General features: G+C 66.2%; 50 protein-coding genes, 7 tRNA genes and 1 pseudogene (1 of these 58 only partly in view). 40 read left to right on the top strand and 18 right to left on the bottom strand.

Features of this window, described 5'->3' with window-relative positions:
- Positions 1–493 precede the first annotated feature (493 nt).
- The 9 genes from CFB35_RS34250 to cyoD all read left to right on the top strand — a co-directional run bounded on the left by CFB35_RS34250 (position 494) and on the right by cyoD (position 9,864).
- On the top strand, positions 494–964 hold the full coding sequence (locus CFB35_RS34250) for a hypothetical protein (protein ID WP_143328712.1): 471 nt from the start codon (positions 494–496) through the stop codon (positions 962–964).
- Positions 965–1,221: 257 nt separating this feature from the next.
- Entirely contained in the window at positions 1,222–1,497 is a 276-nt protein-coding gene (locus tag CFB35_RS35670; RefSeq protein ID WP_373453004.1) for a DNA/RNA non-specific endonuclease, read from the top strand.
- A complete protein-coding gene (locus tag CFB35_RS10740; protein ID WP_081066511.1) occupies positions 1,478–1,798 on the top strand; it encodes a hypothetical protein in 321 nt (106 codons plus the stop codon). The genes CFB35_RS35670 and CFB35_RS10740 overlap by 20 nt, the downstream gene beginning before the upstream one ends.
- 65 nt (positions 1,799–1,863) lie before the next feature.
- Entirely contained in the window at positions 1,864–3,615 is a 1,752-nt protein-coding gene (locus tag CFB35_RS10735; RefSeq protein ID WP_373453008.1) for a ShlB/FhaC/HecB family hemolysin secretion/activation protein, read from the top strand.
- Between the two features lie 595 nt (positions 3,616–4,210).
- Positions 4,211–5,740, top strand: coding sequence for a NuoM family protein (locus CFB35_RS10730; RefSeq protein ID WP_059573654.1), 1,530 nt, complete (start codon positions 4,211–4,213; stop codon positions 5,738–5,740).
- 285 nt (positions 5,741–6,025) lie between these two features.
- Entirely contained in the window at positions 6,026–6,913 is an 888-nt protein-coding gene (cyoA, locus tag CFB35_RS10725) for a ubiquinol oxidase subunit II (RefSeq protein ID WP_059608796.1), read from the top strand.
- Between the two features lie 3 nt (positions 6,914–6,916).
- Positions 6,917–8,923 carry a cytochrome o ubiquinol oxidase subunit I gene (gene cyoB / locus CFB35_RS10720; protein WP_060966294.1) on the top strand — a complete coding sequence of 669 codons (2,007 nt, stop codon included), beginning with the start codon at positions 6,917–6,919 and terminating at the stop codon, positions 8,921–8,923.
- Entirely contained in the window at positions 8,923–9,531 is a 609-nt protein-coding gene (gene cyoC, locus CFB35_RS10715; protein WP_059573657.1) for a cytochrome o ubiquinol oxidase subunit III, read from the top strand. Before cyoB ends, cyoC begins: the two co-directional genes overlap by 1 nt.
- Positions 9,532–9,864, top strand: a complete 333-nt coding sequence (gene cyoD / locus CFB35_RS10710; protein WP_059573658.1) for a cytochrome o ubiquinol oxidase subunit IV — start codon at positions 9,532–9,534, stop codon at positions 9,862–9,864.
- A 105-nt stretch (positions 9,865–9,969) separates the two neighbouring features.
- Here the strand turns inward: cyoD and CFB35_RS10705 are convergent, their stop codons facing one another.
- Complete coding sequence (locus CFB35_RS10705) at positions 9,970–10,269, bottom strand: DUF4148 domain-containing protein (RefSeq protein WP_089464934.1); 300 nt, start codon at positions 10,267–10,269, stop codon at positions 9,970–9,972.
- Between the two features lie 218 nt (positions 10,270–10,487).
- Here CFB35_RS10705 and CFB35_RS10700 point away from each other — a divergent pair, with 218 nt between their 5' ends.
- From CFB35_RS10700 to CFB35_RS10660, 9 genes and pseudogenes are all read left to right on the top strand, one after another.
- Positions 10,488–11,162 (top strand): response regulator transcription factor, encoded by a 675-nt coding sequence (locus CFB35_RS10700; RefSeq protein ID WP_059573726.1) that lies wholly within the window; start codon positions 10,488–10,490, stop codon positions 11,160–11,162.
- A gap of 11 nt (positions 11,163–11,173) precedes the next feature.
- Positions 11,174–12,565 carry a HAMP domain-containing sensor histidine kinase gene (locus CFB35_RS10695; RefSeq protein ID WP_089464933.1) on the top strand — a complete coding sequence of 464 codons (1,392 nt, stop codon included), beginning with the start codon at positions 11,174–11,176 and terminating at the stop codon, positions 12,563–12,565.
- 19 nt (positions 12,566–12,584) lie between these two features.
- Positions 12,585–13,247 (top strand): annotated as a pseudogene (locus CFB35_RS10690) (response regulator transcription factor); the annotation flags it as partial.
- Between the two features lie 277 nt (positions 13,248–13,524).
- On the top strand, positions 13,525–13,881 hold the full coding sequence (locus tag CFB35_RS10685) for a hypothetical protein (RefSeq protein ID WP_060310064.1): 357 nt from the start codon (positions 13,525–13,527) through the stop codon (positions 13,879–13,881).
- A gap of 141 nt (positions 13,882–14,022) precedes the next feature.
- Complete coding sequence (locus tag CFB35_RS10680) at positions 14,023–15,897, top strand: extracellular solute-binding protein (protein WP_089464932.1); 1,875 nt, start codon at positions 14,023–14,025, stop codon at positions 15,895–15,897.
- A 51-nt stretch (positions 15,898–15,948) separates the two neighbouring features.
- Positions 15,949–16,992, top strand: coding sequence for a microcin C ABC transporter permease YejB (locus tag CFB35_RS10675; protein WP_059573664.1), 1,044 nt, complete (start codon positions 15,949–15,951; stop codon positions 16,990–16,992).
- Positions 16,993–17,040: 48 nt separating this feature from the next.
- Positions 17,041–18,138, top strand: coding sequence for an ABC transporter permease (locus CFB35_RS10670; RefSeq protein ID WP_089464931.1), 1,098 nt, complete (start codon positions 17,041–17,043; stop codon positions 18,136–18,138).
- Positions 18,135–19,757, top strand: coding sequence for an ABC transporter ATP-binding protein (locus tag CFB35_RS10665; RefSeq protein WP_059573666.1), 1,623 nt, complete (start codon positions 18,135–18,137; stop codon positions 19,755–19,757). Before CFB35_RS10670 ends, CFB35_RS10665 begins: the two co-directional genes overlap by 4 nt.
- Before the next feature lie 128 nt (positions 19,758–19,885).
- Positions 19,886–20,557 (top strand): C40 family peptidase, encoded by a 672-nt coding sequence (locus CFB35_RS10660; RefSeq protein ID WP_089464930.1) that lies wholly within the window; start codon positions 19,886–19,888, stop codon positions 20,555–20,557.
- Between the two features lie 154 nt (positions 20,558–20,711).
- Here CFB35_RS10660 and CFB35_RS10655 read toward each other — a convergent pair whose 3' ends face one another.
- The gene (locus CFB35_RS10655) at positions 20,712–21,629 is read right to left on the bottom strand and encodes a patatin-like phospholipase family protein (RefSeq protein WP_059573727.1); all 918 of its coding nucleotides are present in this window, start codon (positions 21,627–21,629) and stop codon (positions 20,712–20,714) included.
- A gap of 279 nt (positions 21,630–21,908) precedes the next feature.
- On the opposite strand from CFB35_RS10655, the gene gltX reads away from it, so the two are divergent.
- From gltX to CFB35_RS10610, 9 genes are all read left to right on the top strand, one after another.
- Complete coding sequence (gltX, locus tag CFB35_RS10650) at positions 21,909–23,318, top strand: glutamate--tRNA ligase (protein ID WP_059573668.1); 1,410 nt, start codon at positions 21,909–21,911, stop codon at positions 23,316–23,318.
- Positions 23,319–23,445: 127 nt separating this feature from the next.
- Positions 23,446–23,521 (top strand) — tRNA-Ala (locus CFB35_RS10645).
- A gap of 137 nt (positions 23,522–23,658) precedes the next feature.
- Positions 23,659–23,734: transfer RNA gene (locus CFB35_RS10640), tRNA-Glu, on the top strand.
- Positions 23,735–23,812: 78 nt separating this feature from the next.
- Positions 23,813–23,889 (top strand) — tRNA-Asp (locus CFB35_RS10635).
- 63 nt (positions 23,890–23,952) lie between these two features.
- Positions 23,953–24,028, top strand: a tRNA-Glu gene (locus CFB35_RS10630).
- A gap of 79 nt (positions 24,029–24,107) precedes the next feature.
- Positions 24,108–24,184 (top strand) — tRNA-Asp (locus tag CFB35_RS10625).
- 65 nt (positions 24,185–24,249) lie between these two features.
- Positions 24,250–24,325: transfer RNA gene (locus tag CFB35_RS10620), tRNA-Glu, on the top strand.
- A 72-nt stretch (positions 24,326–24,397) separates the two neighbouring features.
- A tRNA-Asp gene (locus CFB35_RS10615) sits at positions 24,398–24,474 on the top strand.
- Between the two features lie 361 nt (positions 24,475–24,835).
- Positions 24,836–25,300 carry a GNAT family N-acetyltransferase gene (locus tag CFB35_RS10610; protein WP_059573669.1) on the top strand — a complete coding sequence of 155 codons (465 nt, stop codon included), beginning with the start codon at positions 24,836–24,838 and terminating at the stop codon, positions 25,298–25,300.
- A gap of 26 nt (positions 25,301–25,326) precedes the next feature.
- Here CFB35_RS10610 and CFB35_RS10605 read toward each other — a convergent pair whose 3' ends face one another.
- On the bottom strand, positions 25,327–26,208 hold the full coding sequence (locus CFB35_RS10605) for a helix-turn-helix domain-containing protein (protein WP_089464929.1): 882 nt from the start codon (positions 26,206–26,208) through the stop codon (positions 25,327–25,329).
- A gap of 266 nt (positions 26,209–26,474) precedes the next feature.
- On the opposite strand from CFB35_RS10605, the gene CFB35_RS10600 reads away from it, so the two are divergent.
- Complete coding sequence (locus CFB35_RS10600) at positions 26,475–26,891, top strand: gamma-glutamylcyclotransferase (RefSeq protein WP_059573728.1); 417 nt, start codon at positions 26,475–26,477, stop codon at positions 26,889–26,891.
- A gap of 129 nt (positions 26,892–27,020) precedes the next feature.
- On the opposite strand, the gene aceB is transcribed toward CFB35_RS10600, so the two are convergent.
- Both aceB and CFB35_RS10590 read right to left on the bottom strand, forming a co-directional pair.
- Positions 27,021–28,613, bottom strand: coding sequence for a malate synthase A (gene aceB, locus CFB35_RS10595; RefSeq protein ID WP_059573729.1), 1,593 nt, complete (start codon positions 28,611–28,613; stop codon positions 27,021–27,023).
- A gap of 65 nt (positions 28,614–28,678) precedes the next feature.
- Positions 28,679–29,446, bottom strand: a complete 768-nt coding sequence (locus tag CFB35_RS10590) for a haloacid dehalogenase type II (protein ID WP_089464928.1) — start codon at positions 29,444–29,446, stop codon at positions 28,679–28,681.
- 157 nt (positions 29,447–29,603) lie between these two features.
- On the opposite strand from CFB35_RS10590, the gene CFB35_RS10585 reads away from it, so the two are divergent.
- Entirely contained in the window at positions 29,604–30,509 is a 906-nt protein-coding gene (locus tag CFB35_RS10585) for a LysR family transcriptional regulator (RefSeq protein ID WP_089464927.1), read from the top strand.
- Positions 30,510–30,659: 150 nt separating this feature from the next.
- Positions 30,660–31,094, top strand: coding sequence for a universal stress protein (locus tag CFB35_RS10580; RefSeq protein WP_011549516.1), 435 nt, complete (start codon positions 30,660–30,662; stop codon positions 31,092–31,094).
- A gap of 210 nt (positions 31,095–31,304) precedes the next feature.
- Here CFB35_RS10580 and aceA read toward each other — a convergent pair whose 3' ends face one another.
- From aceA to CFB35_RS10565, 3 genes are all read right to left on the bottom strand, one after another.
- Entirely contained in the window at positions 31,305–32,612 is a 1,308-nt protein-coding gene (gene aceA / locus CFB35_RS10575) for an isocitrate lyase (RefSeq protein ID WP_059645325.1), read from the bottom strand.
- Between the two features lie 388 nt (positions 32,613–33,000).
- On the bottom strand, positions 33,001–34,545 hold the full coding sequence (locus CFB35_RS10570; RefSeq protein ID WP_059573674.1) for a DEAD/DEAH box helicase: 1,545 nt from the start codon (positions 34,543–34,545) through the stop codon (positions 33,001–33,003).
- Between the two features lie 357 nt (positions 34,546–34,902).
- A complete protein-coding gene (locus CFB35_RS10565) occupies positions 34,903–35,172 on the bottom strand; it encodes an acyl-CoA-binding protein (protein WP_011885170.1) in 270 nt (89 codons plus the stop codon).
- Between the two features lie 146 nt (positions 35,173–35,318).
- On the opposite strand from CFB35_RS10565, the gene tsaB reads away from it, so the two are divergent.
- From tsaB to CFB35_RS10545, 4 genes are read left to right on the top strand one after another with little or no spacing between them, the layout of a single operon-like run.
- The gene (gene tsaB / locus CFB35_RS10560) at positions 35,319–36,086 is read left to right on the top strand and encodes a tRNA (adenosine(37)-N6)-threonylcarbamoyltransferase complex dimerization subunit type 1 TsaB (protein WP_089464926.1); all 768 of its coding nucleotides are present in this window, start codon (positions 35,319–35,321) and stop codon (positions 36,084–36,086) included.
- Positions 36,083–36,583, top strand: coding sequence for a ribosomal protein S18-alanine N-acetyltransferase (gene rimI / locus CFB35_RS10555; protein ID WP_089464925.1), 501 nt, complete (start codon positions 36,083–36,085; stop codon positions 36,581–36,583). The genes tsaB and rimI overlap by 4 nt, the downstream gene beginning before the upstream one ends.
- Complete coding sequence (locus CFB35_RS10550) at positions 36,570–37,607, top strand: uracil-DNA glycosylase (protein WP_089464924.1); 1,038 nt, start codon at positions 36,570–36,572, stop codon at positions 37,605–37,607. The genes rimI and CFB35_RS10550 overlap by 14 nt, the downstream gene beginning before the upstream one ends.
- Positions 37,604–38,569, top strand: a complete 966-nt coding sequence (locus CFB35_RS10545; protein ID WP_089464923.1) for a DUF1853 family protein — start codon at positions 37,604–37,606, stop codon at positions 38,567–38,569. The genes CFB35_RS10550 and CFB35_RS10545 overlap by 4 nt, the downstream gene beginning before the upstream one ends.
- Positions 38,570–38,587: 18 nt before the next feature.
- Here CFB35_RS10545 and thiD read toward each other — a convergent pair whose 3' ends face one another.
- Positions 38,588–39,397: a bifunctional hydroxymethylpyrimidine kinase/phosphomethylpyrimidine kinase gene (gene thiD, locus CFB35_RS10540; protein WP_089464922.1), complete on the bottom strand. Its 810-nt coding sequence runs from the start codon at positions 39,395–39,397 to the stop codon at positions 38,588–38,590.
- 58 nt (positions 39,398–39,455) lie between these two features.
- Positions 39,456–40,763, bottom strand: a complete 1,308-nt coding sequence (lplT, locus tag CFB35_RS10535) for a lysophospholipid transporter LplT (protein ID WP_059573680.1) — start codon at positions 40,761–40,763, stop codon at positions 39,456–39,458.
- A 218-nt stretch (positions 40,764–40,981) separates the two neighbouring features.
- On the opposite strand from lplT, the gene alr reads away from it, so the two are divergent.
- From alr to CFB35_RS10520, 3 genes are all read left to right on the top strand, one after another.
- Positions 40,982–42,052: an alanine racemase gene (gene alr / locus CFB35_RS10530; RefSeq protein WP_089464921.1), complete on the top strand. Its 1,071-nt coding sequence runs from the start codon at positions 40,982–40,984 to the stop codon at positions 42,050–42,052.
- 11 nt (positions 42,053–42,063) lie between these two features.
- A complete protein-coding gene (gene radA, locus CFB35_RS10525) occupies positions 42,064–43,440 on the top strand; it encodes a DNA repair protein RadA (RefSeq protein WP_060316840.1) in 1,377 nt (458 codons plus the stop codon).
- Between the two features lie 148 nt (positions 43,441–43,588).
- Positions 43,589–43,855, top strand: a complete 267-nt coding sequence (locus CFB35_RS10520; RefSeq protein WP_006488228.1) for a DUF2866 domain-containing protein — start codon at positions 43,589–43,591, stop codon at positions 43,853–43,855.
- Positions 43,856–44,055: 200 nt separating this feature from the next.
- Here CFB35_RS10520 and CFB35_RS10515 read toward each other — a convergent pair whose 3' ends face one another.
- A complete protein-coding gene (locus tag CFB35_RS10515; RefSeq protein WP_089464920.1) occupies positions 44,056–45,987 on the bottom strand; it encodes an ATP-binding cassette domain-containing protein in 1,932 nt (643 codons plus the stop codon).
- A gap of 136 nt (positions 45,988–46,123) precedes the next feature.
- Here CFB35_RS10515 and CFB35_RS10510 point away from each other — a divergent pair, with 136 nt between their 5' ends.
- Positions 46,124–46,603 (top strand): glutathione peroxidase, encoded by a 480-nt coding sequence (locus tag CFB35_RS10510; RefSeq protein WP_089464919.1) that lies wholly within the window; start codon positions 46,124–46,126, stop codon positions 46,601–46,603.
- A gap of 28 nt (positions 46,604–46,631) precedes the next feature.
- Here CFB35_RS10510 and cls read toward each other — a convergent pair whose 3' ends face one another.
- From cls to CFB35_RS10475, 7 genes are all read right to left on the bottom strand, one after another.
- Positions 46,632–48,071: a cardiolipin synthase gene (gene cls, locus CFB35_RS10505; RefSeq protein WP_060010433.1), complete on the bottom strand. Its 1,440-nt coding sequence runs from the start codon at positions 48,069–48,071 to the stop codon at positions 46,632–46,634.
- Positions 48,072–48,214: 143 nt separating this feature from the next.
- Positions 48,215–49,123, bottom strand: coding sequence for a 50S ribosomal protein L3 N(5)-glutamine methyltransferase (gene prmB, locus CFB35_RS10500; RefSeq protein ID WP_089464918.1), 909 nt, complete (start codon positions 49,121–49,123; stop codon positions 48,215–48,217).
- A gap of 11 nt (positions 49,124–49,134) precedes the next feature.
- The gene (gene dapE / locus CFB35_RS10495; RefSeq protein ID WP_089464917.1) at positions 49,135–50,274 is read right to left on the bottom strand and encodes a succinyl-diaminopimelate desuccinylase; all 1,140 of its coding nucleotides are present in this window, start codon (positions 50,272–50,274) and stop codon (positions 49,135–49,137) included.
- 120 nt (positions 50,275–50,394) lie between these two features.
- A complete protein-coding gene (locus CFB35_RS10490; RefSeq protein ID WP_034207673.1) occupies positions 50,395–50,763 on the bottom strand; it encodes an ArsC family reductase in 369 nt (122 codons plus the stop codon).
- Entirely contained in the window at positions 50,763–51,590 is an 828-nt protein-coding gene (gene dapD, locus CFB35_RS10485; protein ID WP_060316818.1) for a 2,3,4,5-tetrahydropyridine-2,6-dicarboxylate N-succinyltransferase, read from the bottom strand. The genes CFB35_RS10490 and dapD overlap by 1 nt, the downstream gene beginning before the upstream one ends.
- 45 nt (positions 51,591–51,635) lie before the next feature.
- Positions 51,636–52,868, bottom strand: coding sequence for a succinyldiaminopimelate transaminase (dapC, locus tag CFB35_RS10480; RefSeq protein WP_059573689.1), 1,233 nt, complete (start codon positions 52,866–52,868; stop codon positions 51,636–51,638).
- 176 nt (positions 52,869–53,044) lie between these two features.
- On the bottom strand, positions 53,045–54,097 hold the full coding sequence (locus CFB35_RS10475; protein ID WP_059573690.1) for an RNA-guided endonuclease TnpB family protein: 1,053 nt from the start codon (positions 54,095–54,097) through the stop codon (positions 53,045–53,047).
- Between the two features lie 92 nt (positions 54,098–54,189).
- Between CFB35_RS10475 and CFB35_RS10470 the strand changes: the two genes are divergently transcribed.
- The gene (locus CFB35_RS10470) at positions 54,190–55,131 is read left to right on the top strand and encodes a DMT family transporter (RefSeq protein WP_089464916.1); all 942 of its coding nucleotides are present in this window, start codon (positions 54,190–54,192) and stop codon (positions 55,129–55,131) included.
- Between the two features lie 139 nt (positions 55,132–55,270).
- Positions 55,271–56,018 carry the start of a chromosome segregation protein SMC gene (smc, locus tag CFB35_RS10465; protein WP_059645383.1) on the top strand. 2,765 nt of this gene lie beyond the right edge of the window, so the window shows 748 of its 3,513 coding nt (coding positions 1–748); the start codon lies at positions 55,271–55,273; its stop codon lies off the right edge, out of view.

The following is a 56,018-nucleotide window of genomic DNA, read 5'->3' as shown; positions in this document are numbered from 1 at the left end:
TTCGGAGGCGTCAGGCGGCGTGCCGCAGGATCCTGAACTCAAGCGAATTTGGATTATGGTGGTACATCATTTGCGTTTTCTAGCGGAATTTGGGAGTGATGTATCGGTTCAATCGTCTGGGGGGAGGGTGTATAGGTCATATCCTGACGAATTCGATAGGTGGTTAAGCGCGGGTGCGCCTGGAATTTCAGAAAGTGATATTAAAAGATATATGAAGGAAAATCCTTTTGATGAGAGTGAGTAGAGCGTTAGACGAGGTAAATGATGGCGGGGTGCCTTGCCCGTAGAAGATGATTTGAAGATCATGTTTGTATTTTCGGGGTCTCTGCTTCAATAGAGGTGGTGGAGAGAGAGCCAATCGATGTCTTGAATGACATTCCGATCGAACTGAGTCACGAACCCGTCCCGGTCCATGATGGTGGCAAGGAATTCGTGCCTCGGTGGCCGCAAGACCATGCAACGGTAGATCGGTATCGAAGACCCGGATATTTACATGACGAACATCTCATTAGCGCAGCGCTTCCAAGAAGCTAGAGCCCCCAAAATCGTGGTTGACGGCCGGGAAATATACGGTTTGTATGAGATCGACGTATCTTCGGGGGAAACAGTACTGTTCCCTGATTTTGTATCATTTAAAAAGTCGACAGTCCAAGGCGTTAACATAAAGGCGGTGAATTGCAATGTTGAGGTTAATAATCAGATTTTGACGGATTTTCTTATATGGTCGGATCATGGTCCGAAACATATTCCGCTGAATGTCGCGATTAAGAAGGGTGGGAGGGCCGCCCTTAAAGTTTGGAATGTTTGGAAATATGATGGCGTTTCGCATGCATGGATTGGAAATGCCGGCATGTTGGTGAAAAAAGACGATCGTCATATCTCATTCCATTGCAGCGACGGCATGGGTAATCCAGATTTCGAAGATCTTGTGTTTACGATTGAGGTCGGCAAAGTGGCTAAATAGCCACGCGGTATCGGGCCAGCATAAGAACTAACCATCAAATGACAATAACCAAACAACTGGCGGCCCTGCCGTTCGCCGCGTTGATTTCGGTCGGGCCGCCGAAGCGGTCGCGAGCACCAATCGCGATACGTCGAACACCGGCGTGCACTCGCGCCGATCTTCGACAAGGCCAAGATCCAGGCCGGCTTTGACATCACAAGCCAGTTCATCAATCCAAGGCGGGGCGCGAAGGAGATAGTGGAGATGATGGCGGTCATTTGATCGCGTCCATATTGAACGGGCCTGGAGAGAAGCTAAACATAGTTCCAATGGATTCAAACTTGAATCGCGGAGCATGGAAGCAATTGGAGAATAGTTGGGCCGACGCGCTGAATGCGGGAAAGCAAGTGAAGGTTTCGATCGAACCGCAATACCAAGGGGATAGTCGAAGACCTGAAGGGTTTAACATCACGTACGTAGTGGCAATGGTCGACCGGCGCAGCAGTATTTTAGGAATTCGCCTGGAGAAAGGTAATGGACAGCCGAGATGTTGATATATGCAAGGAGGTTGGCCAGCTGCTTTATGACGCCGCTCCGGCGGGATCGCATTCGATCGTTATGCGAGCGCAACTTGCGGATGACGACGATCAGGCGAAATTCGAGTTTGATGCCGTCGCGGAAAATGGAGATTCTTCATGGTTTTTGGGTAGTGCTAGTCTTAACAGTAGGCTATTGGAATTGTTGGTTGAGCATCGTCGATTTTTTGTCTCACAAAATCAACCAAAATGGAAATTGTTCATCCTTGTTGTTGATGTGAATAAAGGAAGATTTTCATTGGAATTGAAATACGACTAGAGCAGAATGCCCGTATAGGTTGTATGGAGATTAGGCAGAATCAGGGATAGATACAAATGAAGATAATGAAGGGCCTGCCGGCGCTGTCGATCACAACGTTGATGTCGGTTGCTGTGTCGGCTCAGCAGGCCCCGCTGCCTGCTGATCAGGCCGCCGCCGCGCGGGCGAACGCGGAGCAGGATCGGCAAGCACAGCAGCAACGCGATGCGCAGCAACGCGACGCGGCGGTGCGCGCGCCTTCAATTCGTTCTGAATTGCCGCGCACTGAAGCATATCCAGCACTTCCTACCGAAACGCCATGTTTCCCGATCGACCGCTTTACGCTCGACGTGCCTGGCTCATTGTCCGATGCAGCGAAGGCCCAAGGGGCATCCGCCTTACCGATGGATCGCTTTGCGTTCGCACGCGAATGGCTGAACCACTACGCAGGGCAATGCGTCGGCAAACAAGGTATTGACGTACTGATCAAGGGACCGTCGCAGGCGATTTTGGCGAAGGGCTACGTCACTACGCGGGTGCTCGTTCCAGAGCAAGACTTATCGACCGGTACGCTCAAACTCTCGCTGATCCCCGGCATGATCCGCCACGTCCGCTTCGCCGACGAAAAGCTCCGTGGCACCTGGAAAACCGCGTTCCCGACCCGCGACGGCAACCTGCTGAACCTGCGCGACCTCGAACAAGGCCTTGAGCAAATGAAACGCGTATCGAGTCAGGATGTCTCGATGCAACTTGTTCCGGGTGATCTTCCCGGCGAAAGCGACGTCGTGCTCGACGTGAAGCGCGGCAAGCCGGGGACAGTCGTCGCGTCGATCGACAATTCCGGCACGCGTGCCACCAGCAAACTGCAAGGCAACCTGTCGCTCGGCATCGACAACCCGCTCGGCCTGAGCGACGTGTTCAACGTCGGCGTCAGCCAGGATCTCGAATTCGGCGACAAGCGCCTCGGCTCGCACGGCTGGAACGGTTTCTATTCGATTCCGTGGGGCTACTGGACGGCAACGCTCTCGGCTTACACGAACACGTACTACCAGCAGATCGCCGGCGTGAACCAGACGTTCATCGCAAGCGGCAACTCCAAGACGGTCGATTTCAAGCTGGCCCGCGTGCTGTCGCGTAATCAAAATGATGTGTTCGGCGCCTACGTTCGCCTGTCGCGTCGTTTCGGACAAAGCTTTATCGAAGACACCGAGATCTCGCAGCAGCGCCGCAACAACACGATGATCGAACTGGGCCTGACCGATCGCCACTACTTCGGCGGCGCACAGTTCGACGGCTCGCTTGCATATCGTCAAGGCGTCGGTGGGTTGGGTGCTCAGGACGATACGATGGCAGCGGGTGGTGGACCGACCTATCGCTTCAAGATGGCGGTAGTCGACGCGAACCTGTCGGTGCCCTTTGCGATCGGTAAGCAGCCATTCCGCTATGTCGGCACATTCCACGGCCAGTACACCGGAAACACGCTTTACTACATCGACGATTTGACGATTGGCAGTCGCTACACAGTGCGCGGTTTCGATGGCGAAACGATGCTCGCCGCGGCACGCGGCTTCTACTGGCGCAACGAACTGCAGGCGCCGATCGGGCAGACGGGGCAGGCAATTTATGCGGGGCTCGACTACGGTCGCGTATGGGGCCCGCAGCCTGTCGCTCTCGTCGGGACGCAATTGGCCGGCGCCGTGATCGGCATAAAAGGTAGCGTGGGCACGCGATTCGGAGCCTATGCGTACGATCTCTTCGCGGGTACGCCTGTCTACAAGCCATCGGGTTTTCCGACTGTGCGAGTGACGCTCGGTTTTCAGGTGACTGCTCAGTTCTGAAGACAATGAGCCAAGGTACTTCTTCGACACGCACACGTCGCAGGCCCGATGTGGCATATGTTCGTCTGATGGAGATTGCCGCCGAGCGGGGGCTTATGGGACCGCTTGAGTTATTAGGGCGCGGCCGCACGAGAAGGGGCGGGCGAGGGCACCTCATCGCCCGATATGCGCTGCACCAAATCGAATGAAATAAGAATGAAAGCATTTCTGTAAGGCAGGGAGTGCCGGGCGATCGCAAGATCGCGGAATGCCGACCTTGTCATTCCGGCCCTTCGAAACGAACGGTCGACATCAAAAATGCGGCGCTGCGTCTATTCTTGCCGTGCAGAGTGCCCGGCAATACAAAAAATTACTCATAAAAATCAGCGAACTACGCCGACGCCAAGAAACAACATTCTGCTGCGCTGCAGAAAATATTCAATCGCCTTATGCTGGTTAACCCGATCGCGTTTGAGCGGCATCAAGTTTTTCGCTGATGTCGCTTTACATTTAGCCAACATTGGCGATTCACGAAATCTACCTGTCGATTTTATTTCGTTCCTTTCGTCGCGCCTGTCCCCGATGCAGGGTGCGACTTCCTCAAGGCGTTGTTGACATGCATGATTTTCCCTTCCTGAGCCTGGCCATCTGGGTTCCGATACTGTTCGGCGCGGGCCTGCTGCGCGCCGGTTCCGATCAGCATTCACGGCGAATACGGCTGATCGCGCTGGTCGGCGCGATCGCCGGACTGGCGCCCGTCGTGCCGCTGGTTGCCGGCTTCGACGCGCATTCGGCTGCGATGCAGTTCGTCGAAAGACGCGACTGGCTCGCGGCATTCAATGCCGGATGGCGGGTCGGCATCGATGGCGCGTCGCTGTGGCTCGTCGTGCTGACCGCGTTCACGACGCTCGTGGTGGTGGTCGCGTCGTGGGAATCGGTCACGGTGCGCGTCGCGCAGTACTACGCGTCGTTCCTGATCCTGTCGGGGCTGATGGTCGGCGTGTTCGTCGCGCAGGACGGGCTGCTGTTCTTCATCTTCTTCGAGGCGACGCTGATCCCGCTGTACCTGCTGATCGGCACGTGGGGGCGCGAGCGCCGCGTGTATGCGGCCGTGAAGTTCTTCTTCATCTCGTTCGCCGGCTCGCTGTTGTTGCTGATGGCGATGCTGTACCTGTACGCGCAGTCGCATACGTTCGACATGGCCGTGTGGCGCACGCTGCAGCTCGGCTTCGCGCCGCAGTTGCTGGTGTTCGTCGGCTTTTTCGCCGCGTTTGCGGTCAAGGTGCCGATGTGGCCGGTCCACACGTGGCTGAGCGACGTGTACACCGACGGCCCGACGGGCGCCGCGCTGATGCTCGCGATGCTCAAGCTCGGCGGGTACGGGTTCCTGCGCTTCGCGCTGCCGATCACGCCCGACGCGAGTCATTTCTTCGCGCCGGCCGTGATCGCGCTGTCCCTGTTCGCGATCGTCTATGCGAGCCTGATCGCGCTCGCGCAGACCGATCTCGGCAAGCTGCTCGCGTATTCGACGGTCGCGCACATGGGAATCGTCACGCTCGGGCTGTTCCTGTTCAACCGGATCGGCGTCGAAGGCGCGATCGTGCAGCTCGTGTCGTACGGCTTCGTCGCGGGCGCGATGCTGTTGTGCGTGAACGTGCTCGTGGACCGTACCCGGCAGCGCGAGATCGCCGCGTACGGCGGCGTGGCGGGCGTGATGCCGCGTTTCGCGACCTTCACGCTGCTGTTCGCGATGGCCAACGTCGGCCTGCCGGGCACGTCGGGGTTCGTCGGCGAGTTCATGGTGATCATGGGCGCGATCCGCTTCAACTTCTGGATTGGCGCGATCGCGGCGCTCACGCTGATCCTCAGCGCGTCGTACACGCTGTGGATGCTCAAGCGCGTCGTGTTCGGCAAGGTCGCGAGCCAGCAGATCGCGAAGCTCGCCGACCTGAACCGTCGCGAGATCGTGATGTTCGCGTCGCTCGCGCTGATCGTGCTGGCGGTCGGCATCGATCCGAAGCCGTTCACCGATGCGATCGATCCGACCGTCGGCAAGCTGATCCAGGAAGCGAGCCATTCGAAGGTGCCGGCAGGGGACGCTCCCGCGCCGGCGCTGCCGTCGTACATGGCGTCGACGCACGACTGATCGCGGCACGTCGAGCCGCGCCACGCCGCGCAAGCCCGCCGCATCGCGCGGCGCGCATGGTTGCGCGCGCATCGATCCGCAGCCCGGCACGGCAAGTGCCGGGCCCGCTTCCGGCTGCGTGAAATTGCCCCGCGACAATGTGACTCACGGCAGATTTTGCAATGATGATTTGCCGCATGCACCGGTTTTTCATCGCACTCGCGCGACGTATGATTCGGCCAATTTCGTGAATCGAATGCGCATCGGGCATACGCAAACGGATTCAATGACCCGCGGGGCTGTGTGATGAGAAGAAGAGCTTCAAGAGGCTGGGCGGCGCTGATGTCAATCGGCGCGGCGTTGAGCCTGTCAGGTTGTAATTTAGATGTACTAAATCCGAAAGGAAGTGTGGGCGCGGCAGAAAAGGCGCTGATCGCGACGTCCACCTGGGCGATGCTGATCGTCGTCGTGCCGGTGATTCTGCTCACGTTGTGGTTCGCGTGGCGTTACCGCGCGTCGAACCGCAACGCCGCGTACGCGCCGAACTGGTCGCACTCGACCGCGATCGAGGTCGTGATCTGGACGGTGCCGACGCTGATCATCCTGTTCCTGGGCGTGCTCACGTGGAAGACCACGCACGAGCTCGATCCGTACAAGCCGCTCGAATCGGCCGTGAAGCCGATCGACGTCGAGGTGGTCGCGCTCGACTGGAAGTGGCTGTTCATCTATCCGGAACTCGGCATCGCGTCGGTGAACCAGCTCGCGATTCCGGTCGGCACGCCGGTGAACTTCCGCATCACGTCGGATTCGGTGATGAATTCGTTCTTCATCCCGCAGCTCGGCGGCCAGGTCTACGCGATGGCCGGCATGCAGACGCGCCTGCACCTGATCGCCGACGAGCCGGGCAACTACGCGGGCACGTCCGCCAACTTCAGCGGCCGCGGTTTCTCCGACATGAAGTTCCGCACGCTCGCCGAGCCGCGCGAGCAGTTCGATGCGTGGGTGCAGAAGGTGAAGGCGTCGCCGGAACGGCTCGACGCGACGGTGTACGGCACCGTCGCGCAGCCGAGCGAGAAGGCGCCGGTGCGCTATTTCTCGTCGGTCGATCCGCGGCTCTTCCACAACATCATCGCGAAATACAACGATGGCCACGTCCTCGACCTGAAGGACGCCGCCTGCGGCACGAAGGGGTAACGCATGTTCGGCAAACTCACACTTTCGGCGATCCCGTTCGATCAGCCCATCATCATGGGGGCCGGCGCCTTCATGGGGCTGGTCGTGCTGGGCATTCTCGCCGCGCTGACGATCACCGGCCGCTGGAAATGGCTGTGGACGGAATGGCTGACCACGGTCGACCACAAGAGACTCGGCGTGATGTACATCATCGTCGCGCTGATCATGCTGCTGCGCGGCTTCGCCGACGCGATCATGATGCGCATGCAGCTCGCGCTCGCGTACAACGCGCCCGGCTACCTGCCGCCGCACCACTATGACCAGATCTTCACGGCACACGGCGTGATCATGATCTTCTTCATGGCGATGGTGTTCATGGTCGGCCTGATGAACCTGGTCGTGCCGCTGCAGATCGGTGCGCGCGACGTCGCGTTCCCGTTCATCAACTCGCTGTCGTTCTGGATGACGGCGGTCAGCGCGATCCTGATCAACGTGTCGCTCGTGATCGGCGAGTTTGCGCAGACGGGCTGGCTCGCGTACCCGCCGCTGTCGGAGCTGCAGTTCAGCCCGGGGGTAGGGGTCGACTACTACCTGTGGGCGCTGCAGATCTCCGGCGTCGGCACGCTGCTGACCGGCGTGAACTTCTTCGTGACGATCATCAAGATGCGCGCGCCGGGCATGACGCTGATGAAGATGCCGGTGTTCACGTGGACGGCCCTCTGCACGAACGTGCTGATCATGGCATCGTTCCCGATCCTGACCGCGACGCTCGCGCTGCTCGGCCTCGACCGTTACCTCGGCATGCACTTCTTCACGAACGAAGCCGGCGGCAACGCGATGCTGTACCTGAACCTGATCTGGGCGTGGGGCCATCCGGAGGTGTACATCCTGATCCTGCCGGCGTTCGGGATCTTCTCGGAGGTCATCGCGACGTTCGCGAAGAAGCCGCTGTTCGGCTACAAGACGATGGTGTACGCGACCTGCGCGATCATGGTGCTGTCGTTCCTCGTGTGGCTGCATCACTTCTTCACGATGGGCTCGGGCGCGAACGTGAACGCGTTCTTCGGGATCATGACGATGATCATCGCGATCCCGACCGGCGTGAAGGTATTCAACTGGCTGTTCACGATGTATCGCGGCCGGATCGAGTTCACGACGCCCGTGCTGTGGACGATCGGCTTCATGGTCACGTTCACGCTCGGCGGCATGACCGGCGTGATGATGGCGATTCCGGGCGCGGACTTCGTGCTGCACAACAGCCTGTTCCTGATCGCGCACTTCCACAACGTGATCATCGGCGGCGTGCTGTTCGGCTATCTCGCGGGCTTCAACTACTGGTTCCCGAAGGCGTTCGGCTTCAAGCTGAACGAGAAGCTCGGCAAGGCCGCGTTCTGGTTCTGGCAGGTCGGCTTCTACGTCGCGTTCGTGCCGCTCTACGTGCTCGGTTTCATGGGCATGACGCGCCGCCTGAACCACTACGACAACCCGGCATGGCATCCGTGGCTGCTGGTCGCCGCGTTCGGCGCCGTGCTGATCGCGATCGGCATCGCGTGCCAGCTGCTGCAACTGGTGGTCAGCATCCGCAATCGCAACCTGCCCGCGTACCGCGACACGACGGGCGACCCGTGGGGCGGCCGCACGCTGGAGTGGGCGACGTCGTCGCCGCCGGCCGACTACAACTTCGCGGTGATCCCGCAGGTGCGCACGCTCGACGCGTACGCGGACATGAAGGCGCGCGGCGAAGGCCGGCCGAACCCGGCGGCGATTCGCGACATCCACATGCCGTCGAATACGTGTGCGGGCCTCGTGATCGCGATCTTCAGCCTGGTGCTCGGCTTCGCGCTGGTGTGGCACATCTGGTGGATGGCGATCGGCGGGCTCGTGGGCATCATCGCGACGCTCGTGATCTACAGCTCGCGCGATAACGACGGCTATTACATCCCTGCGTCGACGGTACGCAAGACCGAAGACAAGCAGCCGACGCGGCGCACGGCCGCGCGCGTCGACGACGTGGAACTGGAGGCCAACTGATGTTGCAGAAAACCTTGAGCGCGACCCTGCTCGAGCACGACGACCATCCGCCGTCGCATTCGGTGTTCGGGTTCTGGCTGTACCTGATGACCGACTGCGTGATCTTCGCGGCGCTGTTCGCGACGTTCGCGGTGCTGGGCAATCAGTACGCGGGCGGTCCGACCGCGAAGGACCTGTTCGACATTCCGGGCGTCGCGGTGGAAACCGCCGCGCTGCTGCTGTCGAGCATCACGTACGGTTTCGCGATGCTCGCGGCGTACAAGCAGCGGCGCGGCGCGCTGCTCGCCTGGCTCGCGGTGACGTTCGTGCTCGGCGCGGCGTTTCTCGCGATGGAGCTGCGCGAGTTCTCGCACCTGATCGCGGAAGGCGCCGGCCCGCAGCGCAGCGCGTTCCTGTCGGCGTTCTTCACGCTGGTCGGCACGCACGGGCTGCACGTGACGGCGGGCCTGTTGTGGATGATCGTGCTCGCCGCGCAGATCATGTCGCGCGGCGGCGACCTGACCGATCGCGACCTGCGGCGCCTGACGTGCCTGAGCCTGTTCTGGCACTTCCTCGACATCGTGTGGATCTGCGTGTTTTCCTTTGTCTATCTCGCGAGCGTGATCTAAATGGCCCATTCGCATTCGTCTCAACTCGAAGAAGGGCACGGCAGCGTCGGCGGCTACGTCGCCGGTTTCATCCTGTCGGTGCTGCTCACGGCCGCGTCGTTCGGCCTCGTGATGGGCGGCGTGCTGTCGCCGCATGCGTCGCTGATCGGGCTCGCCGTGCTCGCGTTCGTGCAGATCGTCGTGCATCTCGTGTACTTCCTGCACATGAACGGCTCGTCCGGCCAGCGCTGGAACGTGATGGCGTTCAGCTATACGGTGCTGACCGCGGCGATCCTGATCGTCGGCACGCTGTGGGTGATGCACAACGTGAGCATGAACATGATGTCGCGTTGAGCGCCGGCGTGGCGCGTCGCGTCCACGTCGATGCGCGTTCACGAAGAAAGGCGGCACGCGCGTGCCGCCTTTTTGCTTTCCGGCTGCGTTGCGCCGGCCGTGCGGTCAGTGGTGCGCGCCCGCGTCGGCCGTCAGCGCGTGCGTGCAGTCGGCGCGGTATTCGGCGGCGAGCCGATGCTTCGCATCGGCGAGATCGTCGGGGTAATACGGGCTGGCGTGCGCCGGCTCGTAGCCGACCTGCTCGAGTTCGGTCAGCTCGCGCACGAGGTCCGCGCGCGTGACGCCGCTGCCCGTGTGCACGAACGGGTACGCGGTGCATTCCTGCGGGGTGAGGTGGGGCCCCGCGAACGTGGCGGTGCTGGCGCATGCGAGCAGCATGCAGGCGAGGGTGGTCGACAGTTTCATCCGGTAGCTCCTGGTTTCGCGGCCCGTTGCCGCACGATGTCAGCGTAGACGGCCGCGGTCGCGGGGCAGGCGACGGACGGATGAAACATTTTTCACGCGCGCTTGCCGCGATGCCGGATGAAGCTATTTTCATCTTGCGCCGCACGGCGATCGCGGCGCTTACGATAGTGGCGGGCGCGTGGTATGCGCCCGTCTCGAAGTTCATTGCGAGGGCAACCATGCGAGTACTGACGGTCGAGGACGATGCGGTGACTGCGAACGAAATCGTCGGCGAACTGACCGCACGCGGCTTCGCGGTCGACTGGATCGACAACGGCCGCGAGGGGATGATGCGCGCGATGAGCGCGTCGTACGACGCGATCACGCTCGACAGGATGCTGCCGGGCGCGGACGGTCTCGCGATCGTGACCGCGATGCGCACGGTCGGCATCGACACGCCGGTGCTGATGCTGAGCGCGCTCGGCGACGTCGACGAGCGCATTCGCGGGCTGCGCGCGGGCGGCGACGATTACCTGACGAAGCCGTTCGATTCCGGCGAACTGAGCGCGCGCATCGAAGTGCTGCTGCGCCGCCGGCAGGCGTCGGGCGTGCCGCAGCAGACGCTGCTGAAAGTCGGCGCGCTCGAGCTCGACCTCATTTCGCGCCGCGCGCGCCGCGGTGCCGACGAGATCGCGCTGCTGCCGACCGAGTTCCGCGTGCTCGAATTCATGATGCGCAACGCAGGCCAGACGATCACGCGCACGATGCTGTTCGAGGCCGTGTGGGGCTATCACTTCGATCCCGGCACCAACCTGATCGACGTCCACATGGGCCGGCTGCGCAAGAAGATCGATCCGCCCGGCGCGAACCCGATGATCCAGACGGTGCGCGGATCGGGCTACATGCTCGCTTGACGGAGGCTCGGATGGACGCAGCCCGCGCGGCGAACTTCGCGCGCCGCTGGCATACGACGACGTTTCGCTGGCTGTGCGCGTACGCGGCGATCTTCTCGGTGTCGCTGCTGCTGCTCGCGGGCGTGATCAGCGTGGCCGCGACCCACACGATGACGCGCGACACCGACGAGGTGCTCGCGTGGCAACTGATCTATTTCGATTCGATTCCCGATGCCGAGCTGCCGCTCGCAATCCATCGGCGGCTCGAGCACGAGCACATGCACACGAATTTCTACGGGCTGTTCGATGCGAGCGGGCGCCGCGTGGCGGGCGACATCACGACACCGCCCGCGCTACGCACCGATCGCCACGGCCGTACGCTGGACCACACACTCGTGCTGCTCGACGGCCAATCGTCGCCGATCGCGCGCGCGATGGCCGTGCGCCGCGACAACGGGATGACGCTGGTGGTCGCGCGCGACCTGTCGCATTTCATCCAGATCCGCGACGTCGCGATTCGCGGGCTCGTGATCGGCGGCGTGATGATCCTGATCGCGGGCGTCGCGGGCGGCAGCATGCTCGGCATGCGGCAGATGCGCCGCGTCGCCGCGATCCGGCGCGTCACGCGGCAGATCGCCGAAGGCGATCTCGGCAAGCGGCTGCCAGTTGGCGGCTACGATGAACTCGATCTGCTCGCGCATCTGGTGAACCACATGCTCGACGAAGTCGAGCGGTTGATGGGCGAGGTGCGGCATACCTGCGACGGGATCGCGCACGACCTGCGCACGCCGCTCGCACGCGTGCATACGATGCTGGCGCGGCTCTCGGGCCAGCCGTTCTGCGCACACGATCCCGCGTCGGCGGCGCTGCTGGCGTCGGCCCGCGACGAGACCGACCGCCTGCTCGAACGTTTTCGCGCGATGCTGCGCATCTCCGAGATCGGCACGCTGAGCCGGCGCGGCGGTTTTGCCGCGGTCGACGTCGCGGCCTTGCTGCGCGATGTGTGCGAGCTTTACGAACCGCTGGCCGAGGCCGTCGACGTGTCGTTCGCGCTCGAGGCGGCCGCGGTCGACGGCATCCATGGCGACCGCGCGTTGTTGTTCGAGGCGTTCAGCAATCTCGCGGACAACGCGATCAAGTTCACGCCGCCGGGCGGCCGTGTGCGCGTCGTGCTCCAGGCGACGCCGCACGGTCCGCTCGTCCGGTTCGAGGACACCGGGCCCGGTATCCCGCCCGCCGAGCGCAATGCAGTGCTCGAACGCTTCTATCGCGGCGAACGCACGCGTCATGTGAACGGCTCCGGGCTCGGGTTGAGCGTCGTATCGGCGGTGATGCGCGTGCACGATTTCGCGCTGCGAATCGGCGATGCGCGGCCGGCCGGTGCGGCGATCACGGTCGAATGCTGGCCGCGCTCGCTCGCGTGACGGCGCAGGAACCCGATCGATGCGCATCCTGCTGATTGCGCCGCCGAGCCCGGGCGCGTCGCGGCTCGACAAGGCGTTTCGGGAAAGCATGCACGGCGTCGAGCGCGTCGACGAATGGCGCGATGGCTGTTTTGCGGCGACGCAGGGCCGGTTCGACGCGATCGTGATCGTCGCGACCGATGCCGCCGCGCGCCCGGCGATCCTCGAAGGATTACCGCGGCTCGCCGCGTCGGCCGGCGGCGCGACGATTGCCGCGATCGTCGCCGGCGCCACGCCCGCCCGGCGCGCGCAAATGCTGAAGGCCGGCTGCGACGTATGTCTTGCCCATCCGTGTTCGTTCGTCGAACTGCACGAGCGGTTGCGCGCGCTGTGGCGCCGCGCGGGCGTCGTCGCCACGCGTGAATCGGTTCGACTCGATACGGCCACGCGCGCGCTCGAGGAGCATGGCCGGCGGCTCGCGCTCACCGCGCGGGAATTTCGCGTGGTCGAATGCCTGCTACGTGAAGCGGGGCGGCCGGTCGGCCGCGACGCCGTGCTGCGTTATGCGTGGGACGATGCCGACATCGAACCCGAGACGGTCAATGCGCTGGTCGTGCGGTTACGGCGCAAGCTGGTCGCACACGCGTTCTCCGCCCGGATCGAAACGGTTGCGAGATTCGGTTTCCGGTTCGATACGGGGGGGGGTGACGGATATCGGCGCTCGGCAAGAAGGGGTTTGACGGGCCCCGGTCCGGCCCGCCCGGAGGGCGTGGGGCCGCTTGACGCCGGGCGCGACGCGGGATGAAAGATGTTCAAGGGAGGAAAGAGCGGGGGACGGGGGCGGGCGCCGATTGTTACAAGACGTTAGCGCGGGCTTCCCGTTGCGATGCCGCGCATCAGTTCTTACAAACTTGAAATATGCGGGCGCGGCGCTTGCCGCTATAGTCGAATCACACATGACACAACCAGAAGAGGAATCCATGAAGACTTTGCGTGTTGCCTCGCTCCTGACCGGTATGACGGCCTTGCTCGTGTCGGGCGCAGCAATGGCGGGAGTCAATGTCGGGATCAACGTCGGCGTGCCGGCACCGGTCTACGTCGCGCCCGCGCCCGTGTATGCGCCGCCGCCTCCGCCGCCGGTCGTCTACCAGCCGGCGCCGGTCTATGCGCCGGCGCCCGTGTACGGGCCGGCGCCGGCGATCGTGATCGGCTGGCACGGCGACCGCTACTGGGACGGCCGCCGCTACTGGGGCCGCGACGAATGGTATCGCCACCATGGTCGCGGCTGGGGCGATCGCGGTCACTGGGATCACGGCCGCCACAACGGCTGGCGCTGACGGGCGGCTCGCGCATGCGTGCCGCGTGCGCGACAACTGCTCGCGAAGAAGACCGCCCGCGTTGGCGGTTTTCTTTTGGCTCGACGGATGAATGGGTAGAATCGCTCCACGTTACTACCCTCATTCGACGACAGGGCCTCTATGACGAAGGGTTCGCCCCGGGCCGCCGCCACGCGCGCCCGCTTCGGCGTGCTGCGGGCTGCCGGCCGCGTGGCCGCGGTGCTGGCGCTGCACGCGGCGCTCGCCGCGCCGGCCGCGCACGCGGCCTATGCGATTGCGCAGTACGGCGAGCCGAAGTATCCGCCGGGCTTCAAGCATTTCGACTACGTGAATCCCGACGCGCCGAAGGGCGGCACGCTGGTGCTGGCGAACCCGAACCGGCTGACGTCGTTCGACAAGTTCAATCCGTTCACGATGCGCGGCAACGCCGCGCCCGGCATCGACATGCTGTTCGAGAGTCTCACGACGGGCAGCTCCGACGAACCGGCGTCCGCATACGGGCTGTTGGCCGACGACATCGACGTCGCGCCGGACCGCCGTTCGGTCACGTTCCACCTGAATCCGCGCGCACGCTTCTCGAACGGCGATCGCGTCACGGCGGACGACGTCAAGTTTTCGTTCGATACGCTGAAGAGCAAGCAGGCCGCGCCGCAGTTCGGCGCGTATTTCGCGGAGATCGCGAAGGCCGTGGTCGTCGATCCGGCGATCGTGCGTTTCGAGTTCCGCAGCGCGAATCGCGAGCTGCCGCTGATCGCCGGCGGCGTGCCCGTGTTCTCGCGCAAATGGGGCCTGCGGGCGGACGGCTCGCGCATCCCGTTCGACCAGCTCGCGTTCGAGCAGCCGATCGGCAGCGGCCCTTACGTGATCGAGCGCTACGACAACGGCCGCACGATCACCTACCGGCGCAACCCCGCGTACTGGGGCGCCGACCTGCCGGTGCGGGTCGGCACCCACAACTTCGAGCGGATCGTCTACAAGCTGTACGGCGACGGCGTCGCGCGGCTGGAGGCGTTCAAGGCCGGCGAATACGACGTGCTCGTCGAGTACATCGCGCGCAACTGGGCGCGGCGCGACGTCGGCAAGCGCTTCGACAGCGGCGAACTGATCAAGCGCGAATTCCGCCAGCATAACGGCGCCGGCATGCAGGGCTTCTTCATGAACCTGCGCCGGCCGCTGTTCCGCGACGTGCGCGTGCGCCAGGCGCTCGACCTCGCGTTCGACTTCGAATGGCTGAACCGCCAGTTGTTCTACAGCGCGTACACGCGCCTCAACAGTTATTTCGCCGATACCGACCTGCAGGCGACCGGTACGCCTGGCGAAGGCGAGCTGAAGCTGCTGGAGCCGCTGCGCGCGCAGCTCGATCCGGCCGTGTTCGGCCCGATGGTCACGCAGCCGGACACGAACCTGCCGGGCTCGCTGCGCGCGAACCTGCTGAAGGCACGCGCGCTGCTCGCGCAGGCCGGCTGGACCTATCGCGACGGCGCGCTGCGCAATGCGAAGGGCGAGCCGTTCGCGTTCGAGATCCTCGACGACGCGGGCGGCGCGATGGAGGGCATCGTGACGGCCTACCAGCGCAACCTGGCGAAGCTCGGCATCGACGTGCGGTTTCGCACGGCCGATTACGCGCTGCTGCAAAAGCGTCTCGATGCGTTCGACTACGACATGACGACGATCCGCCTGCCGGGCGTGCAGGTGCCGGGCGCCGAGCAATACTCGCGTTACGCGAGCAAGTTCGCCGACGAGCCGGGTTCCGACAACTTCATCGGGCTGAAATCGCCGGCCGTCGACGCGCTGCTGCACGCGCTCGGCGCCGCGCAGACGCGCGAGGAGCTGCTCGACGCGACGCACGCGCTCGACCGCGTGCTGATGCACGGCTACTACGCGGTCCCGCAGTGGTACAGCACGACGCACCGCATCGCGTACAAGCGCACGCTCGCCTATCCGCGGACGCTGCCGCTGTACTATTCGGCCGAGGGCTGGGTCGTGTCGACCTGGTGGGCGAAGCCCGATCACTGACCCGCGCCGGCCCTTCGTCCAACCCACCACCCGATCACGAGTCGACGCCCTATGTGGAGCTACATCCTCAAACGCCTGCTGCTGATGATCCCGACGCTCGTCGGCGTGCTGACGCTCACGTTCGCGGTGATCCAGTTCGTGCCGGGCGGCCCGGTCGAGCAGGCCGTGCAGGAGTTGCGCAAGGGCGCGACGGAGCAGGGCGCGACGCCGTTCGGGATGCGTGCGCACACCGGCGTCGACGCGCAGCAGCTCGCGCAACTGAAGGCGCTGTACGGCTTCGACAAGCCGCCGCTCGAACGCTACTGGCTGATGCTGAAGCGCTTCGCGCGCTTCGATCTGGGCGACAGCTACTTCCGCCACCAGAGCGTGTGGGCGCTGGTCGTGCAGAAGCTGCCCGTGTCGATCAGCATCGGGCTGTGGACGTTCTTCCTCACGTACCTGATCTCGGTGCCGCTCGGCATCGCGAAGGCCGTGCGCAACGGTTCGCCGTTCGACGTCGCGACGAGCCTCGTCGTGCTCGTCGGGTACGCGATTCCGGGCTTCGTGCTCGGCGTGCTGCTGCTCGTGCTGTTCGGCGGCGGCTCGTTCTGGCAGCTCTTTCCGCTGCGCGGCCTCACGTCGGACAACTTCGCGCAGTTGTCGCTCGCCGGCAAGGTGCTCGACTACCTGTGGCACATCGCGCTGCCGATCACCGCGTCGGTCGTCGGCAGCTTCGCGGTCGTCACGATGCTCACGAAGAACGCGTTCCTCGACCAGATCCGCCGGCAATACGTGCTGACCGCGCGCGCGAAGGGGCTCTCCGAGCGCAGCGTGCTGTGGAAGCACGTGTTCCGCAATGCGATGCTGCCGCTGATCGTCGGCTTTCCGGCCGCGTTCATCGGCGCGTTCTTCACCGGCAGCCTGCTGATCGAGACGCTGTTCTCGCTCGACGGCCTGGGCCTGCTGTCGTACGAGTCGGTCGTGCGGCGCGATTACCCGGTCGTGCTCGGCACGCTGTACCTGTTCACGCTGATCGGGCTCGCGACCAAGCTGATCTCCGATCTTTGCTATGTGTGGGTCGATCCGCGCATTCAATTCGACAACCTGGAGCGCTGACATGAAACGAGCCGTTCGCATGCCCGGCGTCATCGGGCGAGGCGCGCGATGAACCGGGCCGTCGCATCCCCCCGCATCGATGCCGCGCGCGCGCGCGTGTCGCCGTCGCCCGCGCGCCGCGTGTGGCAGCGCTTCAGGCAGCAGCGCCTCGGCTACTGGAGCTTCGTGATCTTCGTCGTGGCCTTTGCCGCGAGCCTTGCGGCGCCGCTGTGGTCGAACGACAAGCCGCTCGTCGTGCGCTACGACGGCCAGACCTATTTCCCGATGTTCCATGCGTACCCGGAGACGACCTTCGGCGGCGATTTCCCGACGCCGGCCGACTATCTCGATCCGTACGTGCGCAAGCGGCTCGAGGCGCCCGGCAACTTCGTCGTCTATCCGCCGAACCGCTATTACTACGACACGCTGAACTACTTCTCGAACGTGCCGAATCCGGCGCCGCCGTCGCGCGAGAACTGGCTCGGCACCGATGCGCAGGGCCGCGACCTGCTCGCGCGGCTCGTGTACGGGTTCCGCGTGTCGGTCGAGTTCGGGCTGATCCTGACCGCGATCGGCACGCTGCTCGGGATCGCCGCGGGCGCGGTGCAGGGCTTCTTCGGCGGGCGCATCGACATCGTCGGGCAGCGGCTGATCGAGATCTGGAACTCGCTGCCGGAGCTGTACCTGCTGATCATCTTCGCGTCGATCTTCGAGCCGAGCTTCCTGCTGCTGATCGTGCTGCTGTCGCTGTTCGGCTGGATCGGGCTCGCCGACTACGTGCGCGCGGAATTCCTGCGCAACCGCACGCAGGACTACGTGCGCGCGGCCCGCGCGATGGGGCTGACGAACTGGCAGATCATCTGGCGCCACGTGCTGCCGAACAGTCTGACGCCGGTGATCACGTTCCTGCCGTTCCGGATGAGCGGCTCGATCCTCGCGCTCACCAGCCTCGATTTCCTCGGCCTCGGCGTACCGCCGCCGACGCCGAGCCTGGGCGAGCTGCTCGCGCAGGGCAAGGGCAATCTCGATGCGTGGTGGATCTCGCTGTCGACGTTCGGCGTGCTGGTCGCGACGCTGCTGCTGCTGACCTTCATGGGCGATGCGCTGCGCAACGCGCTCGACACGCGGATCGCCGATTCGGTGCGCGCGGCGGGAGGGCAGCGATGAGCGAGTCGACCGTATCGACGCAACACGAGCCGCTGCTGTCGCTCGAGCGTCTGCACGTCCGTTTCGGCGACACGGTCGCGGTCGACGACGTGACGCTCGCGATCGGGCGCGGCGAGCGCGTCGCGCTCGTCGGCGAGTCGGGGTCCGGCAAGAGCGTGACCGCGCTGTCGATCCTGCGGTTGCTGCGCGACGCCGAGGTCACGGGCGCGATCCGCTTCGCGGGGCAGGATCTGGCGGCCAGGAGCGAGCGCGAGATGCGCGGGCTGCGCGGCTCGGACATCGCGATGATCTTCCAGGAGCCGATGACGGCGCTCAATCCGCTGTATACGATCGGCGTGCAGATCGGCGAGACGATCGTGCTGCACGACGGCGTATCGGCCGTGGAGGCGCGCAAGCGGGCGATCGCGCTGCTCGCGCGCACCGGCATCGCGGAGCCGGACAAGCGCGTCGACAGCTACCCGCACCAGTTGTCGGGCGGCCAGCGGCAGCGCGCGATGATCGCGATGGCGCTCGCGTGCCGGCCGCGCCTGCTGCTCGCCGACGAGCCGACCACCGCGCTCGACGTGACGATCCGCGCGCAGATCGTCGATCTGCTGCTGGAACTGCAGCGCGAGGAAGCGGAAAAGCGCGGGATGGCGATCCTGCTGATCACGCACGACCTGAATCTCGTGCGGCACTTCGCGCAGCGCGTCGCGGTGATGGAGCACGGCCGGCTGGTCGAGAGCGGGCCCGTCGAGCGGATCTTCGCGGCGCCCGAGCATCCGTATACGCAGCGGCTGCTGAACAGCCGGCCGCAGCGGGCGGTCACGCCGGTGATGCCGATCGCGCCCGTCGTGCTCGACGCGCGCCACGTGAGCGTGCAGTTCGCGCGCAAGCGGCCGGGCTTCGCGGGTTGGTTCGGCACGGTGCCGGTGACGGCCGTGGCCGACGTGTCGGTGTCGGTGCGGCAGGGCGAAACGCTCGGGATCGTCGGCGAATCGGGATCGGGGAAGTCGACGCTTGCGATGGCGCTGCTCGGGCTGCAGAAGACGGCCGGCGGCGAGATCGAATTCCAGGGACGCGCGCTGTCGACCTATCGCGGCCGCGAGCAGACCGCGCTGCGCTCGAACATGCAGGTGGTCTTTCAGGATCCGTTCAGTTCGCTTTCGCCGCGTCACACGATCGAGCGGATCGTCGGCGAGGGGCTCGAGCTGCACCGCCCGGACATGACGCCCGATGCGCGCCGCGCGAAATCGCTCGCGGTGCTGCGCGAAGTCGGCCTCGACCGCACGGTGCTGCACCGTTATCCGCACGAATTCTCGGGCGGCCAGCGCCAGCGGATCGCGATCGCGCGCGCGCTGGTGCTGGAGCCGCGCATCCTGATCCTCGACGAGCCGACCTCGGCGCTCGACGTGTCGATCCAGCAGCAGGTGCTGAAGCTGCTCGCGAATTTGCAACAGAAATACAACCTCGGCTACGTCTTCATCAGCCACGACCTGGAGGTGATCGGCGCGATGGCGCACCGCGTCGCGGTGATGCAGGACGGCGCCGTCGTCGAGTCGGGGGAGGTGGCCGACGTCTTCACGAGACCGTCACATCCTTACACACAAAAGCTGTTGAAAGCGGTCTGGAAAGCGTGATAGGCGTCCAATGGTCTGACCATCTCGATTGTATTTTTTAATTTGTTTTGACAAACGATTACGCGCTGGCTAGTATCGACCGAAATTTTCCGCCAATCAGCTGATTTTTAAGCACATTCCATCGACCAATGCAGCATCGATCCCTGACCCAGGCATGCGCGCGCACCATCGCCGGGCTATTCATCGGCGCCCTGTTCGCAGCAGCTCCCGGCGCGTTCGCCGACGAAGTCAGCAGTTTTAACCAGAATGTCACCAATTCGACTCAGATCGGGTCGGGTTCCTCCCTCCAGCAGGCCAGCGTGCAGCCGTCCGGCGGCGCGAAGTCGTTCCTTGCCGGCATGGCGGGCAAGGCAGGCGACGTGGTGGTCGGCGCGCTGAACATGATCGGCGTGCGGTATCGCTGGGGCGGCAACTCGCCGGATTCGGGCCTCGACTGCAGCGGTTTCGTGCGCTACGTGTTCCAGGACACGCTCGGCATGTCGCTGCCGCGTCGCGCGGAAGAAATGAGCCGTGTCGGCGAAAAGGTGAGCATGAGCAACCTGAAGCCGGGCGATCTCGTGTTCTTCAACACGATGCGCCGCACGTTCTCGCACGTCGGCATCTACATCGGCGACAACAAGTTCGTGCATTCGCCGTCGACGGGCAGCACCGTCCGCGTCGACGATCTCGACAGCGGCTATTGGGAAAAGCGTTTCACCGGCGCGCGCCGGATCGAATCGGAATTCCCGATGAAGCCCGAAGACCTGCGTCAGCGCGTGCGCGCGACGCTCGGCGACGATTCGGCGAACGGCAGCAACTGACGTTGGCCGGTCGGTCAGGCCGGACAATAAAAAACCCTGTCACCGGAAGGCGGCAGGGTTTTTTGTTTTGAGGCCGGCACGGACGACGGACGAGGCGGAAATCGTTCCGTCGGCCACCGGCAGGCGCGTGTGCCGCGGCCTCCCGCCCGCCGTGTTATGCGGCGGCAGTCACGCCACGTGCCGCCGCGAGCTTGCGCTGCAGTTCCGGCATGATGCGCGCGACTGCTTCCTCGCCCGCGAGGATCGCCGCGTTGCGCTGGTTGAAGTCGCTGCCGCCCATCGCCGCGAGGTTCGGGCGAATCACGACGTCCGCGTACTTGTCGAGTTCGTAGGTCTTGATCGTCTGGCCCATGATCGTGAAGGTCTGCAGCAGCATCTCGATCGGGTTGTTGGTCGCCGCGCCGTCGGGCCGGGCCGAGATGTCGACCGCGATCACGAAGCTCGCGCCCATCTTGCGCGCGAACGATGCGGGCACCGGGCTCACGAGGCCGCCGTCCACATATTCGCGGCTGCCGATCCTCACCGGCTCGAACACCGACGGCACGCTGCACGACGCGCGCACCGCGAGCCCCGTGTTGCCTTGCTGGAACAGGATCGGCTGGCCGCTTTGCAGGTCCGTCGCGACGATGCCGAGCGGTTTCGCCATCTTCTCGATCGGCCGGTTGTTGAGCGTCTTGTTCAGGAAATTCTGCAGCGCCACGCCTTGCAGCAGGCCGCGCGAGCGGAACGGCAACGCCCAGTCGCTGATCGACGCCTGGTCCATGTCGAGGGCGATCTTGTTGATCTGCAGCGCGTTCATGCCCGACGCGTAGAGCGCGCCGACCACCGAGCCCGCGCTCGTTCCGGCGACGATCTCGATCGGGATGCCGCGCGCCTCGAGCGCCTTCAGCACGCCGATGTGCGAGAAGCCGCGCGCGGCGCCGCCGCCGAGCGCGATGCCGATCTTCACCGGCTTCTCCTGCGGCAATGCCGTGCCGGGGCGGGACTTGTCGCCGAAGGACGTACAGGCGGCGAGGCTGGCGGACGCGCACGCGATCGTGAAGCGGCGGCGCGACAGGCGAGGGGACGACATCGAATGGTTCTCCGGCGGCTTGGCGCGGCGGGTCATGCGGCCCGCGGCTGCGATGGTTTCCGAGGCCGCGCGGCGGGTTCCGTGCGGCCGGCGCGGCGCCGGCTGGCGGCCGCGGCGCGCACATCATAAAGCAAGCGGCGCGCTTGGCGCGATGTCCGGCGCGAGTATAATTCCGGCTTCTTTCCCGTTCCGGGCGTCGCCGGCTCCGTTGCTGTCCACGCTGCCGCCACCGTCCCGCGTCGAATCATTCATGCGCCCCAGGCGTTCGAGTTACCGTTTATGACCCGTCCTGTCCGTACCCGCTTCGCGCCGAGTCCCACCGGCTTCATCCACCTCGGCAACATCCGCTCCGCACTCTATCCGTGGGCGTTCGCCCGCAAGATGAAAGGCACGTTCGTGCTGCGCATCGAGGATACCGACGTCGAGCGCTCGTCGCAGGAAGCGGTCGATGCGATCCTCGAAGGGATGCAATGGCTCGGGCTGGACTTCGACGAAGGTCCGATCTACCAGATGCAGCGGATGGACCGCTATCGCGAAGTGCTCGCGCAGATGCTCGAGAAGGGCCTCGCGTATCCGTGCTATATGTCGGCCGAGGAACTCGACGCGCTGCGCGAACGCCAGCGCGAGGCCGGCCTGAAGCCGCGCTACGACGGTACGTGGCGTCCGGAGCCCGGCAAGGTGCTGCCGGAGCCGCCGGCCGGCGTGAAGCCGGTGCTGCGCTTTCGCAATCCGCTGACGGGCACGGTCGTGTGGGACGACGCGGTGAAGGGGCGTGTGGAGATCTCGAACGAGGAACTCGACGACCTCGTGATCGCGCGCCCGGACGGCACGCCGATCTACAACTTCTGCGTGGTGGTGGACGACATGGACATGGGCATCACGCACGTGATCCGTGGCGACGACCATGTGAACAACACGCCGCGCCAGATCAACATCCTGAAGGCGCTCGGCGGCGAGCCGCCCGTCTATGCGCACCTGCCGACCGTGCTGAACGAGCAGGGCGAGAAGATGAGCAAGCGGCATGGCGCGATGAGCGTGATGGCGTACCGCGATGCGGGCTTCCTGCCTGAAGCCGTGGTCAACTATCTCGCGCGTCTCGGCTGGTCGCACGGCGATGCGGAGATCTTCTCGCGCGAGCAATTCGTCGAATGGTTCGATCTCGAGCATCTCGGCAAGTCGCCCGCGCAGTACGACCACAGCAAGCTGAGCTGGCTGAACGCGCACTACATCAAGGAAGCGGACAACGCACGCCTTGCGGAACTCGCGAAGCCGTTCCTCGACGCGCTCGGCATCGACGACGCGGCGATCGCGACGGGCCCGGCGCTCGATGCGGTGGTCGGCCTGATGAAGGACCGTGCGACGACGGTCAAGGAGATCGCGGAAGGCGCGGCGATGTTCTATCGTGTGCCGGCGCCCGACGCGGACGCGCTCGCGCAGCACGTGACCGATGCGGTACGGCCGGCGCTGGCCGATCTCGTCGCCGCGCTGAAGGCGGCCGAGTGGACGAAGGAGGCGGTGTCCGCCGCGCTGAAGGCGACGCTCGCCGCGCACAAGCTGAAGATGCCGCAGCTCGCGATGCCGGTGCGTCTGCTGGTGGCGGGCACGACGCATACGCCGTCGATCGACGCGGTGCTCGTGCTGTTCGGGCGCGACGTCGTGGTGTCGCGCATCGAGGCCGCGCTGGCCTGAGTTCGTGCGTCATTGAAGCTGTCTGCGCGTGAGCGCGCGGCAGCTTCGCAAAAAATTTCGCACGAATCGCAAAAAGGGTATTTACAAGATCAAAGTAGGTCCATATAATCTCATTTCTGTTCTGCAAGGGGGTATAGCTCAGCTGGGAGAGCGCTTGCATGGCATGCAAGAGGTCAGCGGTTCGATCCCGCTTACCTCCACCATCAGAACAAACCGAATTGATTGGCGAAGCAGCGGTAGTAATAAATGCTTCACAAAATAATTCAAAGCAGTTAGAATTTCGGCCTTCGCTGTTGACTGAAAGTAAATAGCGAAAGTCAGACAAATCTGAAAAGATTTTGTCCCCTTCGTCTAGAGGCCTAGGACATCACCCTTTCACGGTGAGTACAGGGGTTCGAATCCCCTAGGGGACGCCAGATTAAGCGGCGTTTCGTAGAAGTGTCGCGAGGCTTGCAGGAACGTAACCGACGTCCTGCAGGTTGGGTAAGAAAGCTGGAGCGGTAGTTCAGTCGGTTAGAATACCGGCCTGTCACGCCGGGGGTCGCGGGTTCGAGTCCCGTCCGCTCCGCCAGAACGAAGCCCGTTCAAGACGTTTTTGAGCGGGCTTTTGTATTAAAGATGTAAGCAGTACGTTGTCCCCTTCGTCTAGAGGCCTAGGACATCACCCTTTCACGGTGAGTACAGGGGTTCGAATCCCCTAGGGGACGCCAGATTCAGCGGCGTTTCATGGAAGTGCCGCAACGCGTGCAGGAACGTGACGAGATCCTGCAGGCGGTAGTGCAGAAAGCTGGAGCGGTAGTTCAGTTGGTTAGAATACCGGCCTGTCACGCCGGGGGTCGCGGGTTCGAGCCCCGTCCGCTCCGCCAGAACGAAGCCCGTTCAAAAGCGTTTTTTGAACGGGCTTTCTCGTTAAGGATGTAAGCAGTACGTTGTCCCCTTCGTCTAGAGGCCTAGGACATCACCCTTTCACGGTGAGTACAGGGGTTCGAATCCCCTAGGGGACGCCAGATTTCGGCGTCGTTCGAACAAACGACGCGCCGGCAGGAGGTACCGACGCCTGCCAGGCAAGCAGCAAGACTGGAGCGGTAGTTCAGTCGGTTAGAATACCGGCCTGTCACGCCGGGGGTCGCGGGTTCGAGTCCCGTCCGCTCCGCCAAACAAACAACAATGCCCGCCTCGTGCGGGCATTGTTGTTTGTGCGTTGTGGTTTTGCGCCCGCTGGCGGGCGCGTGACTGCGGAGCGGAGGAAGCCGCCTGCGCGGCTTCCGGCGGGACTCGAAGGGCTGCGCGTGCACGCGCGGCCGCGGCCTGCAGGATGTAGGCGAGTCCCGTCCGCTCCGCCAAAAAATGAAGAAGCCCGCCTCGTGCGGGCTTTTTCATTTGCATCGTCGCTTGCGCCTTCCGCTCATGCCTCACCCCGCATGCTGCATCGAGCACCGCGCCCCTACGAGAAATTCGCGATTGCATCCGTACGCGACTGCGCTATCGTGGCGGGATGCGTTTCCGACTCCTGCGCGATGCTCGATCCGACCGACCTGCGACTCCTGTATCAGCTCCGGCCCGCGGAGCCCGATGATTTTCCGTATGCCGAAGCGTTGACGCACGGCAACATGGGCGGCTACTACAAGCGCCATGGGCTCGTATGGCGCAGCGACCTGTTCTATGCGAGCTGGCGCGAATCCGAAAACTTCATCCTCGAGGCCGACGGCGAGCGCATCGGCGTGCTGCGCGTGACCGAGGAGGGCGATTCGCTGCATATCCGCGACGTGCAGATCGCGGCCGGCCATCGCGGGCAGGGCGCCGGCACCTACATGCTCGAGATGTCGCATCGCTGGGCACGTGCGCGCGGGCTGCACGAACTGCAGTTGCGCGTGTTCGTCGACAACCCTGCCGCGCGTTTGTACCTGCGCATGGGCTACCAGGTGACCGGCCCGCGGCTCGCGCAACTCGGCTCGATCCGCCACATGGTGCGGCCGGTCTGACGGCCCGGCGCGCTGGCGCGCGAGGATCAGCGCACCGTGTCGATCGCGCCGTCGTCGTCCCGCGCGTCGTCGTCCGCGACGCGGCCTTCCGGGCCTCGATGTTCGTAGCCGCGCAGCATGAACGCACGCGGGCTTTCGCCGAATGCCCGGCGGAACATGGCCGAGAACGCGCTCTGGCTCTGGTAGCCGAGTTCGCGCGCGATATGCGACAGCGGGCGCCCCTGGTTCAGCAGCGGGATCGCCCGCGCGAGCAGCGCCTGCTGACGCCACTGCGAAAAGCTCACCCCGAGTTCCTGCTTGAAGAGCCGCGAGATCGTGCGCGTGCTCGCGCCGACCTCGCTCGCCCAGTGTTCGAGCGATTCCGCATGCGCGGGGTGCGCGAGTACCGATTCGCACAGAAGACGCAACCGTTTCTCGTCGGGCATCGGTACCGCGAGCGGCAACGGTTCGGCATGACTCAGTTCGTCGAGCACGAGCCCGCACAGCAGGCGCTCGCGCGCGGTGCTCAGCTCGCGCGCATCGAGTGCGACGATCAGTTCGCGCAGCAGCCCCGTCACCTCGACGACGCGGCACGCATCGAGGCCGCCCGGCACGATCGATTCGTCGATGTACAGCGTGCGCAAGTAGGCCTCTTCGACGATCGTGACTTCGTGCGTCACGTGCGGCGGCACCCAGATCGCGCGGGACGGCGGCACCATCCAGGTCGTGCCGGTCGTCGCCACGCGCAGCACGCCGCGCGATGCGTATGCGAGTTGCGCCCACGCATGCGTGTGCAGCGGAATGCGGTGGCCGGCATCGACCTGCCGTGCGCGCACGCGCATCGGATGAACGGCGGTCGGCGCGAATTCCGGCGGGATGTCGATGACTTCGTACGGGTTCGATACGTCGGCTGGAGCGGGCGGATTCATGAACGGTTCGGGCGGCGCGGCGGCGTTGCCGTCATTTTAGAAGGCGCAGCGCGTGCGCGTGCGGCGGTTTGTCGGGTCATCATGCCGGGTTCAAATGAATTTTGTGTGGGCATCGGCGAATCCGGAGCGGCGCCGCGGCCGCGCGTGCCGACCGTTCGAACCATCGGGCCGGTATCGCGGTCTATCGATGCGTGCGCCAGATCGCGCCCATCGCGCACCGATCGCACGCAAACACGGCAACACACGAATTGAAGAGGAGAACCACGATGCGCCACGTATTCGTCTACGGCACCTTGAGAGCCGGACAGGCCAACGACATCGGCCATGCGGCCGCCCGCCACGGCATCGCCGCGCCGACGCTGCTGGGCGCGGCCGCGCTGCCGGGTGAGCTGTACGATTTCGGCACGTATCCGGGCATGATTGCCGGGACGGCCGGCAAGTCGCTGGTGTGGGGCGACGTCTACGAGGTCGACGAGCGGCTCGTCCCGGTGCTCGACGAGATCGAGCGCGTCTATCCGGGCGTCGACTCGCTGTTCAAGCCGCAGGAGGTAACGGTCGAGCTCGGCGGCCGGCAGTATGCCTGCCTGTATTATCCGGTCGCCGCGCACGCGGCAGCCGGGCGCCCGCGCATCACGTCGGGCGACTGGGTCCAGCACCGGCGCGAGCAGGAAGCCGCGGCCTGAGCGTGCCTGCCGGCGGCGGCTGGCATCGCCACAAAAAGGAAGCGCCCCGCGGGGCGCTTCTTTCATGCCGTCCTCCATGCGGCCGGCGGTGCGGCGTGGGGCCGGCCGCCGATCGCAACGGACGTGCCGTCAGATTTCCTCGTACAGCGGCAGCGTCAGGAATTCGGTGAAGCCTTCCGACGTCGACATCTGCTCGAAGATCGCCGCGGCGCGTTCGTACGGCTGCGTGTTACCGCCGACCGCGCGCTTCACGTTGTCGAGCTCGATCTTCGCGAATTCGCGCACGAGCTCGGCCGTGACCTTGCGGCCGTCGTCGAGCACGCCCTTCGGCGAGCGGATCCATTGCCACACCTGCGAACGGGAAATCTCGGCCGTCGCCGCGTCTTCCATCAGGTTGTGGATCGGCACGCAGCCGTTGCCGTCGAGCCACGCGCCGAGGTAGTGGATCCCGACGTTGATGTTGTTGCGCAGGCCGGCTTCGGTGATCGGCGCTTCCGGCTGGAAGTCGAGCAGGTTTTTCGCTTCGACCTGCACGTCGTCGCGCTGCTTCGCGATCTGGTTCGGCTTGTCGCCGAGCACCTTGACGAATTCCTCCATCGCGATCGGCACGAGGCCCGGGTGCGCGACCCAGCCGCCGTCGTAGCCGTCGGTCGCGTCGCGCTGCTTGTCCGAGCGCACGCCGCCCATCGCCTTGTCGTTCGCTTCCGGATCGTTCTTGATCGGAATCAGCGCGCTCATCCCGCCGATCGCCGGCGCGTTGCGCTTGTGGCAGGTCTTCAGCAGCAGCAGTGCGTATGCACGCATGAACGGCACCGTCATCGTGATCTTCGAACGGTCGGCCAGGCAGAAGTCGCGGTCGTTCTTGAACTTCTTGATCGCCGAGAAGATGTAGTCCCAGCGGCCGGCGTTCAGGCCCGAGCTGTGCTCGCGCAGCTCGTACAGGATCTCGTCCATCTCGAACGCGGCGAGGATCGTCTCGATCAGCACCGTCGCGCGGATCGTGCCGCGCGGCACGCCGACCGCTTCCTGCGCGGCGACGAAGATGTCGTTCCACAGGCGCGCCTCGAGATGGCTTTCCATCTTCGGCAGGTAGAAGTACGGGCCCGAGCCGCGCGCGAGCAGTTCCTTCGCGTTGTGGAACAGGAACAGCGCGAAATCGAAGATGCCGCCGGACACGCGCTGGCCGTCGACCGTCACATGCTTCTCGTCGAGGTGCCAGCCGCGCGGGCGCACGATCAGCGTCGCGACCTTGTCGTTCAGCTTGTACGACTTGCCGTTCTGTTCGAGCGAGATCGTGCGGCGCACCGCGTCCTTCAGGTTGATCTGGCCGTCGATCTGGTTCGTCCAGCTCGGCGCGTTCGAATCCTCGAAGTCCGTCATGTACGAATCGGCGCCCGAGTTCAGCGCGTTGATGATCATCTTGCGCTCGACGGGGCCCGTGATCTCGACGCGGCGGCATTGCAGGTCGGCCGGCAGCGGCGCGACCTTCCAGTCGCCTTCGCGGATCGCCTTCGTCTCGGCGAGGAAATCAGGGCGTTCGCCCGCGTCGAGGCGCTTCGTGCGCTCGACGCGGGCCTGCAGCAGCGCCTGGCGACGCGATTCGAACGTGCGGTGCAGCGCCGCGACGAGTGCCAGCGCGTCGGGCGTCAGGATCGCTTCGTAACCCGGCTTGATTTCGCCGGTGATCGTCATGCCTTGCGGCAGCGTGATCGGGGTGCTCATGAGTCTCATCTCCTTGGTCGGTCAGTTGCGGTTTCGGTGAAGGGGGAAGGCGGCATCCGCGAGCGTCATGCACCCGGGCTGGGGCGCGTGCGGTTCGCGGGTCTGCCGGACGGAGCCGGGGCGGGTGTGGCGAGGAAGGCGAGCAGGTCGGCCATGCCGGTACCGGTGCCGTCGGGCGGCGCGCCGAGTTCCTCGGCGGGCGCGCCCGTGCGGTTGAGCCAGAACGTCGTGTAGCCGAACCAGGTCGCGCCGGCGACGTCCCACGCGTTCGACGACACGAACACGATGTCGCGCGGGTTCGCCCCGAACGCGGCGGTGCCGAGCGCATAGGCGGCCGGACTCGGCTTGTACGCGCGCACGGTGTCGGCCGACAGCACGCGATCGAACAGGCCGGACATGCCCGCGCTCTTGATCGCGATGTCGAGCATCTGCGGGGTGCCGTTCGACAGGATCGCGAGCGGCGGGCGCGGGTCGAGCGCGCGCAGCTTGCGCAGCGCGGGCACCGTGTCGGGATAGGTGGACAGGCATGCGTATTCGTCCATCAGCCGCTTCTCGGCCGCGCCGTTCAGCGCGAGCCCGAGCCGGCGCGCGGCGAACCGCAGCGCATCGAGCGTGATGTCCCGGAACGGGCGGTAGTGCGCGCCGGCCGGATCGGCGAGCGTGCGCAGCTGCGAGTATTCGATCTGCTTGCGTCGCCACAGCTGCGACAACCGTTCCCCGTGTCCGGGGAACATCTGCTCTGCCGCGGCCAGCACGGCACGCACGTCGAACAACGTGCCGAATGCGTCGAAGAGAATGGCGTCGGGAGAGGAGAGTGTCGTTGTGGCCGACATAGCCTTGCGCTCCAGTTTCAGAGGTCGGGTCGATTGTATTCGTGATAGAAGATGCTAAAAAATACGCTAAACATCACTTGATCTTTTACTTTCATATACCTAATCTGAGCGGCTCAAGCTATTTGAAGGGCGGTGATGCCGTCCTCTCGCGAGCGTCATGGACCGGTTCAAACAGATCGAAACGTTCGCCGCGGTCGCGGCAAAAGGCAGCCTGTCGGCTGCCGCGCATGCGGAAGGGGTCGCGCCGGCGATCATCGGCCGCCGCCTCGACGCGCTCGAGGAGCGGCTCGGCGTCAAGCTCCTGGTGCGCACGACGCGCAAGCTCACGCTGACGTTCGAGGGTTCGGCGTTCCTCGAGGATTGCCAGCGCATCATCAACGACATGCAGAACGCGGAAGCGAGCGTGTCCGCCGGCGGCGTGAAGGCCAGCGGCCACCTGCGCATTTCCGCGCCGGCCGGCTTCGGCCGGCGGCACGTCGCGCCGCTCGTGCCCGAATTCAGCGGCGCGCACCCGGACGTGTCGGTCACGCTCGACCTGTCCGACCGGATGGTCGATCTCGTCAACGAAGGATTCGATTGCGCGGTGCGGCTCGGCGAGCTGCCCGACTCGTCGCTGGTATCGCTGAAGCTCGGCGAGAATCGCCGCGTGTGCGTCGCGTCTCCCGCGTATCTCGAGCGGCGCGGCATGCCGGTCACGCTCGCGGAACTGGCGCGGCACAACTGCCTCGCGCTCGCGGCGAACGCGAACCAGCAGCGCGGCTGGACGTTCCAGGAAGACGGCAAGGTCGTGTCGATCCGCGTGAACGGCACGATGGAATGCTCGGACGGCGCGGTGCTGCACGAGTGGTGCCTCGCCGGCCATGGCCTGGCGTGGCGCTCGTGGTGGGAAGTCGGCGAGGACATCGCGGCCGGCCGGCTCGTCAGCGTGCTCGATGCATTCGCCGCGCCGCCGATCGGCATCCATGCGGTGTTTCCGCAGCGCCGGCATCTGCCGTTGCGCGTGCGCCTGTTTCTCGATTACCTGAAGCATACGTACGAGCGGCCCGGCTATTGGGGCGGGTAGGCGACACGCGCCCGCGTGTTTCCGATATGAGGGCGAACCCGCTGGCGGCGCGGCGTGCGCGGTTTCGCGCACTACAATCGTAAGAGGCATGCGCGCCGTGTCGCGGCCGGCGCCGCGGCGCGTGGCGTGCAATCGACGAAGGAGGGCGCGATGTTCCGGCACATCCTCGTTCCAACCGACGGTTCCGAACTGTCGCAAAAGGCGATCGACGGTGCGATCGACCTGGCTCGCGCGGTCGGCGCGCGCGTGACGGCCTACGCGTGCCTGCCGCAATACCCGTACTCGCCGTTTTCCGAAGTGATCATCGAGCCGCCCGCGGATTTCCGCGCGCGCAGCGAGCGCGAGGCGCGTGCGCATCTCGACGAGGTGGAAGCGGCCGCGAAGGCGGCCGGGGTCGCGTGCGACACGTGGACGAGCGTGCATCCGTCGCCGTATCTCGGCATCATCGAGGCGGCCGAACGCGGCGGGTGCGACGTGATCTTCATGGCGTCCCACGGACGCCGCGGGCTCGGCAGCCTGCTGATCGGCAGCGAGACGCAGCGCGTGCTGACCCATACGAAAATTCCGGTGATCGTCTATCGGTAGGGCAGCGCCGGCCGTGGCCGGGCGGCTGCACCGCGGAAAAAGGGCGCGCCGGACCAAGCCGGCGCGCATCGTTGCTGGCGGCCCGCAGGCCGCGCGGCCGGTCGCGCGATGGGACTCGCGCGCCTGCCGTCTCCTCCCTGATTGTTGTTCCGGTGGCCGACGCCGCGGCGTCGCGAGACGCGGCGGGCGTCGGCGTAGCGCCTGCGCGCGTTACGCGACCTTCTTGCCGTCGAAGAACTGTTCGTCCTCGGTCGACCCGTGCAGCGCGGTCGTCGACGCTTCCCGTTCGACCGTCTGCGTGACCGCGTCGAAGTAGCCCGTACCGACCTCGCGCTGATGCTTGACGGCCGTGAAGCCCTTGTCGGCGGCCGCGAACTCGGCCTGCTGCAGTTCGACGAACGCGCTCATCTGCGTGCGGGCATAGCCGTGCGCGAGGTTGAACATCGAGTAGTTCAGCGCATGGAAGCCGGCCAGCGTGATGAACTGGAACTTGTAGCCCATCGCGCCGAGTTCCTTCTGGAACTTCGCGATCGTCGCGTCGTCGAGGTTCTTCTTCCAGTTGAACGACGGCGAGCAGTTGTACGACAGCAGCTTGCCCGGGAACTGCTTGTGGATCGCTTCAGCAAACTTCTTCGCGTACTCGAGATCCGGCTTGCCCGTTTCGCACCAGATCAGGTCCGCGTACGGCGCATACGCGAGGCCGCGCGAGACCGCCTGCTCGAGGCCCGGCTTCGTGCGGAAGAAGCCTTCCACCGTGCGCTCGCCCGTCAGGAACGGCTTGTCGTTGTCGTCGACGTCGGACGTGATCAGGTCGGCCGCTTCCGCGTCGGTGCGCGCGATCAGCACGGTCGGCGTGCCCATCACGTCGGCCGCGAGACGCGCGGCCGACAGCTTCGCGACGGCTTCGCGCGTCGGCACGAGCACCTTGCCGCCCATGTGGCCGCACTTCTTCACCGACGCGAGCTGGTCCTCGAAGTGAACGCCCGATGCGCCTGCCTCGATCATCGCCTTCATCAGCTCGAACGCGTTGAGCACGCCGCCGAAACCGGCTTCCGCATCGGCGACGATCGGCGCGAAGAAGTCGACGTAGCCTTCGTCGCCCGGGTTCTTGCCTTCCGACCACTGGATCTGGTCGGCGCGCGTCAAGGTGTTGTTGATGCGCTTCACGACGAGCGGCACCGAGTTCGCCGGATACAGCGACTGGTCCGGGTACATTTCGCCCGCGACGTTGGCGTCGCCGGCCACTTGCCAGCCGGACAGGTAGATGGCCTTCAGGCCGGCCTTCACCTGCTGCATGGCCTGGTTGCCGGTCAGCGCGCCGAGTGCGTTGACGAACGGCTCGTTGTTGACGAGGCTCCACAGTTTTTCCGCACCGCGCTTGGCCAGCGTGTGTTCGATGGGGACCGAGCCGCGCAGGCGGACCACGTCCTCAGCCAAGTAGCTGCGCTTGATGCCCTTCCAGCGCGGATCGGTTTCCCATTGCTGTTGCAGTTCCTGTGCCTGTTGCTGACGCGACATGATGAGCTCCTTGATGCGATGTATGCCTGCCGAATCTGACGGTGATGCTGTTCGCGAAGCGGGGAAGCAGTGTGTTCCGTTTCGCGAAGTCTTGTATAAGAGTCTAGGCAAATCGACGGGAGTGAAACAGGGGCCGGTTCGTGACGTGCGTAATTTTTTAATTGTTTTGAATCAATGGCTTGCGTGCGTAGTTTCGAGATAAGAAATGCATTTTCCTATCCTGCAATCGCGTGGGTTGTGCCGTGCAGCATGATTTTTTACGACACAAAAATTTTTTCCGTATTGTGAAATATACGGAAGGGACGAAAAAAAACCGGCGCGGATGCGCCGGTCGGCTGGATGGGCGGGTTGCCGATCCGCTGGGCGGCCGACGGCCGCCCGTGTGTGCTTACGATGCCGAATTGCTGCGGCGCGGGCCGCCGCTGCGCTGGCCGTCGCGACGCGGGCCGCCGTCGCGGCTGCCGCCGGGCTTGCCGCTCCAGCCGCCGCCATTGCCGCCGCCGTAGCTGCGGCCGTTGCCGCTGCCGCCATAACCGCCGCCCGGCTTGCCGCCGAAACGACGACCGCCGTTACCGCCGCCCGGACGGCCGCGGCCGCCGGTGCCGCCGTTACGCGGGGGCGCCTTGCGCGGCTCGAAGCCTTCGATCACGTTGACCGGCAGCGGCGAGCGCACGAAGCGCTCGATGCGCTTGAGCGCGCCTTGCTCGGCGTGATGCACGAGGCTCACCGCGATACCCGAACGGCCTGCGCGGCCGGTACGGCCGATACGGTGCACGTAGTCTTCCGCGAACTTCGGCAGGTCGTAGTTGAACACGTGCGTGATGCCCGGGATGTCGATGCCGCGTGCCGCGACGTCGGTGGCCACCAGCACGCGCACGCGGCGCTCGCGCAGCGCACGGATCGTGCGGTTGCGCGCGCCCTGCGGCAGGTCGCCGTGCAGCGCGGCCGATTCGAAGCCTGCGTCGGCGAGACGGCCGGCGAGCTGGTCGGCGTCGATCTTGGTCGCCGTGAAGATGATCGCCTGGTCGAGCGCGTCGTCGCGCAGCAGGTGATCGAGCAAGCGATCCTTGTGATCGCGGTCGTCGACGTAGTGGACGGTCTGCGCGATGTTCGCGCGCGATTCGAGGCGCTGCTGGATCTCGATGCGTTCCGGATCCTTCAGCAGGCGGCTCGTCAGCGAACCGATCTTGCCGTCGAGCGTGGCCGAGAACAGCATCGTCTGGCGCGATTCCGGCGTGGCGGCGACGATCGTTTCGATGTCTTCGATGAAGCCCATGTCGAGCATGCGGTCGGCTTCGTCGAGCACCAGCATCTTCAGTTCCGACAGGTCGATGCGGCCGCGCTCGAGGTGGTCGAGCAGGCGGCCCGGCGTGGCAACCAGGATTTCCGGGTTCTTCGCGAGCAGCATCAGCTGCTGGCCATAGGCGACGCCGCCGAGGATGCTGACCGTGCGCAGGCGCTTCAGGTGCTTGCCGTACGTCGACGCGGCCGTCGTGACCTGCATCGCGAGTTCGCGGGTCGGCGTCAGCACGAGCAGGCCCGGGCGCGCGACGGGTTGCGGGCGGCGCGCGCGGCGATCGCCCTGGTTCGGTTCACGCGGCGCGCGCGGTTGCTGCGCCTGCGTCTTCTGGAGCTGCGCGAAACGTTCGATCGCGGGCAGCATGAATGCGGCCGTCTTGCCCGAACCGGTCGGGCTCGACACCAGCAGGTCGCGGCCGGCGATGCCGGCCGGAATCGCGCGCTGCTGGACCGGCGTCGGCTTCACGTAGCCGGCGGCCTGCAGCGCGGAGACGATCTCCGGCGACAGCCCGAGCGACGCGAAGCTCGGCTCGTCCGACGCCGGTTCGATCGCGGCCGGTGCGGCGGCGGCGTCGAGACCGAGCGCCTGGTCGGCGATCGCGTTGAGCGGGCTGGTGTTGATGCTCGAAGTCATAACAATCCTTGAAACACAGTGGGTGAAACGTCGGCGCCAATCGCGCATACCCAAGTCGTCGGATTCAGCGAGCAAATCGGGAAACGGGTGCAATCCGCCGAACCGTCGGCGGATGAGGCATTAGAAGCTGTTTTGGGTGCGGCGCGCTTCAGGAGCGGGGCCGCCAGCCTAGTTGACGACCGCAAGGGTCGAAGCAGGAGGGGACAGGTTCTAAACCGGATTGGAGCTTAACGCTACGAGGCGTCGGGCCGGAACGGCTTGCGAGCCGAGCGCGGGAGATGACGCAGGCAGCATTATAAAGAAATTTGCTGCGCTGCGCCACTGATTTGATTGCCTATTGCGATGACCGTGATTCGGTCAGGACGCCGTGCCGTTTTTCAGCGATTCGACGAGTTCGACGTACTGTTGCTTCGCCGCATCCTGCGACGTGCCCTTCAGGGCTTCCCAGGCATCGTACTTGTATTTGCCGACGATGTCGGTGAAGCCGGGCTTGTCGCCGTGCGCATCGCCGTCGGTCGCCTGCTTGAAGAGCGCATACAGGCGCAGCAGGGTCAGGTTGCCCGGCCGTTCGGTCAGTTGCTTGACGTCGATCTGGGCCTGGTCGAATTGCGCGGTGAGGTCGCTCATCGGGTGTCTCCGTAAGGGTTTCAGGTCGGCCGATCTTAACAAGTGGACCGCCGCGCGGGGTCGAGCGATCCTTCCAAACCGCGGGCGACGCCGCACGCGCGACAGATCGGGCCCGATCGCCCGTGGGAGCGGGGCGGCGCATTACAATGTCGCCCATGACGCAAACAGTGCTCCTCGCCATCGATACGTCGACCGAATACTGCTCGGTCGCGTTGCTGCGCTCGGCCCACGCCGATGACGCCGTTTCCCCCCCGCAAACCTGGGTCCGTCACGAGCTGACGGGCGCCGTGTCGAGCACGCGCGTGCTGCCGGCGATCCAGGAACTCTTCGCCGAATCCGGGCTGACGCTCGCCGACTGCGACGCGATCGCGTTCGGCGCGGGCCCGGGCTCGTTCACGGGCCTGCGGACCGCGACGGGCATTGCCCAGGGCCTCGCGTTCGGCGCCGGGCTGCCGGTCGTGCCGATCGGCACGCTGCTTGCGTGCGCCGAACATGCGCGGCTGCGTACGCCCGGTACGACCCGCGTGCTCGCCGCGCTCGACGCGCGGATGGACGAAGCCTACTGGGCGGATTTCGAATGGGACGCCGCCGCCGGCGACTGGCGCACGCGGCATCCGGCGTCGCTCGACGCACCGGGCGCCGTCGGCGCGCCCGACGCGCCGTTCACGCTCGCCGGCAATGCGGCCGCGGCGTTCGGCGCGCAATTGCCGGCCGCCGCGCGGGCGGCCTCGATCGACGGCGATGCGCTGCCGCATGCGCTGGCGGTCGCGCATGCCGCGCTGCGCGCGTTTCGCGCCGGGCGTGCGGTGCCGGCCGACCAGGCCGCGCCCGAGTACGTGCGCGACAAGGTCGCGCAGACGACGGCCGAGCGCGTCGCGGCACGAGCGGCACAGACGGGCGGGGCGAAGGGATGACGGGCGTCCTGCTGAGCGACCGCTATCTGGCGCCGATGACGGACGCCGATCTCGACGAGGTCGTCGCGATCGAGCACGTCGCGTACGAATTTCCGTGGAGCCGCGGCAACTTCGAGGATTCGTTGCGCAACGGCTATCTGGGCGTGTGCCTGCGGCACGTGACGGGGTCGCTCGTCGGCTATTGCGTGCTGATGCCCGTGATCGACGAGATGCATTTGCTGAACCTGTGCGTCGCGCCGGCCGCGCAGCACGCGGGCGCGGGCCTCGCGCTGCTGCGCGAGGCGGTGCGCATTTCGCGCGCGGAGGGGCTCGACGGCGTGCTGCTCGAAGTGCGGCCGACCAATTCGCGCGCGATTCATCTGTACGAACGCTTCGGCTTCGTGACGATCGGCCGGCGCAAGAATTACTATCCGGCGAAGCATCGCAGCCGGGAGGACGCGATCGTGATGCGTCTGACGCTGAACAAGGACGGGGGGGACACGCATGGCGTGGGCTGAAGCGGCGCTCGAGGAACTGGGTCTCGCGCAAATCTGGGTGCGGCGCGGGCAGCGCGCGGACGAAGGCGCGGCCGCCGACGCGCCGGCCGTCGTACAGGCCGCGACGGCCGACGATGGTCGCGCTGTCGCGGCCGAGCGGCCGGTGCGCGCCGCGCGGGCGCCGGTGCGGGACGATGCGCCCGCGGCCGTCGCGCATGGCGCGGCCGGCGGTGTGCCGGCTCGCGAGTCGCTGGCGGCGCACGGCGTCGTCGATCGCGATCGCCCGCCCGCGCAGGCCGCATCGACCGCATCGGCGGCATCGCCCGATACGATGCCGCCGAAGGGTGACGCGCCGCCGGCAGGTGACGACGATTTCGCGTGGTTCGACGCGGCGCCGCCGGGCGAATCCGTGCCCGTGCCGGCCGTCGAATCGCGCCCCGCCGGCATGCCGGTCGCCGCGCTCGACTGGGATGCGCTGGTCGAGCGCGTGGCCGGCTGCACGCTGTGCCGCCTCTGCGAGAAGCGGACCAACACCGTATTCGGCGTCGGCGACCGCGAAGCGGACTGGATGCTGATCGGCGAAGCGCCGGGCGAGAACGAGGACAAGCAGGGCGAGCCGTTCGTCGGCCAGGCCGGCAAGCTGCTCGACAACATGCTGCGGTCGCTGTCGCTCAAGCGCGGCGACAACGTCTATATCGCGAACGTGATCAAGTGCCGGCCGCCCGGCAACCGCAATCCGGAGCCGGACGAGGTCGCGCGCTGCGAGCCGTATCTGCAGCGCCAGGTCGCGCTCGTGAAGCCGAAGCTGATCGTCGCGCTCGGCCGTTTCGCGGCGCAGACGCTGCTGAAGACGGACGCGAGCATCGCGTCGCTGCGCGGCCGCGTGCATGCGTACGAGGGCGTGCCGGTGATCGTCACGTACCACCCGGCCTACCTGTTGCGCAGCCTGCAGGACAAGGCGAAGGCGTGGGCCGACCTGTGCCTCGCGCGCGACACGTTCCGGCGTGCGCAAGGCGCCGACGCGAACGGTCCGACCGGGCCATGACGACCGGCGCGGCGTACGCGTTCGTCGATACGCTGCATGACGTCGCGGTGCGCGATCTGGGCTGGCTGCTGGCCAGCCCGAGCCTGCTCACCGCGGTACCGGGCGCGCCGCTCGCGCGCCCGTGGCCGGATGCGGCGGGCCAAGCGGCCGTCGAAGCCTGGCTTGCCGCGCTCGATGCGCACCCCGGGCCGCTGCATCGCGCGCTCGACGGGTTCCGGCCCACGCGGCTCGGCCGCTACGCCGAATGCCTGCTCGAATACTTTCTGACGCACGGGCCGGCGCTGCGGCTCGTCGCGGCCAATCTGCCGCTGCGCAGCAATGGCCGCACGCTCGGTGAAGTCGATTTTCTGGTCGATGCGCCGGACGGCCGGCGCCTGCACTGGGAACTCGCGGTGAAGTGCTATCTGTGCGCGCCGGTGCGCGGCGGCGCGGCGCTCGCCGACTTCGTCGGCCCCAATCTCGTCGACCGCTTCGACCGCAAGCGCAGCCGGCTGCTCGACCACCAGTTGCGGCTCGGCCAGCACGACGCTTTTGCCCGGCTCGGCTACGGCGCGCCGTCCGACGCGCAGATGTTCATCAAGGGCTGGCTGTTCCATCCGCACGGCGCGCCGGTGTTGCCAGTATCCGCCGAAATCGCGCCGGATCACCCGCGCGGTTTCTGGCTCACGCACGCGCAGTGGCCGGCGTGGGCGGCCGCGCAGCGTGACGGCGCCGCATGGAGCGTGTTGCCGCGACTGGCGTGGCTGGCGCCGCGGCGTGCCGTCGCCGACGCCGGTTTCGAGCCCGAGCCGCTGGCGAGCGCACCGGAGTTGCCGGCCGTGCTGGCGGCGCGCGGAGCGCCCGACCTGATCGCGATCCACGAAAGGACCGGCGACGGCACGTGGCGCGAGACGGCGCGCGGTTTCGTCGTGCCCGACGACTGGCCGGCGCCCGCGCAGGCGTTCGCCGCACTGGATCGCTGACGCCGCGCGAGCGGCCGCTCACCACCAGCGATGAAAGTGGTGGACCGGGCCGACGCCGTGGCCGACGTCGAGGTCGGCGCTCGCGACGATCGCGCCGGTCAGGTAGGTCTTGGCCTCGCGTACCGCGCTTTCGAGGTCGGGCTGCTGCGGCAGCAGCGCCGCGATCGCCGACGACAGCGTGCAGCCGGTGCCGTGCGTGTTGCTGACCGGCACGCGCGTGCCGTCGAGCCGCACGGTGCGCGTCGTTTCGACGAGCCAGTCGGGGCTCGCGGACGCGTCGGGCAGGTGGCCGCCCTTCATCAGCACGGCGCGTGCGCCCGTCTGCAGCAAGGCCCGGCCTTGCCGGACCATGTCGTCTTCGGTGGTGGCGGGTGCGTCGTTGAGCAGCGCGGCCGCCTCGGGCAGGTTCGGCGTGACGACCGTCGCGAGCGGCAGCAGCGTGTCGCGCAGCGCGTCGACGGCATCGGGCGCGAGCAGCGCGTGCGCGCTCTTCGAGATCATCACCGTGTCGAGCACGACGAAGCGCGGCGCGTAACGGCGCAGCGCGTCGGCCACCGCCTGCACGATCGCCGCGTTCGCGAGCATCCCGATCTTGACCGCATCGATGCGGATGTCGCCGAACACCGCGTCGAGCTGCGCGGTCACGAAGGCGGCGTCCGGCGCATGCACGCCCGTCACGCCGCGCGTGTTCTGCGCGGTCAGCGCGGTGATCACGCTCGCGCCATACGCGCCGAGCGCGGAAAACGTCTTCAGGTCGGCCTGGATGCCCGCGCCGCCGCCCGAATCGGAGCCGGCGATCGTCAGGATGTTGGGTATCGGGTGCGTCATGAGGGCAATGCGCCGGTTCGAGGCCCGGCGCCGGCGGACGAAAACCGAAAGTGTAGCGTCAGTGCCGCGATTCGCCGATCAGCGCCACCGAGTCGAACTGACGCTGGTTCGCCTGATGGCGGCGCATCACAAGCCACATCGTCAGGCAGACGAACGTGCCGAACAGCACGATCACGACGCCGACCGGCACGTCGAGCCACACGAGCACCGCATACAGGCACAGCATCACGAGCACCGACAGGTTCTCGTTGAAGTTCTGCACCGCGATCGAATGGCCGGCCGACAGCAACACGTGGCCGCGATGCTGCAGCAGCGCGTTCATCGGCACGACGAAGTACCCGGACAGCGCGCCGACGCCGATCAGGAAGATGTAGGCGACGATCAGGTAGAACGGCAGGCGCAGGTGGCCGACATGCACGGCCCAGTGCGACGGGAACAGGTCGCGCGTGTAGAACGCCATCAGCATCACCGCGATGCCCATGATGATGCCGACGGGCAGCACGGTCAGCGACTTCTTCAGCGGGATCCGGGCGGCGGCGGCGATCGCGCCGGCCGCGACGCCGACCGCGACCACGGCCTGCAGGATCGCGCCTTCGGACAGCGACATGTTGAGCGACACCTCGGCCCACTTCAGCACGATGAACTGCAGCGTCGCGCCCGCGCCCCAGAACAGCGTCGTGACCGCGAGCGAGATCTGGCCGAGCTTGTCGCGCCAGAGCACCATGAAGCAGTCGGCGAAATCGGTGAGCAGCTTGACCGGGCCGCGCTCCTGCTTCGGATAGCGGGCGCCCGTGTCGGGAATGCGCAGGTTGAACAGTGCGGCGACCACGTAGATCGCCATGATGATCGCCATCGCCGCTTCGGCGGGCGTGCCGATCCAGGCGGGCGTGTGCGCGATCACGTGGGACGCGATGTGCGGGCTGATCAGCGCGCCGCCGAGCACGGTGCCGAGGATGATCGAGCTGACGGTCGTGCCTTCGATCCAGCCGTTCGCGGCGACCAGCCGGTCGGCCGGCAGCAGCTCGGTGAGAATGCCGTACTTGGCCGGCGAGTAGGCTGCCGCGCCGAAGCCGACGATGCCGTACGCGATCAGCGGGTGGGCGCCGAACAGCATGATCAGGCAGCCGATCACCTTGATCGAGTTCGTGATGAACATCACGCGGCCCTTCGGACGCGAATCCGCGAACGCACCGACATACGCCGCCAACACCACATACGACAACACGAAGAACAGCTTCAGCAGCGGTGTCATCCAGTTGGGGGCGTGGAGATCTTTCAGCAGGGCGATGGCGGCGATGAGGAGCGCATTGTCGGCCAGCGACGAAAAAAACTGCGCGGCCATGATGGTGTAAAAACCTTTTTTCATCTGATGCGATGCTTTCGTCGCTGCGGCAGGGCCGCGTAGGCCGCCTGGTATGCGATCGGCTTATTCCGTTCGAAATGGGTTGTGCGCACGGCTTTATAACATGAAAATACGCGAATTCGGACTAGCAAGATTCCCCGATCGTTCCGCAAATTGTCGGCTTCGGTGCTCAAAAGGCGCGGTAAGCTGATGATTCGCAAGCGTCTTTACGTAAATTTCCCATGCCGCGCCCGATCTCCGCCACCATCCACACCGCCGCTCTCGCGAACAATCTCTCCGTCGTCCGCCGCTTTGCCGGCCCGTCCAAGGTCTGGGCGGTCGTCAAGGCCAACGCGTACGGCCACGGTCTCGCCCGCGTGTTTCCGGGCCTGCGCGGCACCGACGGTTTCGGCCTGCTCGACCTCGACGAGGCCGTGAAGCTGCGCGAGCTCGGCTGGGCCGGCCCGATCCTGTTGCTCGAAGGCTTCTTCCGCTCGACCGACATCGACGTGATCGACCGCTACAGCCTGACCACGACGGTCCACAACGACGAGCAGATGCGGATGCTGGAAACGGCGCGGCTGTCGAAGCCCGTCAACGTGCAGCTCAAGATGAACAGCGGGATGAACCGGCTCGGTTACGTGCCGGAGAAATACCGCGCCGCTTGGGAGCGTGCCCGCGCGTGCCCCGGCATCGGCCAGATCACGTTGATGACCCATTTTTCGGACGCGGACAACGAGCGCGGCGTCGCCGAGCAGCTCGCGACGTTCGAGCGCGGCGCGGAAAACATTGCCGGCGCGCGCAGTCTCGCGAATTCGGCGGCCGTGCTGTGGCATCCGGATACGCACTTCGACTGGGTGCGGCCGGGGATCGTGCTGTATGGGGCGTCGCCGTCCGGGCTGTCGTCCGACGTCGCGGACACGGGGCTGAAGCCGGCGATGACGCTCGCGTCGGAGCTGATCGCGGTGCAGACGATCGGAAAGGGGCAGGCGATCGGCTATGGCTCGACGTTCTCCGCGCAGGCGCCGATGCGCATCGGCGTCGTCGCGTGCGGCTACGCGGACGGCTATCCGCGCGTGGCGCCCGAAGGCACGCCGGTCATCGTCGACGGCATCCGCACGCGGATCGTCGGCCGCGTGTCGATGGACATGATCACCGTCGACCTGACGCCGTGCCCGCAGGCCGGCGTCGGCGCGCGCGTCGAGCTGTGGGGCAATGCGCTGCCGATCGACGACGTCGCGCGCCATTGCGGGACGATCGGCTACGAGCTGATGTGCGCGGTCGCTGCCCGCGTGCCGGTGCGAGCGGAATAAGGGCGTCGCGCGTGGCCAAACAGAAAACCGTATACGTCTGCAGCGAGTGCGGCGGACAGACCCCGAAATGGCAGGGCCAGTGCCCGTCGTGCCAGGCGTGGAACACCCTCGTCGAATCGGTTGCCGAGTCGCCGGCCGCCCATCGTTTCCAGTCGCTCGCGAAGCGCGCGCCGGTGCAGCGCCTCGTCGACATCGAGGCCGCCGACGTACCGCGCTTCTCGACCGGCATCGGCGAATTCGATCGCGTGCTGGGCGGCGGGCTGGTGCCGGGCGGCGTCGTGCTGATCGGCGGCGATCCGGGCATCGGCAAGTCGACGTTGCTGCTGCAGTCGCTCGCGGATATCGCGAGCGAGCGGCGCGCGCTCTATATCAGCGGCGAGGAATCGGCCGCGCAGATCGCGTTGCGCGCGCAACGGCTCGCGCTGCTCGACGGCGGCGCGCCGGCGGCCGAACTGAAGCTGCTCGCCGAGATCCAGCTCGAGAAGATCCAGGCCGCGATCGATGCGGAGCGGCCGGACGTGGCCGTGATCGACTCGATCCAGACCGTCTATTCCGAGGCGCTCACGTCGGCGCCCGGTTCGGTCGCGCAGGTGCGCGAATGCGCGGCGCAGCTCACGCGCATCGCGAAACAGTCGGGCACCGCGATCATCATGGTCGGGCACGTGACGAAGGAGGGCAACCTTGCCGGCCCGCGCGTGCTCGAGCACATCGTCGACACGGTACTGTACTTCGAGGGCGACACGCATTCGTCGTTCCGGCTCGTGCGTGCGTTCAAGAACCGTTTCGGCGCGGTCAACGAGCTCGGCGTGTTCGCGATGACCGAGCGCGGGCTGCGCGGCGTAGCCAACCCGTCCGCGCTGTTCCTGTCGCAGCACGAGCAGGTCGTGCCCGGCTCGTGCGTGCTCGTCACGCAGGAAGGCACGCGCCCGTTGCTCGTCGAGATCCAGGCGCTCGTCGATACGGCGCACGTGCCGAACCCGCGCCGGCTCGCGGTCGGCCTCGAGCAGAACCGGCTCGCGATGCTGCTCGCGGTGCTGCACCGGCACGCGGGCATCGCGGCCTTCGATCAGGACGTGTTCCTCAACGCGGTGGGCGGCGTGAAGATCACCGAGCCGGCCGCCGACCTCGCGGTGCTGCTCGCGATTCACTCGTCGATGCGCAACAAGGCGCTGCCGAAAGGGCTGATCGTGTTCGGCGAGGTGGGTCTGGCGGGCGAGATCCGGCCGTCCCCGCGCGGGCAGGAGCGGCTGCGCGAAGCGGCGAAGCTCGGCTTCACGTCCGCGCTGATTCCGAAGGCGAATGCGCCGAAGCAGCCGATCGAAGGGCTGAACGTGATGGCCGTCGAGCGGCTCGAGCAGGCGATCGACCGCGTGCGCGATCTTGAATGAGCGGCCCGGCCCGTGCACGGGCCGTATCGAGCCGGGCGATCTGTCGCGTAATTCGCTGTAAAGAATATGTAGGCTGATGTAACCCGCCGGACATCGCTTTTCCCTATCCTTGGCCGGATTGTCGAACCGCGCAATGCGAAGGGAACCTATGTTGAAATCGTATGGGGAAGCGCCTGGCGGACGCCTTTACAACCTGCGCGGCTGCCGCGTGTCGGAGCCGATCCGCCAGCCGTGGGGCGGCGGATGCCGGATCGTCGAATGGATCGACGAAGAAGGGCGGCTGGCGCGTAAGGTCGTGTCCGAGGACGTGACGGAAGCGGAAGTCGCCGCGGCGATCCGCCGGCCGATCAAAGGGCGCCGGCACCTGATGGGCGACGACGAGCAGATGCCGCGCGACACGCTGCCGCGCCGCTGAGCGGATGGTGCGGCGGGCATAAGGGCCGGCCGCCGCAGCCGCGTCGAACGCAGCCGTGACAAAGAGGCCGGGCCAGCGCGCCCGGCCTCGTCGTTTCCGGGGGCGGGGCGCGGCCAGGCGGGTTCGTGGGGCGTCGACACCCGACCGCCGCGGCGCACCCGCCGCCGATGAAGCGATCGGCTACGGCGCCCGGGCCGCGTTCAGCCGATCTGCTCGAGTTCTTCCTGCACGGCGAGCCAGTCGGCCTCGACCGTCTCGAGCCGAGTCGTGACTTCGCCGAGCTTGCGGATCGCGTCGGTCAGCTCCGTCTTGCGCGCGGCCTCGTAGCTCGCCGGATCGGCGACGAACGCGTCGAGGCGCGCTTTCTCCGCGTGCAGCGTTTCCATTTCCTTTTCGAGCTTCGTGATGCGGTTCTGCAGCGGCTTTTTCAGTTGCGACAGCCGCTGGCGTTCCTCGGCGGCCAGGCGTTTCTGATCCTTGCGGTTGATGCCCGGATCGGCGCCTGCGGCTGCCGCGCTGTCGGCCTTCGCGGCCGCGCGTTGCTCGGCCGCATGCTGCAGCAGCCAGTCGCGGTAGTCGTCGAGGTCGCCGTCGAACGGCTGCAGCCGGTGCTTCGCGACCAGCATGAACTGGTCGGTCGTCGCGCGCAGCAGGTGGCGATCGTGCGACACGAGGATCAGCGTGCCTTCGAATTGCGCGAGCGCCATCGTCAGCGCGTGGCGCGTTTCGAGGTCGAGGTGGTTCGTCGGTTCGTCGAGCAGCAGCAGGTTCGGCTTTTGCCAGATGATCAGCGCCAGCGCGAGGCGGGCTTTCTCGCCGCCCGAGAACGGCCCGACCGGGCTGGTCGCCATGTCGCCCGAGAAATTGAAGCCGCCGAGGAAGTCGCGCAATTCCTGTTCGCGCGTGTCGGGTGCGAGCCGCGCCAGGTGCGCGAGCGGCGAATCGTCCTCGCGCAGCGTTTCGAGCTGGTGCTGCGCGAAATAGCCGATCGTCAGCCCCTTGCCGTCGCGCACGTGCCCCGACAGCGGCGCGAGCGTGCCGGCCAGCGTCTTGATCAGCGTCGACTTGCCTTGGCCGTTCGCACCGAGCAGGCCGATGCGCTGGCCGTTCTGGATCGACAGCGCGACGCGCTCGACGATCGGGATGTCCGTTCCGTCGTCGGCGTGGTAGCCGCAGCGGACGTCCTCCATCACCATCATCGGGTTCGGCGCGGCGTCGGGCGTGCGGAATTCGAACGTGAACGGCGACGCGATGTGCGCGGGCGCGATCAGCTCCATCTTCTCGAGCGCCTTCATCCGGCTTTGCGCCTGCTTGGCCTTGGTCGCCTTGGCCTTGAAGCGGTCGACGAAGCTCTGCAGGTGCTCGATCGTCTTCTGCTGCTTTTCGTAGGCGCTTTGCTGCAGCGCCAGTTGCTGCGCGCGCAGCACCTCGAACTGCGAGTAGTTGCCGCCGTAGCGCTTCACCTGGCGATTTTCCAGATGCAGCGTGACGTTGCAGATCGAATCGAGGAACTCGCGATCGTGCGAGATCACGACGAGCGTGCCGGCGTAGCGGTGCAGCCAGTCTTCGAGCCAGACGATCGCGTCGAGGTCGAGGTGGTTCGTCGGTTCGTCGAGCAGCAGCAGGTCGGAGCGGCACATCAGCGCCTGCGCGAGGTTCAGGCGCATGCGCCAGCCGCCGGAGAAGCTCGCGACGGATTCGCGCGTTTGCGCGAGCGTGAAGCCGAGGCCGAGCAGCAGCGCTTCGGCGCGGGCCGGCGCGGTGTAGCCGTCGGCATCGGCGAACGCCGCGTGCGCGTCGGCTTCGGCCGCGCCGTCATGCGCGGCCGAAGCGGCGGCGATGCGCGCCTCGATCTCGCGCAGCGCGGTGTCGCCGTCGAGCGTGTAGTCGAGCGCCGAGCGGTCGACCGCGGGCGTTTCCTGCGACACGTGGGCGATCCGCCACGACGGCGGCATCGAGAAATCGCCTCCGTCGGAATGCAGCTCGCCGCGCAGGACGGAAAACAGCGTCGACTTGCCGGCGCCGTTCGCGCCGATCAGGCCGGCTTTCTCGCCGGGATTGAGCACGAACGAGGCCGACTCGAACAGCGGCTTGGTGCCGCGCGCAAGGCTGAACTGATTGAAACGGATCACGGCGGAAATGGCTGGCCAAAACCGCTATTCTAGACTGCGCGCCGCGTGCGTCGGGCATCGGCCGATCGGCGGATGCCGCAACGGCGCAATTTCGCCTAGACTCCACGTCGATCCGGTTTCGTAAAAGGAGTGCCCGATGTCCACCCTGTATTCGTTCAGCGCGGAGACGCTCGCCGGTGCGCCGGTATCGCTCGACGTGTATCGCGGCAAGGTGCTGCTGATCGTCAATACCGCGAGCGAGTGCGGTTTCACGCCGCAGTACGCTGGCCTGCAGAAGCTGTACGACCAGTACGCGGCGCGCGGCTTCTTCGTGCTCGGCTTCCCGTGCAACCAGTTCGGCAGGCAGGAGCCGGGCGACGCCGCGCAGATCGGTGCGTTCTGCGAGCGCAACTACGGCGTCACGTTCCCGATGTTCGCGAAGATCGACGTGAAGGGCGACCATGCGCATCCGCTGTATCGCTACCTGACCGACGAGGCGCCCGGCATTCTCGGCCTCAAGGCGATCAAGTGGAATTTCACGAAATTCCTGATCGACCGCGAAGGGCGCATCGTCAAGCGCTATGCGCCGTCCACCAAGCCCGAAGAAATCGCCGCGGACATCGACAAGCTGCTTTGACGGTGACGCGCGGCATGCGCCGCGACCGTTACAGGATCGGCGCGAACAGCCGCGCGACGTGCATCGCGATGCGCCGCCAGGCGGGCGACCGACGGTATTCGTCCGCATCGACCTCGTATGCCTGCGCGAAGTCGGCATCGAGCATCGTTTCCACCTCGTCGGCGAACGCGCGATCGACGGTCATGACCATGACCTCGAAATTGAGGCGGAACGAGCGGTTGTCGAGATTCGCGCTGCCGACCGCCGCCGCGATGCGGTCGATCAGCACGACCTTCTGGTGCAGGAAGCCGGGCCGGTAGCGGAACACTTTCACGCCCGCATCGACCAGCTCGCGTGCGTAAAGCTTCGACGCCTCGAACACGACGTAGTGATCGCGCCGGCTCGGGATCAGGATACGCACGTCGACGCCACGCATCACGGCGAGCTTCAGCGCGCAGACCACGGCTTCGTCGGGAACGAGGTACGGCGTGGTGATCCAGACCCGTTCGCGGGCGGCATTGATCGATTCGACGAAGAACAGCGAGCCGGTTTCCTGCTTGTCGGCCGGCCCCATCGGCACCGCGAGGCAATGCATGCCGTCGCCAGGCTGCGCGGGCGGCGGCAGCGCGATGGGCGGCAGCTTCTGCGTCGCCCAGTGCCAGTCTTCGGCGAACACGTATTGAATACTCGCCACCACGGGCCCGCGGATCTCGATGTGGGTGTCGCGCCACGGCGACAGCCGCGAATTCGCGCCGAGATATTCGACGCCGACGTTGTGGCCGCCGACGAACGCGCGATTGCCGTCGACGACGACGATCTTGCGGTGGTTGCGGAAGTTCAGCTGGAAGCGGTTGACGAATTTCCGGTTGGTCGCGAACGGATGGACTTCGACGCCGCCCCGGCGCAACGCGTCGACGTAGCGGTGCGGCAGGTCGAAGCTGCCGATGCTGTCGTACAGCACGCAGCAGCGCACGCCGGCCGCCGCACGCGCGAGCAGCGAGTCGCGCAGCATCCGGCCGAGCGCGTCGTCGCGCACGATGAAGAACTGGACGAGCACGTAGTCGCGCGCGGCGTCGATCGCCGCCAGGATGGCCGAGAACGTCGCGTCGCCGTTGACGAGCGTGCGCACCGAATTGCCGCCGAGGAACGGCATGCCGCCGAGCCGCGTGAGCGCGAGCACGGCGGCCTGTCCCAGCGCGTCCGCGGCCGGCCCGTCGGTCGCGTCGGCGGTGCGCCACGGCGAGCGAGGCGTGTGCGTGCGCAACATTTCCAGCTCGTGGCGCCGGGCGTCGACGTAGCCGGAGAATTTGCTGCGGCCGAGGAACAGGTACGGAACGAGCGTCAGGTACGGCATGGCCGTGAGCGAGACGGCCCACGCGATCGCGCCTTGCGACGTGCGCGTGTTCATGATTGCGTGGCACGCCGCGACGATCCCGAGCACGTGGATGATCAGGATCAGGGTGCCGAGATGTAGCCAGTCGAGGGTCATGAGTGCGTAAAGAACTGCCGAGGGACTGCCGGGAGAGCTCCCGAAGGGATTCCGCAGGTCGTGCGGCCGGGCGGCCGCCTACGCGCATCTTACCCAACCGTGCGGCGCAACGGTGCGCCGCACGGCGGATGGCCCGCACACGCTCAGGCCTTGCGCGGCAGGTCCGATGCCTGGATCAGGAACACCGCGTCGTCGCCCGCGCTGGTGGGCAGCCACGTGAGCTCGAGGCCGCCGAACGCCGCTTCGACGTTCTCGCGTTCGTTGCCGATCTCGACGACGAGCACGCCGTCGTCATGCAGCCAGCGGTGCGCGTCGGCGACGATGCGCCGCACGATGTCCATCCCGTCGTCGCCGCCGGCGAGCGCCATTTCCGGCTCGTGCCGGTATTCGGGCGGCAGCGCGGCCATCGACGTGGCATTGACGTACGGCGGGTTCGTCAGGATCACGTCGTAGCGCGAGTCGGGATCGGTGCGGAACGCGGGCAGCGGGGCGTAGAGATCGCCACGGTGCAGCCCGATGCGATCTTCGAGGCCGTAGTCGCGCACGTTGATTGCCGCGACTTCGAGCGCCTTGTCCGACAGGTCGACCGCGTCGATCTCCGCGTTCGGGAACGCGCTCGCCGCGAGGATCGCGAGGCAGCCGGAGCCGGTGCACAGTTCGAGCACCGCGCCAACCTGCTCGGGATCGGCGACATACGGCTGCAGCCCGTCGTCGAGCAGTTCGCCGATGAACGAGCGCGGCACGATCACGCGTTCGTCGACGTAGAAGCGGTGGCCGTGCATCCACGCTTCATGCGTGAGGTACGCGGCCGGCACGCGATCGGTCGCGCGTCGTTCGATCACCGCGAGCACGGCCGCGATTTCGTCGGGCAAGAGGCGCGCGTCGAGGAACGGTTCGAGCGTGTCGAGCGGCAGGTCGAGCGTATGCAGCACGAGGTAGGCCGCTTCGTCGTACGCGTTGTCGGAACCGTGGCCGAACGCGAGCTTCGCTTTCGAGAAGCGCGTGACCGCGTAGCGCAGCAGGTCGCGGACCGTGGCAAAAGGTGTCGTCATGCGAGGCTCCGTCAGGCGATCAGTTGTTCGAGCACGCGTCGGTACACGTTCTTAAGCGGGTCGACGAAGCGCAGCTCGATGTGCTCGTCGATCTTGTGGATGCTGCCGTTCGGCGGGCCGAACTCGATCACCTGCGGGCAGATGCGCGCGATGAAGCGGCCGTCCGACGTGCCGCCCGTCGTCGACAGCTCGGTCGTGATGCCGGTCTCGGCGCGGATCGCGTTTTCCAGCGCGCCCGACAGTTCGCCGCGCGGGGTGAGGAACGGCAGGCCGCTCACCGACCACTTCAGCGTGTATTCGAGGCCGTGCTTGTCGAGGATCGCATGCACGCGGGCCTGCAGGCCCTCGACCGTGCTCGCGGTCGAGAAGCGGAAGTTGAACAGCAGGTCGGCGTGGCCGGGGATCACGTTGGTCGCGCCGGTGCCGGCGTGCAGGTTCGACACCTGCCAGGTGGTCGGCGGGAAGTATTCGTTGCCGGCGTCCCACTGCTCGGCGGCGAGCTCGGCGAGCGCCGGCGCGAGCAGGTGGATCGGGTTCTTCGCGAGGTGCGGATACGCGATGTGGCCCTGCACGCCCTTGACGACCAGTTCGCCGGACATCGAGCCGCGGCGGCCGTTCTTGACGACGTCGCCGAGCTCGGCGGTCGACGTCGGTTCGCCGACGATGCAGTAGTCGAGCCGCTCGCCGCGTGCCTGCAGCAGCTCGACGACCTTCACGGTGCCGTCGGTGGCCGGGCCTTCCTCGTCGCTCGTGATCAGGAACGCGATCGCGCCGCGGTGGCCTGGATGGGCCGCGACGAATTCCTCGGACGCGACGACGAACGCCGCGAGCGACGTCTTCATGTCGGCCGCGCCGCGGCCGTACAGCTTGCCGTCGCGATGGGCGGGGATGAACGGCGGCGAGGTCCACTGTTCGAGCGGGCCGGTCGGCACGACGTCGGTGTGGCCCGCGAACACGAGCAGCTTGCCGTCACGGCCGTCGGTGCCGCGCTTGACGGCCCACAGGTTGGTCACGCCGTGCGACGCGATGGTCTCGCATTCGAAGCCGAGCGCGGCGAGGCGCTCGGTCATGATCTGCTGGCAGTGCTGGTCGTCGGGCGTCACGGACGCGCGGGCGATCAGCTGTTCGGTAAGGGCTAGGGTGGCGGACATGGTTCGGACCACTTTCGATAAAAAATGCCGGCGCGGTGGCCGGCAGCGACAGGGCGTCGGGCCAGCGCAAGCCCGTTATTAGCGTGAACAGGCCCGCCCGCAGGCGCGGCGCGGGCGGCCCTATGCGGCAAACAGCGCCGCATATTGGTCGGCCGCGAAGCCGAGCGACTTCACGCGGCCGTTGACGACGAGCACGGGGCGCTTGATGACCGACGGCTTGTGGATCATCAGCGCGACCGCGCCGGTCTTCGTTTCGGCGGCCGCCTTCATCGCGTCGTCCAGGCCGCGCCACGTCGTGCCGCGCTTGTTCACGAGCGCGTCGAGCGACACGTCCTTCAGCCAGTCTTCGATCAGCGGCGCGCTGACGCCGAGCTTCTTGAAATCGTGGAATTCGAATTCGACGCCGTGATCGTCGAGCCACACGCGGGCCTTCTTCACGGTGTCGCAGTTCGGAATGCCGTAGACGACCACGGTGTGCGGCTTCGCCATCAGTCGCCTCGCAGCAGCTCGTTCAGGCCGACCTTCGCACGCGTCTTCGCGTCGACCTTCTTGACGATCACCGCGCAGTACAGGCTGTGCGAGCCGTCCTTCGACGGCAGGTTGCCGGCGACGACGACCGAGCCGGCCGGGATGCGGCCGTAGCTGACCTCGCCCGTCTCGCGATCGTAGATCTTCGTGCTCTGGCCGAGGTACACGCCCATCGAGATCACCGAGTTTTCCTCGACGATCACGCCTTCGACGACTTCCGAGCGCGCGCCGATGAAGCAGTTGTCCTCGATGATGACCGGGTTCGCCTGCAGCGGCTCGAGCACGCCGCCGATGCCGACGCCGCCCGACAGGTGCACGTTCTTGCCGATCTGCGCGCACGAACCGACCGTCGCCCACGTGTCGACCATCGTGCCTTCGTCGACGTACGCGCCGATGTTGGTGTACGACGGCATCAGCACGACGTTCCTCGCGATGAAGGAGCCGCGGCGCGCGATGGCCGGCGGCACGACGCGGAAGCCGCCCGCGGCGAAATCCTCGGCCGTGTAGTTCGCGAACTTCGACGGCACCTTGTCGTAGAACTGCGAGTAGCCGCCGGCCGGCATCGGCGCGTTGTCCTCCAGGCGGAACGACAGCAGCACGGCCTTCTTCAGCCACTGGTGGACCGTCCAGTTGCCGTCGATTTTCTCGGCGACGCGCAGCGTGCCCTTGTCGAGTTGCTCGATCGCGTGAGCGACGGCCTCGCGGACGTCGGCGGGCGCGGCCTTCGGCGACAGCTCGGCGCGGTTTTCCCAGGCGGTATCGATGATTTGCTGAAGTTGTTGCGACATGTTCGTTTTCGCAGGAGATGGATGGAATTGATCGGGATGGACGTCTTACCGCGCGAGAGCCCGGCAGAAATCGACGATGCGTTGCGCGCCCTCGACGCATTCGGGGGTGCCCGCGACGAGCGCGATCCGGATGAAATCGCGGCCCGGGTTCGCGCCGTGCGCATCGCGCGCGAGGTACGAGCCGGGCAGAACCGTCACATTATAGTCGGCGTACAGGCGGCGGGCGAACTCGGTGTCCGACAGGCCGGTGCGCGACACGTTGGCCCACAGGTAGAACGCGGCGTCGGGCAGTTTCACGTCGATCACGTCGGCGAGCATCGGCGTGACCGTATCGAACTTCTGCCGGTACAGCGCGCGGTTCTCGCGCACGTGCGCCTCGTCGTTCCACGCGGCGATGCTCGCGTGCTGCCACACCGGCGACAGCGCGGCGCCGTGGTACGTGCGGTACAGCAGGAATTTCCTGAGCAGCGCGGCGTCGCCGGCGACGAAGCCCGAGCGCATGCCCGGCACGTTCGAGCGCTTCGACAGGCTCGAGAGCATCACGAGGCGCTCGAAGCCGCGGCCGAGGCGGTGCGCGGCCTCGAGGCCGCCGAGCGGGGGCGCGGCTTCGTCGAAATAGATTTCCGAATAGCACTCGTCGGACGCGATCACGAAACCGTGGCGGTCGGACAGCGCGAACAGCTCGCGCCAGTCGTCGAGCGTCAGCACGGCGCCTGTCGGGTTGCCCGGCGAGCACACGTACAGCAGCTGCGTGCGCGCCCACACGTCGTCGGGCACGGCCGCGTAGTCGCACGCGAAGTTGCGGGCCGGGTCGCTGTTCGCGAAATAGGGTTCGGCACCGGCCAGGAGCGCCGCGCCTTCGTAAATTTGATAGAAAGGATTCGGACAGAGTACGATCGCCTTCTTGCCGTCCGCGGTCAGGCGCGCGTCGATCACGGTCTGCGCGAGCGAGAAGAGCGCCTCGCGCGAGCCCGACACCGGCAGCACCTGCGTGGCCGGATCGACGGCCGGCAGCCCGTAGCGGCGCTCGAGCCAGCGTGCGATCGACGTGCGCAGCGCGTCCGAGCCGGCGGTGGCCGGATACGACGCGAGGCCGTCGAGCGCGGCCACCACGGCGTCGCGAATCAGCGCCGGCGTCGCGTGTTTGGGCTCGCCGATGCCGAAGCTGATCGGTTTCAGGTCGCCGGAAGGCGTCACGTCCTTGAACAGGGCGCGCAGCTTTTCGAAGGGATAGGGCTGGAGCGAGTCGAGTCGAGGGTTCACGGGCGAAGCGGCCATCGCGGCCGGTTGGAGCGAAAGAAGCGGCGGGCGCGCCGCGCGGCTGCGAACGGCGCCTCGGGCGCGCGGGTCGCAGCGGATGATTATAGCGTGACGGAATGCGGTCACGGCCTGCCGGCGCGGCGGCCGGGGCCGCTCGAATAAAGGGTATCGAACCAATTGACGTCCTCGTCCGCCTAAAGGCGGAGGATTCCCACACCTGGCGATGCACGTCCGCATCGGAGAATGTTCAGCGCAGCGTTGATATCACGATCATGTTCGACACCACAGTCACTGCAGGTCCACTCTCTTATTCGCAGTCCCGCGATACCTTTCGGCCGCGTCGTGCTGTCTTGCGACCCGCACGACGAACAGGACTGGGTCGAACCGCTTTCGTCGACTTCCTCGAACGTGGCCCCGTGCGCGATCGCTTTGTAGCGGAGCTTGTTTCGGAAGGACGACCAGGATGCGTCGTAGACGCTCTTCGCCATCCTGGTTCTGGCAAGTTTGACGGCAGATACGTCGCCGACAGCGATGTAATCGAAACGCCGCACCAGATCGAGCGCGAGCTTATGCTGGAAATCGGCACGGGCATTCGCGACCTTGGCGTGCAACTTCGCGATATGACGCTTGTGCTTTCGCGCCCGTTGCGCTTTCGCCAGCTTTTCCGCCGCCCGTCGACCGAACTGTTCATTGGGCAGCTTCTCGCCGGTCGAAAGTGTGGCGAAGTCTTTCAGACCGAGATCGATGCCGACGCCGGAACGGATCGGGCGGGCCTGCACATCGGGCATCTCGATCACGATGTTCAGGAACCAGTTGCCGCGCGCATCCTGCGCAAAGTTGGTCCCGTCCTTGATCTTGCCTTCGGGAAGCGGTCGGCTGTTGAACACGCGAAACGTGTTGCCGGCGAAACGGAACGCGTCACCCTCGCGCTTCAGGTCACGGCCCTTCAGCGGCACCCAGCCCAGCGATTTCCTGCCGCGATAGCGCAGGTAGGGCCGTCGGTGCTGACTGCGCGACTTCGCATATTGCTCGCACGTCGCGTTGATCGTGCCGGAGTGGATGCCGAGTTCCTTGCTGCTCCCCGTCGTCAGCACGTTCAGATCGAACCCCGTCGGCCACTTCTTGCTCCACTTGAGCGCGTGCTTCTGCGTGTCATTGCAGAAGTTCCAGACGTAGTTCACCGCGCGGCTCTGCTTGTTAAGCAGTCCGTTGAGCGATTTCACCCGGTAGCGGTAGACAAGGATCATGCCGGTGATCCTAACCTGTGGGAAAAGCTGCCTGTCAACAGCACGCCTTTCCTTCCCGCCATCAATGGCGGGGTTTCTCGGAGCAAATTCTGATGAACAACGCGGTACGCGGCAGCCTGCCGACGCTGGCCATCCTGATCGGCGCGTCGGTATGGGGCCTGATCTGGTATCCGCTGCGGATCCTCGCGTCGCTCGGCGTGACGGGCACGCTGGCCAGCGCGCTGACGAGCCTCGTCGCATTCCTGTTCGTGATCGTCGCGCGGCGCCGCACGATCGCGACGCTGCGCTGGCACTGGGTGCTGCCGGGCATCGCGGTGACGGCCGGCGTGACGAACCTCGGTTTCGTGTGGGGCACGATCCACGGCGAGGTGCTGCGCGTGATGCTGCTGTTCTACCTGACGCCGGCCTGGACCGCGATCTACGCGCACTTCCTGCTGCGCGAGCGGCTGACCTGGGCCGGCGCGGGGCTCGCGGCGCTGTCGATCGGCGGCGCGATGCTGATGCTGTGGTCGCCGGCGCTCGGCTTGCCGCTGCCGGCCAACCCGGCCGAATGGGCGGGCCTCGCGGCCGGCCTGAGCTTCGCGCTGAGCAACGTGCTGGTGATCAAGGCGAGCCGCGAGCTGCCCGACATGCGCGCGGAAATGCGCACCGCGACGCTGTTCGGCGGCGCGGCCGTGTTCGGCGCGATCGCGTCGCTGTTCGAGGGGCTGCCGGCCGCGCCGGCGAGCGGCCAGCTTGGCGTGGCCGCATTGATCATCGCGGCGATCGGCGTGACGATGGCGTCGAACAACCTGCTCGTCCAGTACGGCCTCGCGCGTGTGCCGGCGAACCGTGCATCGATCATCATGCTGTTCGAGATCGTGATCACCGCGCTGTCCGCGTGGGTGTTCGCGAACGAGCTGCCGAGCGCGCGCGAGTGGGCGGGCGGCGGGTGCATCGTGCTGGCGACGCTGCTGTCGAGCCGGGTCCATCGCGCCGCGCCGGCGCCGGACAAACCCGGCGACGGTCGGGACGGCGCACGCGCGATGGTATGATGGAAGTCGTTTGCGGGGCCCAACGCTGGATGCGCGCGGCCCCGTTTTTGAATTCCGGGGCGCGTGGCGCGCAGGGGCTCTCCGGCCCCGCGCCGTGCGGCCCCGTCCGTCTCACACCTTCTTCACATCCGATACCGCCGTGCGTCTGAGCTCGATCAAACTCGCTGGCTTCAAATCCTTCGTCGATCCCACGCATTTCCAGGTTCCGGGCCAGCTCGTCGGCGTGGTCGGCCCGAACGGATGCGGCAAGTCCAACATCATCGATGCCGTGCGCTGGGTGCTCGGCGAGTCGCGCGCGTCCGAGCTGCGCGGCGAATCGATGCAGGACGTGATCTTCAACGGTTCGACCGCCCGCAAGCCCGGCAGCCGGGCCAGCGTCGAACTGATCTTCGACAACTCCGACGGCCGTGCGGCCGGGCAGTGGGGCCAGTACGGCGAAATCGCCGTCAAGCGCGTGCTGACGCGCGACGGCACGTCGAGCTACTACATCAACAACCTGCCGGCGCGCCGCCGCGACATCCAGGACATCTTCCTCGGCACGGGCCTCGGGCCGCGCGCGTACGCGATCATCGGGCAGGGCATGATCGCGCGGATCATCGAGGCGAAGCCCGAAGAGCTGCGCGTGTTCCTCGAGGAAGCCGCCGGCGTGTCGAAGTACAAGGAACGCCGCCGCGAAACCGAGAACCGTCTGCACGACACGCGCGAGAACCTGACGCGCGTCGAGGACATCGTCCGCGAACTCGGCGCGAACCTCGAAAAGCTCGAGGCGCAGGCGGTGGTCGCGACCAAGTACAAGGAGCTCGTCGCCGACGGCGAGGAGAAGCAGCGCCTCTTGTGGCTGCTGCGCAAGAACGAGGCCGCGGGCGAGCAGCAGAAGCAGCAGCGTG

Source organism: Burkholderia sp. AU16482, from assembly GCF_002223285.1.
In the GTDB taxonomy this organism is placed as follows: Bacteria; Pseudomonadota; Gammaproteobacteria; order Burkholderiales; family Burkholderiaceae; genus Burkholderia; species Burkholderia semiarida.
The sequence above is the reverse complement of the archived record's forward strand: the minus strand, read 5'-3'. Positions and strand labels throughout refer to the sequence as shown.

What these genes read in the sequence shown, in the direction of transcription:
- CFB35_RS34250 (WP_143328712.1), top strand. Translation starts at nt 494, where the DNA reads ATGACGAACATCTCATTAGCGCAGCGCTTCCAAGAAGCTAGAGCCCCC.
- CFB35_RS10740 (WP_081066511.1), top strand. Translation starts at nt 1,478, where the DNA reads ATGGACAGCCGAGATGTTGATATATGCAAGGAGGTTGGCCAGCTGCTT.
- CFB35_RS10735 (WP_373453008.1), top strand. Translation starts at nt 1,864, where the DNA reads ATGAAGGGCCTGCCGGCGCTGTCGATCACAACGTTGATGTCGGTTGCT.
- CFB35_RS10730 (WP_059573654.1), top strand. Translation starts at nt 4,211, where the DNA reads ATGCATGATTTTCCCTTCCTGAGCCTGGCCATCTGGGTTCCGATACTG.
- cyoA (WP_059608796.1), top strand. Translation starts at nt 6,026, where the DNA reads ATGAGAAGAAGAGCTTCAAGAGGCTGGGCGGCGCTGATGTCAATCGGC.
- cyoB (WP_060966294.1), top strand. Translation starts at nt 6,917, where the DNA reads ATGTTCGGCAAACTCACACTTTCGGCGATCCCGTTCGATCAGCCCATC.
- cyoC (WP_059573657.1), top strand. Translation starts at nt 8,923, where the DNA reads ATGTTGCAGAAAACCTTGAGCGCGACCCTGCTCGAGCACGACGACCAT.
- cyoD (WP_059573658.1), top strand. Translation starts at nt 9,532, where the DNA reads ATGGCCCATTCGCATTCGTCTCAACTCGAAGAAGGGCACGGCAGCGTC.
- CFB35_RS10705 (WP_089464934.1), bottom strand. Translation starts at nt 10,269, where the DNA reads ATGAAACTGTCGACCACCCTCGCCTGCATGCTGCTCGCATGCGCCAGC.
- CFB35_RS10700 (WP_059573726.1), top strand. Translation starts at nt 10,488, where the DNA reads ATGCGAGTACTGACGGTCGAGGACGATGCGGTGACTGCGAACGAAATC.
- CFB35_RS10695 (WP_089464933.1), top strand. Translation starts at nt 11,174, where the DNA reads ATGGACGCAGCCCGCGCGGCGAACTTCGCGCGCCGCTGGCATACGACG.
- CFB35_RS10685 (WP_060310064.1), top strand. Translation starts at nt 13,525, where the DNA reads ATGAAGACTTTGCGTGTTGCCTCGCTCCTGACCGGTATGACGGCCTTG.
- CFB35_RS10680 (WP_089464932.1), top strand. Translation starts at nt 14,023, where the DNA reads ATGACGAAGGGTTCGCCCCGGGCCGCCGCCACGCGCGCCCGCTTCGGC.
- CFB35_RS10675 (WP_059573664.1), top strand. Translation starts at nt 15,949, where the DNA reads ATGTGGAGCTACATCCTCAAACGCCTGCTGCTGATGATCCCGACGCTC.
- CFB35_RS10670 (WP_089464931.1), top strand. Translation starts at nt 17,041, where the DNA reads ATGAACCGGGCCGTCGCATCCCCCCGCATCGATGCCGCGCGCGCGCGC.
- CFB35_RS10665 (WP_059573666.1), top strand. Translation starts at nt 18,135, where the DNA reads ATGAGCGAGTCGACCGTATCGACGCAACACGAGCCGCTGCTGTCGCTC.
- CFB35_RS10660 (WP_089464930.1), top strand. Translation starts at nt 19,886, where the DNA reads ATGCAGCATCGATCCCTGACCCAGGCATGCGCGCGCACCATCGCCGGG.
- CFB35_RS10655 (WP_059573727.1), bottom strand. Translation starts at nt 21,629, where the DNA reads ATGTCGTCCCCTCGCCTGTCGCGCCGCCGCTTCACGATCGCGTGCGCG.
- gltX (WP_059573668.1), top strand. Translation starts at nt 21,909, where the DNA reads ATGACCCGTCCTGTCCGTACCCGCTTCGCGCCGAGTCCCACCGGCTTC.
- CFB35_RS10610 (WP_059573669.1), top strand. Translation starts at nt 24,836, where the DNA reads ATGCTCGATCCGACCGACCTGCGACTCCTGTATCAGCTCCGGCCCGCG.
- CFB35_RS10605 (WP_089464929.1), bottom strand. Translation starts at nt 26,208, where the DNA reads ATGAATCCGCCCGCTCCAGCCGACGTATCGAACCCGTACGAAGTCATC.
- CFB35_RS10600 (WP_059573728.1), top strand. Translation starts at nt 26,475, where the DNA reads ATGCGCCACGTATTCGTCTACGGCACCTTGAGAGCCGGACAGGCCAAC.
- aceB (WP_059573729.1), bottom strand. Translation starts at nt 28,613, where the DNA reads ATGAGCACCCCGATCACGCTGCCGCAAGGCATGACGATCACCGGCGAA.
- CFB35_RS10590 (WP_089464928.1), bottom strand. Translation starts at nt 29,446, where the DNA reads ATGTCGGCCACAACGACACTCTCCTCTCCCGACGCCATTCTCTTCGAC.
- CFB35_RS10585 (WP_089464927.1), top strand. Translation starts at nt 29,604, where the DNA reads ATGGACCGGTTCAAACAGATCGAAACGTTCGCCGCGGTCGCGGCAAAA.
- CFB35_RS10580 (WP_011549516.1), top strand. Translation starts at nt 30,660, where the DNA reads ATGTTCCGGCACATCCTCGTTCCAACCGACGGTTCCGAACTGTCGCAA.
- aceA (WP_059645325.1), bottom strand. Translation starts at nt 32,612, where the DNA reads ATGTCGCGTCAGCAACAGGCACAGGAACTGCAACAGCAATGGGAAACC.
- CFB35_RS10570 (WP_059573674.1), bottom strand. Translation starts at nt 34,545, where the DNA reads ATGACTTCGAGCATCAACACCAGCCCGCTCAACGCGATCGCCGACCAG.
- CFB35_RS10565 (WP_011885170.1), bottom strand. Translation starts at nt 35,172, where the DNA reads ATGAGCGACCTCACCGCGCAATTCGACCAGGCCCAGATCGACGTCAAG.
- tsaB (WP_089464926.1), top strand. Translation starts at nt 35,319, where the DNA reads ATGTCGCCCATGACGCAAACAGTGCTCCTCGCCATCGATACGTCGACC.
- rimI (WP_089464925.1), top strand. Translation starts at nt 36,083, where the DNA reads ATGACGGGCGTCCTGCTGAGCGACCGCTATCTGGCGCCGATGACGGAC.
- CFB35_RS10550 (WP_089464924.1), top strand. Translation starts at nt 36,570, where the DNA reads ATGGCGTGGGCTGAAGCGGCGCTCGAGGAACTGGGTCTCGCGCAAATC.
- CFB35_RS10545 (WP_089464923.1), top strand. Translation starts at nt 37,604, where the DNA reads ATGACGACCGGCGCGGCGTACGCGTTCGTCGATACGCTGCATGACGTC.
- thiD (WP_089464922.1), bottom strand. Translation starts at nt 39,397, where the DNA reads ATGACGCACCCGATACCCAACATCCTGACGATCGCCGGCTCCGATTCG.
- lplT (WP_059573680.1), bottom strand. Translation starts at nt 40,763, where the DNA reads ATGAAAAAAGGTTTTTACACCATCATGGCCGCGCAGTTTTTTTCGTCG.
- alr (WP_089464921.1), top strand. Translation starts at nt 40,982, where the DNA reads ATGCCGCGCCCGATCTCCGCCACCATCCACACCGCCGCTCTCGCGAAC.
- CFB35_RS10520 (WP_006488228.1), top strand. Translation starts at nt 43,589, where the DNA reads ATGTTGAAATCGTATGGGGAAGCGCCTGGCGGACGCCTTTACAACCTG.
- CFB35_RS10510 (WP_089464919.1), top strand. Translation starts at nt 46,124, where the DNA reads ATGTCCACCCTGTATTCGTTCAGCGCGGAGACGCTCGCCGGTGCGCCG.
- cls (WP_060010433.1), bottom strand. Translation starts at nt 48,071, where the DNA reads ATGACCCTCGACTGGCTACATCTCGGCACCCTGATCCTGATCATCCAC.
- prmB (WP_089464918.1), bottom strand. Translation starts at nt 49,123, where the DNA reads ATGACGACACCTTTTGCCACGGTCCGCGACCTGCTGCGCTACGCGGTC.
- dapE (WP_089464917.1), bottom strand. Translation starts at nt 50,274, where the DNA reads ATGTCCGCCACCCTAGCCCTTACCGAACAGCTGATCGCCCGCGCGTCC.
- CFB35_RS10490 (WP_034207673.1), bottom strand. Translation starts at nt 50,763, where the DNA reads ATGGCGAAGCCGCACACCGTGGTCGTCTACGGCATTCCGAACTGCGAC.
- dapD (WP_060316818.1), bottom strand. Translation starts at nt 51,590, where the DNA reads ATGTCGCAACAACTTCAGCAAATCATCGATACCGCCTGGGAAAACCGC.
- dapC (WP_059573689.1), bottom strand. Translation starts at nt 52,868, where the DNA reads ATGGCCGCTTCGCCCGTGAACCCTCGACTCGACTCGCTCCAGCCCTAT.
- CFB35_RS10475 (WP_059573690.1), bottom strand. Translation starts at nt 54,097, where the DNA reads ATGATCCTTGTCTACCGCTACCGGGTGAAATCGCTCAACGGACTGCTT.
- CFB35_RS10470 (WP_089464916.1), top strand. Translation starts at nt 54,190, where the DNA reads ATGAACAACGCGGTACGCGGCAGCCTGCCGACGCTGGCCATCCTGATC.